The following is a 56537-nucleotide window of genomic DNA, read 5'->3' on the forward strand; positions in this document are numbered from 1 at the left end:
TTTATATACTAATAATCGCGTCTACTTTCTACGGTATACGTAAAACTCTCAGCACGATAATATCCAAGATTGTATTCAATAGGCCTTCCTGATTGATCAAAGACAAATCTCTTCCTTGACAAAATAGGTGCACCAATAGCTATTTCAAGCTTGTCGGCGATAAATTTATTAGCTGCCATCGCATCCAGTTCTTCCTGAGACAGATCGGCTACAATATGAAAATCGGCTTCTAATATTTCATAAAGCGGACGTTTAAAATCTTCATCTCCTGTCAAACCAATACGCGGATGGAAGTAAGAGATAAAATAAACAAACGGATCGTCTTTTTTACCTCGCAAACGTTCTAATTTAAGTAACTTCAAATCTTCTGGTACATCAAAAAATTGTGAAACTGCTTTATCAGGAATTTCCCAACTAACATGAAGTTCAAAATTTTTCACCTCGAGACCCCGATTTTTCATCTCTTGCGAGAAACTTAACCAATTTTTAGACTTTGAACTAAATTTAGCACTTGCTACCTTGGTACCTATCCCCTTCTTTCTGATCAACAGCTCTTCGTAAACCAACTTATTGATTGCCAGCCGTAATGTTGAACGTGAAATTGCCAAGCGCTTAGCCAGTTCAATTTCATTTGGCAATAATTTCCCATCAATATATTCCGGTTGCTTGATCAATTCACGCAACAAATTCTCGGCCTGTATATGTAATGGTATCGGACTTTTATGGTCTATTTTAAGATTCATCATATTTATTACTTAGGCTAAAGTAAGATTTTTTGCATTATTAAAAAAATAAATATATGTTTGTATGTATATACATACTAATTATAAAACCTTAATATGAATAAATTTTTCATCCTTATTCTATGTATCGTGTCGCTAGGGGGGCTACTTTTCGGATTTGATATGGCCGTTATAGCAGGAGCATTACCTTTAGTAAAGCAATTTTTTGGATTAACACCAAATCAAGAGGGCATATTTGTCAGTTCAGCTTTAATTGGCTGTATAGTGGGCGTGATTTTTACAGGTAGCTTTAGCGATAAGTACGGCCGCAAGCCTGCGCTTATCGTTGCATCTATTCTCTTTTTAGTATCAGCAATAGGCTGTGGACTAAGCACGAGCTATATGATGCTTATTCTTTTTCGTGGACTTGGTGGCATCGGTGTCGGCATTGCTTCTATCGTTGTTCCGCTATACATTGCAGAGATATCCCCAAGTCAATTTCGAGGCCGGGCAGTGACTTCATATCAACTGGCAATCACTTTTGGTATTCTGATCGCTTATATTAGTAATTATCTGATTATTCAACATCTTCCTTCACAAACTCATGGACAGTGGCGGACTATGTTCTTAGTTGGTGCAATACCTGCAATATTACTTTCTATTGGAGCATACTTTGTTCCAGAAAGCCCACGTTGGTTACTAAAAGTTGGAAGAAATGCTGAGGTAGCTGAAATAAGTGCTAAACTTAATCTCCAAAATTTACAAGATAGCCCACCTGAAACAAAAGGAAAACTAAAAGACCTTTTTTCTCCGGTTTACAGAAAAGCATTCTTACTGGGTTTACTCCTACCGCTATTCTCACAACTTAGTGGTATTAACGCCATTGTTTACTATGGTCCGACGATTCTTCTGGATTCGGGCATTTCGATGAGCAATTCCTATCATGCGCAATTGTTCTTTGGTCTTGCAAACGTACTTTTCACATGCTTTGCAATATGGAAAGTGGATAACTGGGGACGAAGACCTCTATATGTATTTGGAACATTGGGGGCTACCCTCAGCTTAATTGTGACCGGGTTTCTATTTGCAACAAATCAAGAGATTAACAATACGGCTTTAATCATTTCGATACTTTCATTTATGTTTTTCTTTGCCTTTTCTATTGGTCCTTTAAAATTTGTAGTTGCTTCAGAGATTTTCCCAAATTCGATCCGAGCGCGCGCCATGGGTATCAGTATCTTGGTTATGTGGATTTCAGATGCCATTATCGGTCAATTGACCCCATCATCCTAGATGCTTGGGGAGCTCGCTACACCTTTTGGCTATTTGCATTCTTCTGCGCTATTGCTTTTATAACCGTACTCCTATTTTTACCTGAAACTAAGGGTAAACCCTTGGAAGAAATAGAGAAATATTGGAAAGATAAAGCCCGTAAATAAGTTAGCTATACATTCAACAGATTTCAATAAAATAATTAAATATGCATACCACTAAAGACTCAGCAATAGGCCAGTACAATATTATGCCCGCTTTCCCTGCTACAGGTGAAATCTCAAGCTCATTTCAAAAATTAGTTCGTGTACTGCACGACAATAATATACGTATCATCGATGGTTTTGTTGGTGTAGATTGGAAATTTGTCATTGGAGAGATTTCAAAAGAATTTAAAAATTACGATATTAAACCACGTTTCATCGCTATTGATGAAGCACTTTTATCAGAAGAGATTATTAATAATCAGGTAGCACCTTATCTTGGTGGTAATGATCCCTTATTTGGAAAAAAATCCCCTCTTCCATTATCTTCTTATTTTAACGCTGAAAAATCAGCGAAATTCCATGATATGCTCGTAAATAACCAAGAGTATATCATCTTTTACGGACCTGGAGCAGCTCTTTTAGATAATGAAGCTTCTATCATGTATGTTGATTTGCCAAAAAGTGTTCTAATTCAGCGCATGAGAGCTGGAAAAGCATGGAACTTAGGATGCAGCAATTCAAAAGATCCAAAACAGATTTACAAACGATATTATTTTGTGGATTGGCAAGCGTTAAATAGCCACAAAAATTCAATTCTATCTCGGATAGAAATCATGGCAGATCAGCAATCTGACAACACATTACCTTGGATAAAGGGATCTGATTTAAGACAGACCTTGCATCAAATGTCTGTCAATTATTTTAGAGTAAAACCTACATTTGAATCTGGTGTTTGGGGTGGACAATGGATGAAAGATCATCTAACAGGGATAGATCAAAGTGCAAAAAACTACGCCTGGTCCTTCGAGATGATTGTTCCGGAAAATGGCTTGTCATTAAAATTTAATGATCTACTTCTGGAAATTTCATTTGATCAATTGATGTTCACTGAAAGCAAAAATGTCCTAGGCTTGGCTGAACCAAGATTTGGTGTAGATTTCCCAATTAGATTTAATTTCTTAGATACCTTTGATGGAGGAAATTTATCAATACAGTGTCACCCTAGCCCGAAGTATGCAAAGTCACAATTTGGAGAAAACTTTACCCAAGATGAAACCTATTACATTGTAGACAGAAAAGGAGATGCACAGGTATATCTAGGTTTTCAAGATGATATCAATAAAGATGAATTTCAAAGTGCTTTAGAACATAGTTTTAAAACCGGAGAAGCCATTGAGGTAGATCAATATATTCAAAAATTTGAATCTAAAAAGCATGAGTTATACTTGATACCGCATGGTACAGTGCATTCATCTGGTATCGATAATTTAGTTTTAGAAATTAGTGCGACTCCATACAATTTCACCTTTAAAATGTATGATTGGGTAAGACCGGATTTGGATGGCAAACCACGTCCTTTAAATATCGACCGTGCTTTTGACAATCTTAATTTTGAAAGAAAAGGACAAGTGGTCAACGATACCTTAATTGCGAAACCTGTTTTCCACAAAATTGATAATCAAGCAACTAAAGTTCATTTAGCTACACATGAAGATCATTTTTATGATGTCGTACGCTATGACTTTGACCAAGAGGTAACGATTGAAACAAAAAATCAGTGTCATATTCTGATGCTTGTTGAAGGGGAGGCTGTGGAATTAACAACTTCAAATGGTATGAGGGAAGTTTTTAATTATGTTGAGACATTTGCCATTCCAGCTGCAACAGGATCATATACACTTCGTAACCTTGGAAAACAGCCGGCAAAAGTGATCCAGTCATACGTTAAAGATTCAAAATGCAACCAATTTTAAACTAAACATTTAAAAATATGAAATACTTATTTTTTGCAATAGCTTCCTCTGCCCTTTTATTTTCCTGCAATCCAAGCGGAAGCAAAGGAACACAAAACAGTTGGCAGGCCGACATGAAAAAAGACAGTAGTTTTCAACTAGTCAAAGATATGGCAACCAATACCATAAAATCCGGTTTCAATGCTGGAGATGGATATGGAGAGGTATGGATCAGAGATTACAATACCTTTATCAATTTAGCTACACAAGTGCATCCTCATGAGCAAATCAAAGATCAATTGCTTATATTTCTGAAACTACAGGGGCCTGATGGGAATATTGCAGATGGCTTTGTTAAAAAAGCGAGCTTAAAAAATGGCACATCTGACTACTATACGATAACAAATGTATTAGCTCCAGATTATGCCGGGCATAAAAATACAGTAGAAACAGATCAGGAAACTTCTTTGATTCAGGCTGTTTACAAATATGTGAACGCATCACAGGATACATCTTTCTTATCGGCCAAGGTGGGTAATAGTATCGTTAAAGACAAAATGGAAAATGCCCTCCAATTCTTAATGAATGAACGATACAATAAAACTTATGGTTTACTTTGGGGTGCAACCACGGTTGATTGGGGTGATGTACAACCTGAACATGATTGGGGTGTCCATTTAGATGAAAATTCTCATATTGCATTAGACATTTATGATAATGCAATGTTTCTAATTGCATTGGATAACTATATAAAACTTGTTCCTGAAAAAGCATCCCAGTGGAAACCCATTCGCGATGAAATCGCTGCCAATACAATGAAGCATCTTTGGGATGAGAAAAATCAAAAATTTATCCCCCATATTTACATCAACGGATCACCATTTTCTTCAGATTTCGATGAGAATCAGATCTACTATCATGGTGGTACTGCTATTGCTATCGAAGCCAATTTACTGAGTAAGGAGCAAATAAAAACAGCCTTAGATAAGATGGTCAAAAATGTGAAAGATTCCGGTGCCGCTACAATCGGCTTGACGATCTATCCGACTTACCCTGCAGGTTCATTCAAAAATAAAGGTATGTATCCATATGGATATCAAAACGGTGGGGATTGGACCTGGTTTGGTGGCCGTATGATACAACAGTTGGTGAAAAATGGTTACGAAAAGGAGGCATATGAACAAATGAAACCGATGTTGGATCGCGTAATAAAAAATAAAGGCTTTTATGAGTGGTACACAAAGGATAATAAACCTGAAGGATCAGGTACCTTTAGAGGTGAAGCTGGCGTATTGTTTGATGCGATTTCACTATTAGAAAAATCACAGGGCTAATGATTTTTAGGAACTAAAACAGTCATAGATCCTACGAGCAGAAAAATTACTTCTTAAAGTAACGCAATATGATTTAAAAGAGGTGTAATCAAAATGGTTACACCTCTTTTGCCTTTTTCAGATTAAATAAGGTCTTTTATTTAATATCAAATTTTAATTCGAGCACGTTTGCACCTTTAAATTTGTTTGCATAGCCTGGATCAAGTAAATCGACGCGTTCAATCGTAGCTTTTACTCCAGGCTCTATTTTACGCAAGGAATAAATTAATTTTTTAGTTTTTCCCTTATTTTCAGAGCCCAACGTAAAAAATGCCTTTAGGCCTGTCATCTCATATTTACCATTAACTTTAGTTCCATCAGCATAATCCGTTTCGCGTGGTTGAAAAATAGCACCTCCATTTGTCTCCGTATTTGCATTTGCGATTAATTTATCTCCTATTAAAAATGCCTTGTATTCGCCGGCTGTTGCCTGATTCTTTACAAAATTATCTTGAATTTCTATTCCTTTTTCATCGTAAACTTTTAAATCTATTTTGTAGGCGAGCTCAGCATCTAAATTAATCGCACCCTTTGTTAGAGAGTTTCCTGATGCATCAAAGTTTACAGTAATCACGGCACCCTCTTTCGCGGTAGTAACACCGTGAAAATGGTCCCCATGACCTGCTCCCTTGGTTTCCAAAAGCTCAGTAAACTGGAGAGATGCCCTTACTTCTTCACCTGCAACAGGGACATGCTCATCTTTCTTACAAGAGCTGACTCCAATTAATAACCCTACTAACGCCAATAATACTACAGCAATACGTTTGATAAATTTCATTTTCATGATTAGATTTTGATTTAAGTAAAACAATTCAAAGTCGCCATATACGCAACTATGTTGCAAATATAATAATTAAAACCTCACATGCAACTATGTTGCTTTAATAGTAGTTTATATTTTATAAATCTTTATTAAAATAAAGCCATAATAGAAATCAATAAGTGTTTCATAATATCATAATAGCCATTCCGCATCCAACTCAATCTGCAGGATGGTTTATAAAAATCATCACAAATAAGTAAAAGCACTTTATTGTTTCCCATATAAAAAACAATTATATTTAGGTTATATTTTAACCTCATATAATGTCGTATGGAAGACATGATACTTTACAATCGGTTACAGTTTGCTTTCACCATTACCTTTCATTACCTGTTTCCGCAATTAACGATGGGCCTCTCCCTGATGATCGTTTACTTCAAATGGAAATTCTTACGTACCAAAATTGAGGATTACAATCATGCTGCAAAATTCTGGATGAAAATATTCGCTTTGAACTTTACAATGGGTGTCGTCACGGGTATTCCAATGGAATTTCAATTTGGTACAAACTGGGCAAAATTTTCCGAATTAACGGGTGGTATTATCGGACAAACATTAGCCATGGAGGGTATGTTCTCCTTTTTTCTAGAATCGTCCTTTCTTGGGATGTTTCTTTTTGGAGAAAAGTTACTTGGACACAAACTCCATTTCCTCTCTGGATTAATGGTATTTATCGGTTCTTGGGCGAGCGGTTTTCTCATCATTGCAACCCATTCCTGGATGCAGTATCCAGTAGGATATGAAATATTAGAAAATGGAAAATTTGTATTAAATAATTTTACAGCGCTTTTTAATAATCCATGGCTATGGCCTTCCTATTTACATAATCAGGCAGGTTCTCTGATTACGAGCTCATTCTTTGTAGCGTCCATAGGTGCTTTTTACTTATTGAGTAATAAACACAGCAAATTTGGAAAAATGTTCGTTAAAACTGGTGTCATTTTCGGTGTTATATCCTCTATTATAGTTGCTTTTCCAACAGGTGATATGGCTGCTAAGAATGTTGTCAAATATCAACCGGTCACCTTTGCGGCTATGGAAGGTATTTTTAAGACCGAAAAAGGGGGATCAGAAATCGTACTTATTGGTCAGCCAGATATGCAAAATAAAAAATTAGATAACAAAATTGCTGTTCCAAATGTCCTTAGCTTTCTTACCTATCAACGTTGGGATGCAGAGATTAAGGGTTTGAATGAATTTGACGAATCCATACATCCTACCAATGTACCTGGACTGTATTATGGTTATCATATCATGGCGGGCTAGGTACCATTTTTATTGCAATAATGGTAGCGGCCACGTTTTTACTTTGGAAAAACAAATTATTTCAGACAAAATGGTTGCTTTGGATCATCATGTTTATGATTCCTTTCCCCTACATCGCTAATACTGCCGGATGGTATACAGCTGAACTAGGAAGACAACCCTGGCTTGTGTACAACCTGATGCGCATGGTAGATGGCGTTTCTCCAACCGTTTCTTCTGGCAATGCCCTATTTACCTTACTAGGGTTTGTTGGACTATATATTTTATTAGGATTATTATTTTTAATGCTTGTGTTAAAAATAATAAGAAAAGGTCCTGAGCCTCAAATCTCCTTAACGTAATTGATCATGGAAATATTTTGGTTTATTGTATTAATGGTCATGCTGGTAATCTATGTTATTCTAGATGGTTATGACTTTGGAGCAGGAATTGTTCATCTCTTTTTTGCAAAGACAGAAGAAGAAAGAAAAGCAGTAACAAATTCTATCGGACCTTTTTGGGATGCTAATGAGGTATGGCTCATCGCTTCGGGTGGGGTCTTATTTTTTGCCTTCCCAACTTTATATGCGTCTGCTTTCAGCGGCTTCTATTTACCCTTGATGCTTGTTCTCTGGTTGCTTATCTTTCGAGCAATAAGTTTAGAATTAAGAGGCCAGGTACATAACAGCATGTGGGAAGCATTGTGGGACAAGGCTTTTGGTTTAGCGAGTCTCCTGCTTGCTTTATTCTTTGGAGCAGCTTTAGGTAATGTTGTCCGGGGAGTAAATCTTGGTATGGTTGAAAATGGTGTCTCTACACAGGAACCACATTATTTCTTTCTGGCACTTTGGAACCCAACATTTGATCCACTGGCAGAACATCAAGGTATTATTGACTGGTTCACCATACTATTAGGCCTAGTCGCAGTTGTTACACTGACTATCCACGGCGCTAACTGGATTATATTAAAAACTTCTAGCTCTTTAAGCCAGCGATTAAAAGAGGTCATATTTAAGCTCAACTTTGTCTTATTATTTTTAGTAATCTTATCCGCTTTTGTGTGGCACTACGTGAAACCAATTTCACTACATAATTTTGGAACTTATTATTGGCTTTGGATTTTCCCGATCATTTCTTCTATCGGACTAGTTGGGCAGTTTCAAATTAAAAAATTCAAAAAAGACTTATCAGGATTTATATTTTCATCCCTATTTATCTTCGGAAGTTTTGGCTCTACTATAGCATCTATGTTTCCAATCTTACTTCCATCGACAAATACTGTAAACCCATCTTTAACGGTGCAAAACGTAGCCACACACGAATATGGATTATCTGTTGGACTGGGCTGGTTTTCTATCGCCGCTGTATTGGTTATTGTTTATTTCATTATCCAATTTAAAGTGTTTAAAGGTAAACTGGATGATGTTGGTTATGGAGATCATTAGAAGATCTTCACAACTAAGGATTTTTTAAATTTCTGTAAAAATAGTCTGTCTGTAGTTGTTTGTATATTCCTTTGGGTTACATCCTATGATCTGTTTAAAAACGCGATTAAAATTAGTTATACTATTAAAACCACTGCTAAAAGCAATAAACGACACACTGTCTAAGTGATCTCCATTTAATTTATGGCAGACTTCTTTTATGCGGATGCGATTTAAATAAGATACAAAAGTAATTCCGCAATGTTTTTTAAAGTACCGACAGAAGGCCTGCGGAGTTAAATTGGCATGGTTAGCGACATCTTCCAATGTAAGTTCTTTTTTATAATTTTCTTTTATGTAATTGCAAACTAAAGTCATTCGACTTACATTTCCGTTGGATTGGATAGCTGATTCAATTCTTTCAGCACAAAGTGGAACTGTTTCTTTAGAAATTGAAGCTAATGAGCGTAACAAATAAAAGAACTGCATTAATTTATCCAGCTCATCAGCACTCTTTAATTGTACTACTCTTTCAGAAATTTGATTAAAATAAGCCTCTGGCACTTTAAATCCACATGAATTACGGTTAATAAAATGATTCAGGGATTCAAACTCACCTAATGAAAACAAGGACTTCAACTTACCGTGCGGATCAAAGAAAATAGAAATTGATCTTGATTCATTGAATAAGCCATCTTGAGACATCGATTTAAATACATGAGGTTGATTGGCTCCCAAAAAAATATATCATTTTCTTTAAAAGGGTGCAAAGTATCTTCGACAACCAAAACGCCCTCACCCTTTTTAATCCACATTAATTGTGCTTCTTGATGACTGTGCAAATGCGGATAAAATGAATCCATTACATCTTCTTGTATCGTTAAACTTTGTCCTTGTGTTGTCGGCACATTAAATTGGAGAGTTTTCATAGCATGTTTAGAATTAAACTTTACAAAAATTTATTATTTGGTTGATCTAAATATAACAACTAGATTTTAATAAAGAAAAATATGATGTAAACATTAACCAATAGTACTTTACATTCATGGCTATTTTTGAAATTCAAAAAATCCTTTTTTTACAAAAGAATAATAGACCAACACAAACTAGTATTGATCAATTCTTCAATAATTTATTTCCAACCAGTAACCATCAATCCTAAATAACTACACTGTGGGGTACAAATAACCATTATGATATTTTGCAGCCAAATACTCATTCGCTTCTTTATCTGAGAACTGACGTTTGTCTTTATTCCAGTACAATTTTTTCCCCGTTCTGTATGCAATATTCCCCATTTGAGATAAAACGGCAATATGCGCGCCGGCCTCAACAGGGGCTTTCAGAATACTTTGATTACGAGTAAGAATTGCTTCCACAAAGTTGTCCATATGCCTTTCCAAACCATTATCTTTTGATTTTTGAAATGGCACCGCAGCCATTCGATCCCTTTCTGGCAATACTTCCCAACCCTGCCTATTAAGCACCAAAGTACCATTATTTCCGATAAAAGCCACACCATGACCTTTGTTATAAGGTCCACCATCAATACCTATTGCATGTTCCCACTGCACATTAAACCCATCAAACTCATATAAAGTTGTCAAGGTATCTGGTGTCTCCTCAACATCATCAGGATAAGCAAATTTTCCTCCCGCAGCCATAATCGAACGTGGATCCGAAACTTTCATACCGATAAGCACAAAATCCAGCATATGAACACCCCAATCTGTCATCAGACCGCCTGCATAATCCCAAAACCAACGGAAATTAAAATGAAAACGATTTGCATTGAACGGTCTCTTGGTTGCAGGTCCTAACCATCTATCATAATGCACTCCTGCCGGAATTGCTGAATCCGGGACAATTGGAACATCCTTCTTCCAACCTAAGTAGGCCCATACTTTAACCATTCTTACCTTACCGAGACTACCAGCATGTAGAAATTTCATAGCATCCTCAAAATGCTGTTGACTTCGTTGCCACTGCCCTACTTGAACAATAGCATTATACTTTTGAGCGGCGGCTACCATAAGCTCGCATTCTTTGATCGAATTGCCAATCGGCTTTTCTACATAGACATGTTTCCCCGCCGTAACGGCATCCACCATCATCAAACAATGCCAATGATCAGGAGTTCCTATAATCACAGCATCAACATTATTATCTGCTAATAATTGCTTATAATCAATATATGTCTTAACGTTTATATCACGCTTTTTCAATTCTGAAACACGGCTATTTAGAACATTTTCATCTACATCGCAAAGTGCAGTGCATACTACATTTGTATTTTTTAATATTGCGGTCAAATTGGACCATCCCATCCCATTTACGCCGATTACACCAATGCGTATTTTTTTAGAATCTGCCAACACCTTTGCTCCTTTAAAAAATAATGCAGATGCCGCTAATAATGTAGAGGTTTTAATAAATTTTTGTCTATTCATCATAATGTAGGCGTTGATTGCCATAACAAAAGTTTACCTATAAAGAGCCTAAAAAATTAAAATGAATAATTTAACATTAAAGGATCAGGATATGATAAATCAATTGATTTCAGGTTTATATTTAGTTTACTCTTCCTAAGATATAAAAATAAAAGGAGACACAAACAGACTAAGCGAGAGCCCTTTTATAAATTTCCGACATATTTCCAGCAACTTTTCTATATAAAAGACTCTTAATCTACCTCTGAGCAAATACTATATTATTTTTCAACAAAAAAAGCCGTGCTTAGTGGCACGGCTTTAACTGCGTTATATATTAAATAAGTTACATTAAAATCTATCAATATATTTAAAAACGGTAACTTGCTCCTAGTGCAATAATGCCTTTAAAACCATAACCGGCTTCAAGAAAACCACCCCAATCTTTACCAATTCGCAAACCCAATGGATTTACCTGAAACGCAAAGATTTTATCATTGGTAGTGGTCTTTTCATGATCTGTTCTATCACTACCGTTAGCCAATATTGCTCCAGAAGCAACTGTACCATAAAAATCAATAATTCCTCGTTTCACATAAGAATATTTAGCAGTAGGTAGTACCATATAGAAATTACTCTTCCTATAGGTAATCTCATTTGTACTTTTATTTTTCATATCTGAAGAAGCATTAGCATAGCTTAGATCGGCTCCTATCGAAAATCGATTACTCAGCGCATAGCGATATCCCGCCGACAGCATACCAAATGCTTTTTCATTTGAACTTTCGCTTCCCGATATTGCACTTACAAAAGCATTTGTAAATACATCTGCTATCACCAGCGGTGTAGCATCACTATAATCTATTCTTACTTCGTGCCTCCTGTTCTCTTGAGCTTGAGTATGAAAAGCAACTCCCATTATTGCGACGATCACTATAAAAATTGATTTTTTCATTGGAATTTTATTCTATTTGATTGTATTAAATATAGAACAAATATAGAAGTACTACTACTCTTATATTTGTAAAAATTCATTATATTATCGGAAAAATCAATGAATCCTTTTACTTATTATTCTTAAAATGTTTAAAAATTGATATAATATCCGACCTATCGAAAATTCTCTAAAATGTAAATTAACAAGCCACATTAATTTCAAAAAAATATGCATATAAAAAGAGCGCTAAAGCAGGGATCTTGCTTTAGCGCTCTCAAATTTTAATTAAAATAGGTTATTCTACCACATACCAAGTATATCCATTTGCTGGTATTTTAACCGTCAATTCTACTGTATAATCACGGTTCAATTGGTAAGATATTAAATTACCTTCTTGTTCTCTAATTTTTGCTGCTGTGGACAATCCGGTATAATAAAGTGGTATTTGAATTTTACGCACGATTTCTTTATCTGTAGGGTTATAAAATAATGCAAAAGCTTTCTCTTTTTCATCAGGATTCACGTGCATCATTCCGTCCCAGTCCCGAGCATCAGGTTTACGTAAATGGATGATATCACTGTTCAATATATTGCGATAACGCTTATACCATTTAATCACATCGACAACCATTTCTTTCGTTTTTGGTGTATCGTAAAGACGAGGCCCTCGGTAACATGCTTGCACACCTGCGCCATAATTTTGGATCATATGCATCTTATATTCATGAAGGTGGTTATTCAATGGCTCTAAAGTCGCATCTTTTCCTCCTCCCTGATATTCTACCAAGGGCACAAAACTCCATAAAGAAGAGGGAATTCTATCCCATGTACAATCATAATTTAACTGACGTGCATGCATGAGCTGACGATCGCGAGGTAAAGACCAATTAGCCTCTCTGTAGCCAATTCCCACTTTATTAGATCCGTTCAAAAAGTAAAAATCGGGTACATTCATATATATTCCTTGGGAAGACATCCAGTGATAAAGTTCAGTAACCTTATGAAATTGTTTCCATTGTGAATCTGCTAAACCCTCGTGATGTGCATGGGTAGTCGAAGCACAGAAATCTCCTGGATAAGAACCATCATGCTCGAAACACTTCATTCCTGTCTTTTCAAAAAAGTATTTTATTTTCTCAAAATATTCATACCCCCAATCACTAGCAAGACATGGGGAACTTCCAAAGCGCATACCTCCACGTTTACCTGTCTCGGGATTAATCACATCGACCTCATCACTGATCCATCTGCTGGCTAAAAGGGAATAACATCCCATATCAATGCCTTTACGACGTGCATAATCAACAAAACCCTTGAATTTCGCGATGTTTGCATCGGAGATATCTTCCGCATTTAACCCCGAACCAAAGCTAAGTATAATCATCTCATAACCTGTCGAATCGCACTGATCTATGGCTCTATGTACCACTTCTGGATCAGTGGATGTTAAATGCATAAAGATAGGATTCTCGCTAGTCCATGGCGCTATAGTCCGATACATCTTACGCGTAAACAATCCTTTACGCTCCCGATCATCACTATCAAATGGCATTTCATAAACAGTGAATGATTGGAAAGTACCTTTACTTTCTAAGCTGTAATCCGGACCAAGCTTAGGTGATACATCCAATACACAAGGGGTCTCCAGGAGATAATTACGTTGCGAGGTGTAAGCAGGATCTGTCACCCATTTTTCTGTAATATCGGTTGTTTTCTCAGTAAAAGCCCCTCCTGCGGCGAAATCACTCTCAACATGAATATTGGGTAATCTAAAAACTGAAGGATCACCATCTCCGGGTGACTCAGGTTCTGAGAATGCCAAATATTCCAATTGAAAGAAGTCAATATTGATTGGTAATGTAGATTCATTAAGCACTTCCATTCTTTTACTAATTACCGGAATATGATCATAGATGCTAAAAAAAGCTTCACTTTCACATCCTTCAACTCTCGTTCACCACGAAGGGTAAATACAAGTTGCTGACCTGATACCGGTTCTTTATTAAGTGCCCAGCGATTGCGGCCCATTTGATTCGTTCTTCCAGTGGTTTTATTTCGAAATCTTCTACCATAAACGATTCCGGTAATGTTGTCATTTTATCTAACCACTCACTCTTAAGATATCCCCTTTCTTCTTGACCATTTAAACCACCGATATTCCATTTTTTACCGTCAATCTGTATCGTTCCCTCACTACTTACTGCCCTGATCAAGCTTTCCCCTAACATACGGTTCGTAATATCTACCGTCGCCAAATTAGGGAAAATCCGAAAAGTTCGTGACACCATCGCATTTGCTATTATGATATTTTTACCATCTGCCGAAGTGTAAATTCCAGCTTTAGATTTCTGGGGAGTAATTAACCAATCAAATGCAGTTTTGTCTGATGACAATTCTTTCATTCGTGGCAATGCTTTGATTTTCGCAGCAAGTTGCTTACTGATTCCTGCATCCATAGTGGAACCCGAGCCCACTGTTCCAACCTCAACGAGTTGAGGTTTTACAGTTTTATAATCAATCTTTGGTGCAATCCAAACGGCGTGATCACCACTAGGTCCATCATCAGTTGTTTCGGCTACAAGTTCAAGATACATTATGTCTTTTAAAGAAACGTCAATCTGTTGCGGTCGGTCTCCGCCTTTAATTACTGAACTTGTAAAAATAGGTTTACCATCACCTTTCAAAATAAATTTTACGGAACCTTTTTCTAAGACAGGTTTACTCTTTGTAACACCGACAAACTGCTTTTGTCCTTCCTTTTGAACGAAATGCAATTTGGTCCCGTCCACTAATGGTATAATGGTCAAAGAATTATCCTTAACATCGATCTTAGATTCAGCTATTCCTACTTGAGCAACGAAACGCGTTGCATTTTTGTCAAGCTTAATCTTGATCATACTTTTCGCTTGCACTCCAAGCACATCAGCATAAACTGTCCCATTAATCGTTACTGGTTCACCCGTAACCGATTTTCCCTTTTGCACAGTACCATACTCCTGCCAAGCATGAGATAAATCCATATCTTGCAACTTGACAGATTCTTGCGCAAACATAGATTGCCCTATTAAAAGCCCAGCACTGATCAATAATGTAGTTTTCAACATATTTTAAGATTTCTCTTTTTTAAGGTCAGTGAAAAATACATTTGATCACTGCCCTTGTAAATAATATTAGGTTACAAATTTAATTTCTAATCAATAAAATTAAAGTTCCATTGTCCCCTCCCATTCTTGGCAATATTTACCAAGTGTTCCTTATTTACTAAATTGAATAGAGGTGACATTAGTTTAAGATTATAATGGTTTATAAATGCTAAACTTAGATAATTTTGATTACATCCGCAATAAAATAGCACTGATTATAATCTTTAAAGCTATATATCGGTATTTATTCACGAATCTTAAAGATATGTCGACTTGTTTATCAATCCAAAACTTTCATTATTCATATTTATGATCTGAAATCAACTTTCTTTATAATATTTACATTATTTTTGCTAGTTACATTGATCTATTCTTATTATTTATGAATTTAATTTACAAGGGTAAAACCAAAGATGTCTACAGTCTAGAACAAAATCAAGTACTATTGAAATTTAAAGACGACGTAACTGGTGAAAATGGTGTATTTGATCCTGGAGCAAATACTGTTGGGCTAACCATTGATGGTGCTGGAAAGTCAGGACTTAAAATGACCCAGTTCTTCTTCGACCGTTTAGCTGAACAGGGTATTGCAACACATTATTTATCCGCTAATTTAGATGAGGTTAGTATGGTGGTTAAAGAAGCGACTCCATTTGGGAAAGGATTGGAAGTCATTTGTAGATACCGTGCTGTAGGCAGTTTCTTGAGAAGATACGCTGCTTATTGCCAAGAAGGTGATGCGCTAGATGCTTTTGTGGAAGTAACGATTAAAGATGACGAAAGAGGCGATCCTACAATTTCGGATGATGCTTTGGAATTATTAGGTATTTTATCAAAAGCAGATTATCAAGAATTAAAATCTTTAACAAAAAAAATCTGTGGAATTATAAAAACAGAATTGGCAAAGAAAGATTTAGAACTTTACGATATCAAATTGGAATTCGGAAGAGATAAAGCTACGGGAGATCTATTATTAATCGACGAGATTTCAGGTGGAAATATGCGCGTATACAAAAATGGAAGCTATATTGCCCCTTTAGATTTAGAAAAAGACTTTTTAGGAGCTTAATAGCCTACAGTCAATACTATAAGGGCTACCATTATCTCAGGTAGCCCTTTATTATTAGCCGTTAATTCCAACCGCCGCCAAGGGCTCGATACAATTGAACCACAGCATACAATTTTTGACTTTGATCTGCTATATTTTTCAATTCTGCACGTAACAGATTTTGCTCTGCTGTTAGTACATCGGTATAATTGATGTTCTGGTGGTTCAGGAACAATTCTTTATTAAATGCAACGGCCTGCGTTAATGCTTCAAGTTGTTTTTTGCGGGATTTCATTTTTTTGATTGCCGTATCATATTCAAAAAGCGCATTAGAAACTTCCTGGCTGGCTACCAATAGAGATTTCTCGAATTGATACAACGCCTGTTGCTGTCTTGCTTGAGCAGTTGACAGCCTTGCTTTATTGACACCTTTATTGAAAATAGGCTGTGCAATCCCCCCTGCTATAGAACCAAATAAACTAGCACTCGAAAACCACTGATTCCAACCAAGATTTGAAAAACCTCCAGCAGCTGTTATGGATAATGCAGGATAGAAATATGTACGTGCTATATTCGTTTCCTCAAATGCCGATCTAAAATTAAATTCTGCCATTTGAACATCAGGCCGGTGCGCGAGCAATTGTGCGGGAATTCCAGGATTTAAATCATAATTCACCTGTTGTTGCATTAGAGACTGTCTGAGGATGGCACCAGGATGTCGTCCTACTAAAAAACTAAGCCTATTTTCAGTTTCTTTAATCTTTTGCTCAATATCCGGCACATCTAGTTCTGCTTCATAATAGTTTGCTTTACTCTGTACTACCGCTACACCATTAAGCATTGCATTTTCAAAAAGTTCCGCTATTGCGGCCGCATCTTCAGCACGGTTCTCAGCAGTTTTTTTAATTATCATCAACTGTTGATCCAAAGCCAATAATTCGTAATAATCCGCAGCTATATTTGCAATTAACTGTGTTTGTACTGCACGCTTTGCTGCATCAGTCGCTAAAAGCTGTGACAATGCAACTCGTTTAGCACTTCCAAGTTTACCCCAGATATCAATTTCCCAATCCGCATATAATCGCATATCATATTGGGTATTATTACGCGGATAACCAAAACTCTGAAAAGCGGGCATCTGTTGTGTATTGGCAGAGATACTAGCTTCTAAAGAAGGCAAAAATGCTGCTGTTCGCAATCGCACATTTACCTGTGCCTCTGTAATCCGTTCGACTGCAATTTTGATCTCTATATTTGCCTGTAAACCCTCTGTGATCAATTGTTGCAACATAGTATCTGTAAAGATATCAGACCATTTCACTTTAGCTATATTGGTCGTATCATGAGCTATATTCTTCACATAACCTGAATCAAGAGCACTATAAGTAGGTGACCGAAAGCTGTCTTTTACCTTATTTTCCGGTGCATTATAGGGACGGGTTACTTGACAAGAACTCCAGGCCAAAAGTCCCAGTATTGACATGAATGCCATTCCATAGGATTTTTTTTCAATTGAATATAATAATGTATCATATCTTAATTTTTAAATTTTCACACTAGCTTTCTCTGTTTGATCAACATGAAGCTAGCATAAGGTTACATGCGCTAAGCACGAAAATTTCATTTATTAAACGAGCGAATAACTAGAATCATAAGATGTTACTGTTCATCTTCTAATATACGGGCTGTATGACTTGGCTCCTTGACACCAAAGAGTTTCTCCTGTAATGCCTGGAAAACAATAAATAAAATAGGAATAACAAATACACCAAATACAGTCCCGATCAACATCCCCCCTACAGCAGCAGTGCCGATAGATTTATTACTCAATGCACCGGCACCAGTAGCTAACATCAATGGAATCAATCCGAAAATAAATGCAAATGAGGTCATTAAAATAGGTCTTAACCTTGATTTTGCGCCATAGATTGCAGACTGCACCAATGTTCTTCCGCTCAATCGATGCAAGAGTGCGAACTCCACAATAAGAATCGCATTCTTAGCCAATAAACCGATGAGCATAATAAGGCTAATCTGTAAGAATATGTTATTATCTATACCAAATATTTGTGCAAAAATGAATGCTCCTGCCAAACCTATCGGTAAAGATAAAAGTACCGAAAAAGGCAAAATATAACTCTTATATTGTGCACTTAAAAGGAAATAGATAAAAAGAAGGCATAAGGAAAATATAAGTATTGTCTGACTGCCACTAGACAACTCCTCGCGGGTCAAACCCGAAAATTCATAAGTATAACCACGGTCTAAAGTTTGAGCTGCTGTCTCCTCTATTGCTTTGATCGCATCTCCAGAGCTGTATCCTTCATTAGGAATCCCTGTTATCGTACTCGATGTAAATAAGTTAAATCGCTGAATAAATTCCGGGCCATACGTTTTCTTCAAAGTCACAAATTCTGATATGGGCGCATATCCCCTTTCATAGTTCGAACATAGATCTTATTAATATCTTCCTCTTTTGCTCTATAATCAGCTCCTGCCTGCATCATGACCCGATATTGCTTTCCAAAACGATTAAGGTCCGAGGCATAGATACCTCCAAAATATCCCTGAAGTGTCGTCAATACCGTATTGACACTGACGCCTGCTGCCTTACATTGTGCTACGTTAATATTAATTTCTAATTCAGGAAAACCAATATAAAAAGAACTCGTAGGATAATTGATTTCAGGGCGCTTATTTAAAGCACCGATAAACTCATCAATATTTTCATTAAACTGCAGGTAATTTCCACCTGTTTTATCTTGTAACTGCACCTCAAAACCATTACTATTACCAAATCCCTGTAACGTCGGTGCCGCAAAGAAAATAATACTTGCTTCTTTGATATGAGCAGTTTTTTGAAATAACTTCTGTACAACAGCTGTGGCACTTTGGTCTTTTCCGGCACGTTCTTTCCAGGGTTTTAACCGAATGAACAATGCTCCATAGGAACCTCCAGTACCGTGCAGTAAGTCCATGCCTGAGAGTGTAGAAGATAATTCAACTTCCGGTATACTGCGCGCAATACTGTCGACTTCAAATGCAATCTTTTCCGTACGTTCTAGCGTAGATGCCGGCGGTAAAACCACATTTCCAAAGATAGCACCACCATCTTCATTAGGGACAAAACCTGTCGGTGTTGTTTTTACCAAGAAATAACATACCAGCGCAAATGTTGCAATACCTGCAAATGAAATCCATTTATAACGGATTAAAAGACGTACGACACCAATATATTTATTGGTTACTACTTCAAAAGCCACATTAAAACTGGCAAAAAACTTTGGCAAGAAACCCTTTGGCTTTTCAACATCTGCTACATGGGGTTTTAAGAGTAAAGCACATAGAGCGGGACTTAATGTTAACGCATTTATTGCTGAAATAATAATGGCCACTGCCAATGTCAGTCCAAACTGTTTGTAAAATACTCCAGCAGATCCTGTAATGAAAGTGACTGGTACAAAAACCGCCGACATAATCAAAGTAATTGAAATAATGGCACCACTGATTTCGCTCATGGCATGCAATGTAGCTTTCTTGGCCGATTTAGCCCCTTGATCTAATTTTGCATGTACTGCTTCGACCACCACAATAGCATCATCAACCACAATGCCTATGGCCAACACCAGTGCAAACAAAGTAAGGAGGTTAATGGTGAAACCAAAAAGCTTTAAAAAGAAAAACGTTCCTATAATGGCTACCGGTACTGCGATCGCTGGAATCAAAGTCGAACGCAGATCCTGTAAAAAGAGAAAGACCACTAAAAAAACCAATATAAATGCTTCAATAATTGTATAAATAACCTTCTCAACCGAAGCATCCAAAAAATCATTTGCATTCAAGAAAGTATGATATTCCACTCCTGGAGGAAAATCCTTTGACGCTTCTTTTAAAATATTTTCACAAGCAATGATCAAATCTCTTGCATTAGATCCCGAAATCTGGCTAATGGCACCTCCGGAAGAAAGTTTTCCCTGCGTAATTAGCGATGTCGTATAATCCAGGGCGCCAAATTCAATATCTGCGACCTCCTTTAAACGTAAGTAATCGCCCGCAACACCACTTTTCAAGATAATATTTTCAAATTGTTCAGGATCTTCGAGGCGCCCCGTATATTTCAATGCATATTGTAATGATTGACGGCTATTTTCACCTATTTTTCCCGGTGCAGCTTCAATATTTTGTTCCCTTAATGCTGCCATAATGTCTTCCGGTATAAGACCATGAGTGGCCATAACATCCGGTTTCAACCAAATACGCATCGAGTATTCCTGATCACTATAAATCTCTGTAGCACCAACACCCTCAACCCTTTTCATCTGAGGCATAATATTTATACGCAGGTAGTTATCGAGAAACTTCCTATCGTATTTTCCATCTTTACTGTAAAGCAAAAAACTAAAAGCCGTACTGCTCAACTGCTTGCTTGTTGTAATTCCTGCTTTAATAACATCCGCTGGTAGCAAGCTAGTAGCTTTACTGACCCGATTCTGTACATTCACTGCGGCCATATCTGCATTCGTTCCCTGTTTAAAAAAGATGGTAATAGTTGCAGTACCATTATTACTACCCGTAGAAGTCATGTAAGTCATATTCTCTACACCATTAATCTGTTCCTCCAAGGGTATAATCACACTTTTCATTACAACATTCGCGTTTGCTCCTTGATAAGAGGCTGTTACAACAACTGTCGGAGGTGCAATTTCTGGATATTGTGAAATAGGAAGTGACATCAGTCCCAGGATTCCCAGCATCACAATTATTATCGATATTACCGTCGATAGAACGGGATTTTCTATAAATTTTTTCAGCATTTCTTCTCTATTATTTTGTGGATACAGGGTTAGGTTGAATTTGCATACCATCTTTTAGGTTTCCAATTCCTTCAGTGATAATCATATCACCAGGCGCAAGCCCATATTGCACCACATAGTGTTGTTCTGTTGCTATCGGCAATACCTTTATTTCGGTAAGGTGTACGGTATTTTTAGCTTCTACCGTATAGACATAGTGATTTCCCTGCATTTCAAAAACCGCTTTTTTAGGAACCTTCACTGCTTCATCAATTGTGGTCGGGAGCTGTAAAGTTGCGCTCGCTCCGCTCCATAATAAACCATCAGGATTTGGAAATAATGCTCTAAAATTTGCAGATCCGGTTTCTAAACTTATGACCCCGCTCAGACTCTGAATTTTTCCTTTAGACCCGTAATCTTTTCCATCAGCAGTCCGTAAATTAACTTGAGGTATATTCCTTAACTTCTCAGCCATGCTCTTACCTGGATATTGATTTAGAAAGCTATTAAGCTGTTTCTGACTCAAAGAAAAATGCGCATATACTTCCTTCGTATTCGCAATTGTGGTCAAAGCAGTTTCGGAAGTACTACTGACTAGACTGCCCTTTTTAAGTGGCAACCGTCCTACTATACCTGATATTGGGCTAACAATCTGTGTAAATGCTAGTTGTGATTGTGCATCTGACAATGCTGCTTTTGCCTGATTAAGTTCAGCCTTTTTAACCCTTTCTACATTCTTCGCTGTCGTCAGTTCAAATGAATTTACGATTTTCTTGTCCACAAGAGACTGCGTTCTCAACACTTGAATACTAGCCGTTTCTAGGGCTGCTTCCACTGCTAATACTGCCGCTTTTCGTTGATTCACATCCTGCACGAATCGATTGGCATCTATTTTAAATAGCTTTTGCCCAGTGTGCACAAGACTGCCTTCTTCGATAAAGACTTCCTCTATATAACCATCTACTTTTGAACGAATCTCTACTGTCTGCAATCCTTCTAACGTCGTTGGATACTCTACCGACAAAGTCGCTTTTTCAGATTTTAGTGTAAGTACAGGATAGGCAATTATTTCACTTGTTGCTGTTTCTTTCTTTGAATCGCAGGAGACCATTCCCGAGACGAGAAATAACAATACATATAAGTGCATTTTTTCATGATAATAATTTAGTAATGAAACAATAAGTAATAAACTAGGCATGAGCTTTTGCCTAAGATTCCATACATATTATCGTTAAAAGACTAGACATAGGAATCCCGCTCCCCGCTCAAACCTGTATTTAGCTTGGGGATATTTTTACTCTTTTCTAGTGATAAAAACTAGATTTTAATCTTTATAGTAGTGAAATTACCTCTTCAGTATATTCCAATAGGGAACAACAGTTGTAAAGGCAAGAAATGCTGACTGAGCAATCTTTTTCGGACGGTGTATTTCTGGTGTATCTATCCACATAAAAATAATTATTACAATTCTTACTTAGCATTTACCAAATTTGATAATCAGAAGAAGTAGACTTACAGCTATCGATTTTGATAAGTGTGACAAAAGTAGTAATTTTGAATAATAAAACAACCAAACACTTGTTTTATTATTTTATGACGACAAACCGAATTTTAATGTTACTGAAAATGCGAGGTCCTTTAACGGCACTCGACATTGCCCATGAATTAAAAATAACCAAAGAAGGTGTTAGGCAACAGCTGGTTAAATTTATGGATGAAGGCTTGATTGAAGTAGAGACAGAATCAAAGGGAGTCGGGCGGCCACAAAAATATTTCAATATTTCAGAACTCGGAAACAGCAAATTTCCGGATACCCATGCAGAGTTAACGGTGAAATTATTGACAATAATTAAAGAGTCAATAGGGACAGAAGCTTTACAGACGATCATTGAAGTCAATGAAGCAACAGGAAAAAAAAGATATCACGAAGAGATCGACCCTTTACCCAATCTAAAGTCTAAGATTGAAAGATTAGTCTCCATTCGTACCCGAGAGGGCTACATGGCAGATTACACTGAAGATGACGAGGGATATCTGCTAGTAGAAAATCATTGTCCTATTTGTGCAGCGGCTAAAGTCTGCCAAGGATTTTGTGCTTCAGAACTTCAGATTTTTCAATCCGTCTTAGGCGAATCCGTTTCCGTACAACGTACCGATCATATCATAGCGGGCGCGAGACGTTGCGCATACCGTATCGTATCTTCTGCAAAAGGTTTCGAATAGCATTATACAGAAAATCCTCTCAAATTAAATGAGAGATTCTGTATAAATAGGAATTAAATAATATCGGTGACTGAATGACTTCATCCAAGCCAAAGCAAATCAATATGCTCTAAAGCGTATAGATTAAACCCCTATTTATGACATCTTATCAAAACGGTCGGCATTCATCACTTTATTCCAAGCTTTTACAAAAGCATCCACAAATGACTTTTCATTGCCGGACTCGGCATACACTTCTGCAACAGCCCGGAGTTCAGCGTGCGAGCCAAATACCAGATCAGCACGTGTCGCAGTCCACTTCGGTTGACCCGATTTACGGCAAGTACCTAAATACAATTCTTTCGTTTCATCCATTGGTTTCCACTGCGTTGCCATATCTAAAAGATTTACAAAAAAATCATTGGTCAGCTGTCCTGGAAGTGAAGTAAATACACCGTGTTTAGATTCGTCAAAATTAATATCCAGTACACGAAGACCTCCGATTAGAGCAGTCATTTCAGGAACAGAAAGATTTAATAATTGTGCTTTATCGATCAATAATTCTTCGGTAGATACTGCTTTGTTTTTTAATTTACGATAATTTCTAAATGCATCTGCAAGCGGCTCTAAGAAAGCAATCGACTCTACATCCGTTTGTTCTTGACTAGCATCTGTACGGCCCGAAATAAAAGGAACTTCCACATCATAGCCCGCCTGTTGGGCTGCTTTTTCAATAGCCGCTGCACCTGATAAAACAATGAGATCAGCAATTGAAACTTTTTTGCCACCAAACTGTGCATCATTAAACCGTGTTTGAATATCCGTTAATGCTGCTAATACTTTATTTAATTGCGCCGGTTTATTGACCTCCCAGGCATTCATCGGAGTTAAGCGAATTCGTGCTCCATTTGCTCCTCCCCGTTTATCTGAATTCCGGAAAGTTGAAGCCGAAGCCCAAGCTGTAGACACTAGTTCTGAAGTAGATAGACCTGTATTTAAAATCTGCGCTTTTAAAGATTGGATGTCTGTTTCATCTATCTCAGAATAATCAACTTTAGGAAGTGGATCCTGCCATATAAATTCCTCATGAGGCACATCTGCACCTAAATAACGAGAACGAGGTCCCATATCACGGTGTGTCAATTTGAACCAAGCTCGAGCAAATGCGTCAGCAAACTCTTGTGGATTATCCCTGAATCTACGTGATATTTTTTCATATTCAGGATCAAAACGCAAAGACAAGTCTGTGGTCAGCATTGTAGGTTTTAATTTCTTATTCGGATCATGTGCATGCGGAATAATATCTCCTGCATCTTTAGCGACCCATTGATGTGCTCCAGCAGGACTTTTTGTTAATTCCCATTCAAAATCAAACAAGTTTTCAAAAAATAGATTTGTCCACTCTGTAGGTCTACTTGTCCAGGTTACTTCTAATCCTGAAGTAATCGTATCACCTCCTTTTCCTGTGCCAAAAGAATTTTCCCAACCAAGCCCTTGAAGTTCCAAACCGGCTGATTCGGGTTCTTTACCAACATGATCCGCAGATGCAGCTCCATGCGTTTTGCCAAACGTATGCCCACCGGCAATCAATGCTACCGTCTCCTCATCGTCCATCGCCATACGTCCAAAAGTATCCCGGATATCTTTGCTGCCGCAATAGGATCAGGATTACCATCAGGACCTTCTGGATTAACATAAATTAAACCCATTTGAACTGCTGCTAATGGATTTTCCAAGTTCCGGCTATGTATTTTCCCATCAGCATTATCATCAGAGACCAATACGCCATGCCCCTCAGTTACACCTTCAGATCCATCCGCATAACGGACATCGCCACCGAGCCATTTTTTTCAGACCCCCAATAGACATCTTGGTCCGCTTCCCAAACATCCTCACGCCCTCCAGCATAACCTAATGTTTTAAAACCCATAGACTCCAAAGCCATATTTCCGGTTAAGATGAGTAAATCTGCCCAGGAGATTTTCCGTCCATATTTTTGTTTTATTGGCCATAACAGACGTCGAGCTTTATCTAAGCTTACGTTATCTGGCCAGCTATTTAATGGTGCAAAACGTTGCTGTCCTCGCCCAGCACCACCACGTCCATCCCCCACTCGGTAGGTACCGGCACTATGCCAGGCCATGCGAATAAATAATGGTCCATAATGCCCGAAATCTGCTGGCCACCAATCTTGAGACTGCGTCATCAATTCCTTTAAGTCACTTTTTATTGCATCCAAGTCCAAACGCTCAAATTCTTTCTTATAATCAAAATCCAAACCCATAGGATCAGACTTCACATCATGTTGACGCAACAAATTAACTTTTAACTGGTTTGGCCACCAATCTTGATTTGTTGTACCTCCACCAGCAACAGCTTTACGCAATGTTCCATTATGAAATGGACACTTATTAATGTCATTGAATTCGTTTTCCATTGGTTTCTAATTTTTCAAAAAAATTAACGATCTATTTTGGTTATCTCAATTAACTAAATTTAAACAAAAAAAATACCAAATGAAATTTATCTCATCTTTAGACTCTCCTAATAAATTAATTTTCAAACAAATAACAGTCTACATCCTTATACCTACACATCATAATATTTACAAAAAAGGCACTTAAAACGATATGCTGTCTTAAGCGCCTCCAAATCACTAAAATTATTAAATCTAAAATTATATGAGCCATCAACAATTGGTTAATGACAAAAAACATAACACTTTTATTGTGATAAAAGTGTTATTTACCCTAAAGACCAATAGAGATACCCAAATTAACGACCCTTTGATTTTGGTATGCATCACCAGCAGTGTTTGATGTCACTTCTGGATCTTGTTGATAGAGAGAATAATTTGTCCAAGTAAACAAATTATACCCACTTAAATAGATCCTAGCATTATTCATCTTGAAAGGCAACCAACGTTCAGGCAACTGATATCCCAATTCGACAGATTTCAGTCTTAAATATGTAGCATCTATCAACCAAAAATCGGACATATAAGATGATGGACTATTAATTGTTGTCGGGTTAGTTGTCAAACGTGGAAACTTTGCTACAGCGGCAGTTTCAGGCGTCCAACGCTCTTTATGAATGGGTTGGAATTGACTTTGAAATGGTTCGATACCTGCACCCTGCACACTAAAACTATATCCTGTCGTCCCTTGTAGCAAAGCACTAAAACTAAATCCTTTGTAACTTCCTCCCAACGTTAGTCCAAAACTTGTATTCGGAATATTTGGTTTTCCTATTGCTGTCCTGTCATAATCATCGATTAATCCATCTCCATTTAAATCTTTATATCGTAAATCTCCTGGGCGCACATCATAAGCTCCGGCTGGTTTAGGACTTCCTTCTATATTTCCCTCGGTATAAAAACCATCAAAAAGATAACCAAAAGGTTGATTAACCTGATGTCCCGTAACTTGCAACCACGGAAAAGCGGGCATTGGTTCATCCTGAAACAATACCTTATTCTTAAAATAAGTCAATACTCCTTTTAAATTGTAATTGAATTCTCCAATATGATCATTATAGTTCAACTCAAACTCCACTCCTTTATTTCGCACACGCGCAATATTGGTTGGTGAAACTCCTACACCAATAAGTAAAGGCAAAGATTGTGAACTAACTAATTGGTCATACCGTATATTATTAAAATAATCCATGACTAATGAAAATTTGTTCTTCAGAACACTTACATCTAATCCGACATCAAATGATTTTTGCTTCTCCCAGGTCACATTACTATTTCCCAAATTTCCTTCAAAAATAGTTCCTACGGGTTGATGGGTTTCGCCAAACGAATATCCTCCCCCCTCAGTGTACACCTGTTGGTATAGATAGCGGTCACCTTCTACTTTATCCGAACCGACGATACCATAAGAGGCCCGCAGTTTGAATAGGTCTACAAATGAAAAATTATCTTTAAAGAATCCTTCTTTTGCGATATTGTATCCTGCTGAAATTGCTGGAAAAACACCGTACCTTTTATCAGATTTAAAACGATCAGAACCGTTATATGCAACAGTCATATCCACCAGATATTTTTCTTGATAATCATATCCTGTACGAAACGTAAAACCTTGAAAATTCTGAGGTATCCAATTGATCATCTTATCTCCTTTAGTCTTATAGGACTCTCTATTGTACAGTAATAACGTATTAACATGATGATCACCAAAGGCACGAACATAATTTAGATTAGCTTGTACATTCACACGACTATTATAATCCCCTTGATAAGCACGTAAGGTGTAATTATCTAAAACATATGGTGCACCACCTTTTAACTGATACCCATCAGATTCGGGTAGGTACTTATAGACAGGAATTTGATCACGACTCTGTTCACGTCCATTTGACTCAATACTAGCATAAGCGATACGTGTAGACAAAGACAGTCCCTTTGTGATCGCATCCAACTCCTGAGTTCCTCCAAAGAGAATATTGATATCGTTTCGACGATTCAAACTGTATCCAGCAGTTGCCAGACGTGCATTGATAGTCGGTAGCAATTCCTGTGTATCACTTGCATAAGCGTATGAGCCGTTTGGATTAAGAAATGGTGCCGACCAAGGACGTATTTTATTGAAATTGAATATCTCTCCAACGATATTTCCCGCACGTGGATTATTGATATTATTAAAGTTTGCTCTAAAATCTAACCGCAGTTTTAAACTCTTAGTTGCTTGTACATCCAAATTAGACCTCAAATTAAAACGACGGTAATAATAATTGTTATTAACTTTATCTCCTTCATTTTCAAAATTATAAAGATTGCCATCTTGAGAGAAAGCTCCTCCAGAAATAAAATACTTGATACTTTCACTACCACCAGAAATATCGACATTACTATTATATTGTAAACTCCTTGGTTTAAATATCTTATTATACCAGTTTACATCAGGATGGCCATATGGATCATCCCCAGTACGAAAATGTTCTAGTGAACTGGCACTAAATGGTTGGTATGTATTATCTCCAACGGTATTGGCAATAGCCTCATTCCAGAGTAATGCGCTCTCATAAGCATTTAAAAAATCTAATTTGCTAACTGGACTCTGCATTCCAGATTCCAACCGAACATTTACTTTAGGTTTCCCAGACATGCCACGCCTGGTCTTAACGACCAGTACCCCATTTGCACCTTTTATACCAAAAACAGCAGTTGTAGAGGCATCTTTCAATATTGAAATACTTTCAATCTCATTCATATTTATTTGAGAAAGTTGTTCATACGTGTATTCAATATCATCAACAATGATCAAGGGCTGGTTGCCGCTTGGATTCAGGGAACTAACACCACGGATGTAAAAATCAGAAGCATCACGCCCTGGTTGACCTGAACGTTGTACAGAAATAAAGCCGGGCAACCGTCCTGAAAGTGCATTCTGCACACTAGAGGTTGGAACCTGTCGAATTTCTGCCCCTTTTATAGAACTTACAGCACCTGTACTTGTTAGTTTTTTTGTTGTTCCATACCCTACAACAACCACTTCATTGATATCTTGACTCGTTGACTGCATGATGACCTCGACATGCTCTCCATCCTTGACTTTACGCTCCTGTGTTGCATAGCCAATACTACGGAATAATAGTGTCTTATTTCCTTTTAAGGTCAGTTTAAATCGTCCATTTTGATCCGACTGAGCCTGATTACCACCTTCTTTTTCGGTAATTGTAACACCTTCCAAAGGACCTGATGTATTCTTCACCAAACCTGTTACCACAGCTTGTGCTAAGCTGAGTAACGGCATACTAAATATGATTAGTAATAAATATATACCTTTTTTCATGCGTATGTTCGCTAATAGAAATTAATTGGATTACCAGCCCGGATTTTGTACCATTTTTGGATTTTTGATCACTTCGCTAAATGGTATTGGTGCTAAGTACATTTTCTTCTCAAAATTCATCTTCAACACGGGCACAGTCTGACGAATTTGGCCTGTATTTGTCTGATAAATAACTGCAGCATGTAGCTCTCTGTTGAAAACTGTTTCTGCGATCTTCCATCTCCTGACGTCATAAAAACGATGTTCTTCAAAAGCCATTTCTTTACGTCGTTCGTTTTGAATCAGCAGACGCATCTCGATCTTACTCATACCTGCTTTCAGTTCGAAAGGATTCATTCCTGCTCGTTTCCGAATCGCTTCGACTACCTGATAGACCGAAGCATCTGGCTTGTCAATCGCTCATTTCTTGCCTCCGCATAATTCAATAATGTCTCAGAAAAACGAAACAAAATATAATCATGGTTCACATTACTATAGTTCGTTGCTGTTTCAAAATCACCCATAAACTTACGTACATAATAAGCTGTTTTTGTCTGCTGTATCGTTCCCCCAGGTTTGTCGGCTCCGCCTTCAAAGTTTGGACTGGACGATTCAGCCACATGGCACCATTATAAAATATAGTAGCATAAAAACGGATATCTCTACCTAAATATGGATCGTTGGCATCATATCCCGAATTTGGATCATCAATCGGTAAACCATTGGCCATACCATAGGCATCAACAAGTTCTTGAGTAGCACTAGTCCTCCCATTGTTAATTCCAACAGAATAACCAATAGGTCCATTATTATTCTCCACACTCGTGGTATTATCACCTTGTTTAGAAAAGATACGTTCCATATTACGTGTCGTAAATACCTTTTTAAATTCGGGCTCCAATTTATAAATACCCAGATCCATAATAGCTTTAGCTGCATCTTCGGCAGCTTGCCAACGCGCAAGCGAAAAATCAAGATAACCAGTCAATCCATTTCCAGCCTCTATATTTTCACCATTAAACAAAGGGCTGGCGGCATACAATAGTACCCTAGATTTTAATGCCATAGCGGCAGCTGTTGTCGGTCTACCAAAAAATTGCAGATTCATCGGATCAATTCTTAAGCTATCTTTTACTTGCTCACATTCCTGAACAATATAACTCACACACTCCTGAAAACTATTACGAGGTTGCTCAATATCATCATTCAATTGATATACTTTATCACCCAGTAAAGGAACTCCACCATAGCGCTTTACCAATTCAAAGTAAAACATAGCCCTTAAAAAACGAGCTTCAGCCTTCCATACCCGATTAAATGGGGTACCATTTTCCAATTCCCCTTTTAACGGCACCAGATCGATATTGTTGATAAAGATGGTTGCTCTACGAATACCTTGATAATTAGCTGTCCATTGGTTATCTAAGTAACTATCTGAAGTATAGGTCCCTGTAGCCAATTGCTGCACTGAAGTATTTGTTGGATTTGAAGAGACGGCATCATCTGTAGATGCATCCAGATAATCCCCTCCTACACGGTTACCTAAACTGGGCAAAAATCGATAGCAATCTGCTAAAAAGCGGTTTGCATTTACACCTGCAGAGTCTCGTTTATCAAACACTTGATCGAGCGTCTGTAACTCAATAGGTTCTGTTTCTAGATCACTCTTACAGGAGAAAACAAACAAAGCCATTCCTATTATGCCAAACCATTTTAGATTTATATAGTTCATAATTATTTGTGTCTAAAGTTTATAATTTGATGTTCACGCCAAAGTTTATGATACGTTGCGCCGGATAGGCTCCATTCGCATTGATCTCTGGATCCAACCTACTGTAAGGTGTTGTTGTAAATAAATTTTGAGCATTGGTAAATAGTCTGAGAGAAGATACATTGATCTTTCTGGTGATATGAAATGGCAAAGTATAACCAAGCTCGATATTTCGAATCCGCAAATAATTTCCTGAATGTGTCCAATAACTTGAATTATTTAAATAAGGGGTATTTGTCGGGTCGGAACCAATGCTCAAACGTGGATAGGTCGCAGACATAGCTGTCTCGGGAGTCCATCTTCCTAACAAAAAGTCATAACCTTGCGCATCACCATTTGCACCAAAAGAATAGTCTGTCTGCTGATAACTACGATTTGTCACACCTTGCAGGAGCATACTAAAATCAATACCTTCAAAATTAAAACCAATTGTTGCCCCATAATACAGTATAGGGTCAGTATTACCAATAGCTGTTTGGTCATAAATATTAATTAAACCATCCCCATTTAGATCTAACAAGCGAACATCCCCTGGTTGTACAAGATCACCACCTAATCGAGGAGCTTTATCGGCTTCTTCTTGGCTTTGGATCAAGCCATCGGCCAAATAACCAAAAGTCTGTCCAACAGGCATTCCCGTACGGCGGTTCCAATCATACTTTTGAAACACCTCGTTCATATAACGTACCTCAGTCCGCATTCGAGAAGCATTGGCAGTTACGAAATAATTAAAATTGTTCCACCGATCTTGATAGGTTAGACTTAACTCCTGACCTGTATACAAGTTCTTACAGATATTCTCTGTTGGATATCCGATACCGATCAACTCAATGTCCGAGCCTCGCTTTTGGAGCAGATCAAAGTATTGATCTCTAAAATATTCTGCAGATAGCTTTAACTTACCTTTCCATATCGTCATGTCCAGCCCTAGGTTAAACTTATCTCCTTTTTCCCAAGTGGCATCAATATTGGCCAAACCCTTTTCGACCAGACTATTTACATAGGCGTATTCTGAACCAAAGCTATAACCATTATTGCCATCTTGACCATAAGAGGCCCGCCAACTGTAATAACCCAAAGCTCCCTCATTGGTATTGCCCGTGCGGCCGAATGTGGCACGAAGCTTTAAATGATCGAGCCAGTTCTCTTGTTCTTTCAAGAAACTCTCCTGCGCTAAATCCCAACCTAATCCTGCCGCATAGAACAGTCCATAACGACTGCCCGGTTGAAAACGGTTGAATCCAGAATAGTTCATGGCGAGTTCTACAAAATATTTTTTCTTGTAAGCATAATTACCCGTCGCAGCTATATTGGTATATATGGAAGGCAGATCAATTGGTAATTCGAATTTTGACGATCAAAAAATATCTTCCCACCAATCGTATGATCGCCATTGATTTCACGATCATAGCCCAATGCACCTTGAAAATAGAAAAAATTAGCTGTTGAGGTCGTCGCAAAAGAATTGGGTTGATCTGCAATAGTACCATAACGAACATAGACCAGCTCCCCCTGATCATTATAGCGGGCATCATAAACGGGTTGCTTTCGGTTGCGATCAATAAAACTAGAAGAGGTAGCCGAAACATTTACCTTTCCTTGCGCATATAAACCTGGTAACCATTTATCAAACTTATAGCGAAAGTCTAAATTTGCTAAAAGATCACGGGTATTATCCAGCAAATATCCTGATCCTGTCACTTGCTGATAGAGGTTACTTCTATAAACCGAAGATCCACCATATGAACCATCATCATTAAAAATGGGATAAGCATTATTTGGCGTATTATATAAAGACTGTAAAATATTTTGAGTCCCCGCACCTGGCTGACGTCCGTCCTGAATTCGACCAAAAAGCTGTAAACCAATCGTAAAATCACTGGTCACATCCACATCTATGGCACTATTAATCAAATATCGCCCTTGACTCAGATTGGTATCATAATCAAACTCATCCCATGACTTAAACATACCATCTTGGCGTAAATAACTTAAAGAAAGTGAGTATCGCGCATTTTTCACCCCACCGTTGACACCCAAATTGTATTTACTCATCGGATTATTCCCCTGTTGTACCGCGTCATACCAGTTGACATTTGGATAAAGCAAAGGAGAACTTCCGTTGTTAAATGCATCAAAATCTTCTTGTCCATAGACCGGTTGACGACCACTGTTCAATAAAGCTTCATTATAGAGGTAGGCATATTGTGCAGCACTCAATGGTTTTGGTGTTTTTAGAGGATTCTGAATACCATATTGAGCCGAAAACGAAATCCTCGGTGGGCCTATTTTCCCTTTTTTAGTTGTGATCTGTAACACACCACGGGAACTTCGCTGACCTAACAGTATTGTCGACAAAGCATCCTTAGCCACAGTAATTGATTCGATGCTTTCTGGATCAATTGCATAGATCTCTCGTTGTACACCATCAATAATAGTCACTGGATTTTGGCCACGTAACTGAAAATTTAGTTCTGTATTATCACTGATACTTGAGCTGTATTTTGTGGCATCTGTTGGTAGAGAGCCTGCAAGATCCAAAGAGGTAATACCCGTTGTCCGCGCATTCCTAAAACCATTGGTTTCCTGTGTATAAAAACCTGGTAAACGTCCTGTCAATGCGTTCAGGTATAAGGCAGTTGGTGTACTTCGCAATTGGCTATTATAAACAACAGCAACAGAACCAAGTAAACTCTTTTTTTCACGCTTATCATATAACACATTCACTAAAGGTTCTTCTGCAAGATAATTGGGAGTTAAAGATACCGCACCCACTGCATCTAACGAAATCCTTTTGGTATAATATCCTGGATAAGAAATCAAACTTCCATTGTCGTATCTGTAACTGAAATCTGGACTCGTCCTTCTTCATCGGTATTACCGAGCAACTGCTGTTGAATAGAATAAACTTTAGCTCCTTCCACAGGTTTACCATATTCATCTAGTACTCTAATTGGTGTTTTTTTCTGATATTTATAGCGCATTAGCGTATTCCCTATTCTTGGGAAAGCTGTTGCTTGAACAATAAACCCACCTGAACAAAGCAGCAGGATCGTTATTGCATTTATTTTCATGGAACATTTCAACATTTTTCAAATTTTTTAGGTTCTTATTGGATGTATTACTGCTGATGGTTATTCGCAACGGAACGTATATTTGAATGGCTTATCTGTATTGCCATAACCGACTATTTTGGAACCTGTCGCATCGGTATAATAATATTCCAACCAAGCTATATGTGTCTCCTTGTTGAGGTTGAAGTAGCCTCTTGGCCAAAGATCTATGAGATATTTTTTACCTCCAATAGGTTTCACCTGCGTAAGTTCTGTTTTTTCATTGACCTCCCCGATCAACTTCCCTTCTTCATCAAAAGCCTTTACCTGTAAATAGATCTGTTGCATTCCATCCAACACAGTACTTGTCACGCCACCATCAAAAGTAAGTGTGATGATGTCATTGTCTAGGCTCTTGACAGGCTGTACGGTACCCAATTGCGGATTTATAAAATCTACCAAATCTCCATCTCCATCCGTAACTTCAAAGGGATCTGAAAAAGCAAATTTTTTATAATCAGTATCCTCTGGTCGTAAATTTTCTATGGAAGATCCCACATAAAAGCCAAGACTGACCAACATATTTTCTTCGCTCGTGAGACTCGTGACTTTCACATCAAAATCAATATCTTCATTATTGACAAATGTGTAAGACTGTGTACTTCTATAGACAATCCATTCAAAATCATCAATCAAATTAGGCCCTATACCGAACATCTTTTTTGCAGCCTGATGCCAACTAAGTCCCGAAACAGGTTCAATTTCAGCATCCGGAATCATCCGCATCGTACCGTTTCCTTTTGGACTCGTAAAAGTTAAAACAGCATTTTTACGTGCATTCCAGCCTTTTGGCACCATGATTCCTGCCAGTAATTGCGTTGTATAATTATTACCATCTCCTCCGATGCGTGGTTCGGCACCACTGTGCATCGTTAAGTGACTTGCTGTCCGGCTTTTGCCTGTTTTGGAACCGTAACTGTCAAAGACTTAAGTCCGCACTGTACCAAAATCAAAGTCAAGAACATAACGATTAGCATAGCAGGATGGAGCAGTTTTTGGAATAAACTTTTCATAGAATCTTAATTTACACGTTCAAAATTAAACTGATATGTATTGCTGGAACACCCCAGACTAAAAGTCAGACTAAGCTGTCTTTTCCCCGCTTTAACTGGAAACTGAAACTTAAGAGGAATATCTTTTTTCTCATCATCAGGAGTTAAAATCAAGCTAAATGGAAATTGTGGATCATTGAATACATATTTCCCTGGAGCGGCCACAATAAAAGGAAGTTGATCCGCCAGAGTATAGGTACCATCGGCATTAAAATTTATTTTAAAATTTGTAAGATCCATCCGCTTTCCTACATCTTCGCCATTGCGTGTCAACTCTACAACTTCCAATTACCGCTGATATCTTTCACAGATTCTTCCGTTGCAATTTTTGCTATCTCATCCTTACAAGATGAGAGCACCATGAAGCTCAATAGCATCAAGATAAATGGTGCAAATATTTTTATATTCATGATTCAGTTTTACTAATATCCAGGATTTTGTAATAAATCGGCAGATTTTGCCACCTCAGACTGTGGTATAGGCCACAGGTACATTCTTTTGTCAAAGACACGTTTTCGTACATTAATGGTAGAATATTTTGTTTCACCGCTTATACGCACCGGTTCGGTACCATGCAATTGACGATTCTCCATATTTTCTGCAATTTTCCAGCGACGTACATCAAAGAAACGGTGACCTTCAAACGCCAGTTCTTTTTGTCTTTCATTCCAGATTATTTTCCTCATTTCCTGCTGAGACAACCCTGGAGTTAAAGCATAAGGAGAAAGTCCAGCTCTTTTTCGAATATCTTCTACAGCCTGATAAACTTTCTGATCGGGCATAGCCAAGTATTCATTTCGTGCCTCTGCATAATTCAACAAAATCTCGGCATAACGAATGATCGGCATGCAACGAGGAGTTACCGTATTGAACCAATCGGCAGCAACATCACGATTCACCATTTTATATGTGTAATATCCCGTCGGAGTACCTTTATATATGGCATCTTGCCAGAAGTCACATTATTGGAATTCGTTTTGTCAATATAAATATTCACAGGTCTTTTGGCCAAGCCATCACGATGAAAAACAAGAGATTGATCCCGGGTAATGGTATTTGCAAATCGAGGATCCCGATCTTTATACGGCTGTTTAGGGTCATATCCCGAATTTGGATCATCTATTGGTAAACCATTTTTCATCCCAAAAGCATCTACCGTTTCGAGGTATGGATAAGCGCCCGAATTGCTAACACCAAAAGTTGGTGGATTCCATATCCCTTCTAAATCCCGATTCGTATTTTGCATTCTTGCCAAAAGGTATTCCGCATTCTTACGCAATTGAAATACCTGATAAAAGCCATAACCTGCCTCACTGTTATCTCCTTGATGCAAAGCATAAATTCCAGATTCCATTACCTGCTCGGCTGCTTGTTCTGCTCGCTCCCAACGGCCTTTATCTTCATTTGGATATGCCACCACAGCCTGTAAAGGCCCCTCCGCAGTAATTCCTTGACCATTATAAAGTGGGCTCGCGGCATAGAGCAGCAACCTGGATTTTAATCCATAACAAGCAGCTTTAGTAATACGTCCATAGTTTTCTCCACTATGATTCCAAGGTAGATCTTCGGCTGCGGCATCACATTCTTCAGCGATATAGTCGACACATTCTGCAAAGGTATTACGAACTGAGGGAATTGCACTGCTTGCTTGAAAAACCGAATCTCCCACTAAGGGTACGCCTCCATAATGTTCCAAAAGGATAAAGTAATAATAAGCTCTCAAGAAACGTGTTTCAGCTTTCGACCGAATTTTAATATTTTCGCCAAACTTAGCACCTGGCAAATTTTTGAGCATGATATTAGCCCTGCGGATATTGGTATAACTAGTCGTCCAAGCATCTTTAGTAATCATATTGGAATTAACGGTTCCGGTGGCAAACTGTATAAAAGTATTAATAGTACCAAGACCAGCTCCTTCTGCTTCGTCCGTACTTGCATCCAAACCGCCGCCACCAAAACGTTTTGGCCAACTGACGAAACCAATTTCACTGTAAATACCAGATAAAAAATTAATGGTATAAGCACTATCGGAAAAAACAACCTGCTCATTCAATTCAGATGATTGAGTCTGATCCAGAAAACCCTGTTTACTACAGGATAAAAAAATAGGAATAGCAGCAGCTATACAAATAAAGAGTCTCTTATTCATAATTAGATCTATAGATAGGTATTCCAATGGTTTATATTGGTTTAATTGGTTTCTTCAAATCAATTGGAATACAGAAATTAAATTGGTTATATATATCGGTTGACGGACAAAAATTCTCCGTCTTTCGTTCTTTTATGGACCACCATACTGACACGGAAGCAAGCGCATCTTAATAAGATACTTATCAGAAATTATAGTTCTCTTAATCATTCGTACCTTTTAATTGACTTAAAGAAAATGGTCTAGCTTCTTTTGCGACACCCCTTGTGTAATTAGGTTTATCCCCCATTTCAAATTCTAATTCACCACCATTCAAAATATCCCTATATGTAATAAAATTCTTATCGTAATTCATCCCATTCAACTTGGCATTTTGTATATAGACATTTTTAGTATTATTATTCTTAGCATGCACAACAAAGCGCTTTCCATTTTCCAATGTGATAGTCGCCTTCTGAAACACTGGACTTCCGATGACATATTGGTCTGTCCCAGGACAAACACTATATATCCCTAAGGCACTCAACACATACCAAGAAGACATCTGTCCTTGATCTTCATCACCTGGATATCCTCTTTCTGTTGCGTTGTAAAATTGTGAACTCACCATTCGAACCTGCTTTTGGGCTTTCCATGGTTGTCCACTAAAATTATATAGGTAAGATACATGCTGTGTTGGTTGGTTACCATGCGCATATTGTCCCATTTTCGCTAATAACATTTCGCGCATTTCATGGATCTCCTGCTTATATGAACCATATTTAATGGTTTGTTCCATTGTGAAAAAAGAATCCAACTTTGCATTGAATCGTTGCTCGTCACCAACCAAGTTGATCAAACCATTGATATCATGCAATACTGACCAAGTATATTGCCAGGCATTTGCTTCGGTAAAAGCCCCTCCCCATTCCACGGGGTCAAAATTTGGCATCCAATCACCGTTGGGTAGACGCCTCTTACAAAGTTTACTGCAGGATCAAATACATTTCTATAGTTGTACATTTGACGACCATAAACATTCTTATAGAATTCATTATCAGTTAAATTTGCGAGTTGATAGGCACAAAAATCATCATAAGCATATTCCAATGTCTTAGCAGTACTTTCATGGAGATCTTCACTGTAAGGAATGTAACCTTTAGTAAAATAATCCTTCCATCCTTGACGTCCATTGGATCCACCCCAAAATCCTTTATTGGTCACTTCATGATAATAAGCATTCAAAGCACTATCCGGATCAAACGTACGAATCCCCTTTACCCAAGCATCCGCAAGTAAAGAAATAGCATGATTACCGATCATCACTCCCGACATCCCTGGATTGGACCATGTCGGGAAAAAGCCTGCCTGCTGCTGTGCCGTCAATAAAGATTGCATATAACGACCCTGCATTTCCTGATGTAAGATGTTACTCAGTGGAAACTGAGCTCGAAATGTATCCCAAAAACCATTATCAGTATACATATAGCCTTGATGTATCTTGCCATCGTAAGGACTATAATAATATGGATTTCCTCGCTCATCCAACTCATAGAATTTCCTTGAAAAAAGATTTGCACGGAATAGGCAAGAGTAAAAAGTTGCCTTTTCCGCCTCAGTGCCCCCCTCTACCAGGACTCTATTCAACAACGAATTCCAAGTATCAAATGCATTCTTTTTATTTACCTCAAAATTCTTATTCCCATCCAATTCCTGGTCAAAATTACGTTCGGCTTGTGCTGGACTTATATATGAGGAGGCGATTTTCACTTCAACTTTTGTCCCAGGCTTGAATTCCAGATAAGCACCTACCCCCTTTCCTGCAGCATGTTTATTTCCTCCTTCGTTGCTGTTGTTTACATTTTCCCAAGTACCGTAAGCTTTAAAATCCTGATCAAAAACCAATACAAAATAGTTCCTAAAATTTTCAGGGACAAAACGGCCGTTGTTGACATATCCCATGATCTTTCGTTCCTCCGGAATGATCGTCACTTCACTATCTTTCATAAAACCATCCAGTATCAAATAGGCATTTTCTTTTTTAGGAAAACTAAACCGCATATGTCCACCCCGTTCTACTGGGGTAACTTCAGCATAAATACCATTATCAAATTTCACCGCATAATGATTCGGTTTAGCCACTTCATTTTCATGACTAAAAGATAAGGCGCGAGCTTCCTCCTGTACCTTTAACTGACCGATTCCCGGCATTAAAGAAAAGACAGCATAATCTCCCATCCAAGGACTACATTGATGTACTTGTTGAAATCCACGAATCGTATTTGCTTTATATTGATATTTCCAACCATCTCCGTTCTTACCTGTCTGTGCCGAAAAGAAATGCACACCAAAAGGTAAACCTACAGTAGGATAAGTATTTCCGTAAGACAGAGACCATTCTGAGTCTGTCCCCTGCAACGTATTGACATATTTAACCAGATCGGTCTGTTGCGCATAACCTTGGTTCCATCCGAACAATACAGTCATTAGATAACATATAATTTTCCTTTTCATTTGATAGATGATTATAGATTGTGTGTTTTAATTTTTATCTAGTTTTAGCATTGTTTTTTCCTCCTGACCGTATTGTTTCCACAAAAGCGACGCTTGTTTCAGCTGGTCCTGTTTTACGCCATCAATACGAATCGTTTTCTCTTCTCCGGGCAGTAACGTGAAATAGTTATCCGAAAAAAGTACTGGCAAAATACGTTCTCCAGACTGGTTGTCAAGCAAGCGTAGACGATTGCCAAAAGCTACTGTAGCTCCCTCATTTTTAACGCGGATTTTTGTGTCGCCATTAGTGGATATATCAAAAATTTGAAATGTTAGTGGTGCTGCCGGCAATGCATTTAAATCCGTATAATCAAGATCTACTTCTGCATTTCGCCAGTAGAAATTTTCAGATAGTACTGTTCCTAGACTATCTTTTAACTGCAGTTTAATAAACTGTAACGGGGATTCTTCAGCTCTTTTTTTATCTTTTCCAAAAACTTCTAACTCAAAAATCGAAAAACCATATTCTGAGGCTCTTTTCATGGCCAATATCCTGACATAACGTGCTTTTACTCCATTCAGCGAAATTTCTTCCGTGCCTCCTTTACCTTCTTCTTGTTGTTTGACCGTTTTCCAATTTTTAGCATCTTGCGATATTTGTAGTGCATAAGTTGACGCATAAGCCTGCTCCCATTTGATACGAACCTGATGCAAGCTTTCTGACTTCTCAAGATCGACATAAATCCATTCCTGATCAGTTGGTTTACTCTCCCAGCGGCTAGCACTAGCACCATCGGTTATAAAACGAGCTTGACCATTGCCTTGTTCAGAAGAAGCATATACCGGTTTCTCAAACGCCAAATTCCCTTGATTAAAATTTAGTTTAAAAACCTCTTTTTTATCACTTGCTGGTAAATTCAAAACACAAGATTTGGCATATTCTAGAAGTTCTTTACCTGCTATATTATAAACTTTTGCAGAGGCAGAAGCGCCATGGAGCTCCTGCGCTGTGGTATTAATCGCTTTAATACTATTGTTCGAAGCATTCCACTGTATGTGTAGAGGCTCACATGCTTGCTTTGCTCCCCAATAAGCACCGGTAGCATCATGGTAATAGTCATAAGTTTGCCAAACAAAAGAGGGATAGGCAGACTGGCTCATCCAGATCAGCATACCGGTAGCATCCTCCCACATTTTATCATTCCAAGCTTCATACATCCCCTTCATTACCTCCAGATTCAGGTACTGTGCTTTTTCACAAAAAGCTTCTAGATTATCCGATTCACCAAATTGTGTATTCACGGACTTTTTATATTTAATCGGACTGGCATTTGAAGCTTCTTTACCAAAAAAATGTTTGTTCCATACATTGTCGTCATCTTTTTCTAATTGTTCGTCTGTAGGTAAGGGCCAAAGTTTATCGGCAGGAATAAACTCTTTTACACTTTCAAAATTTGGAAAAGTAGCTGTACCGATTTCGGTACGTAAACCATACCCCCTATCCGATCCATAAGGATATGCAGGATCATTCCAGGCTAGATTACTACCCGAACTTTCGAAATGATGTTTAGGCGGTTGGTTGCCCCACCAGCCACTTCCAGAAAGCCCGTCTTGGTTAGAACTTGATTTATACATTCTATCATTATGATCTTCTAGCGCAACAATTGATCGTAAATAGTGATCCAATTCTGGTTTTGGATGCGTTTCATTAGCTCCGCACCAAAGTGCAATACTCGGATGATTACGCAATCTTTTTACTTTATCCAATGCATTCGCTTTAAAATCTTCGTCATCGACAACATCATTATAGGCAACATACAACCAGAAGTCATCCCATACCATGATTCCATAGCGGTCACAATAAGTATAAAACTCGTCATCAGTAACGGTTCCTGTCCACAGTCGGATCATATTGTAGTTCATATCTTTATGCAGCTTGATTTTCTGTTCATACTCCTCACCATGGCAACGCAACAAATATTCACTCATTCCCCTATTGCCTCCTTTTAGAAAAACCTTCTGTCCATTAATCAAAAAGGTGAGCACAGGCCAGCCTGCTTTGTTAGGAACATAGTGGTACTCGTACTTACGAATTCCGAAACTGATTTCTTTCTGATCCGAAAACTCTCCATCAACACTGCTTGTCAAGGTACAGGTATACAAATTGGGATCACCATAACCATTTGGCCACCATAATTTCGGTTTTCGGAGAATAAATTCTTTAACTTCAGCACGACTTAGATATACTTTTGTACTGCTATTCGCTTCAATTTTTACTTTTTTGCTAAAACGGATATCTCCAGGTTGTATCACACCGGAAAGCACGACTTCTTTTTCTTTATCCCCACTATTTTTCAGTTCTGTGGATACAAATAGATATGCTATATCGTTAGATTCCAGTTCGGACCGTACCCAAGGATCTTCCATTGTTACATCTCCTGTTGCAGTCAGTGATACATTGCCTGTTATACCTGCCAATCGTCCTGGTACATAAGGCATCCAGGCCCAACTCGCTGCAGAAAGATAGGTCGGACTAGCTACTACACCAAATGGATCTTTCGCCGTTCGAGTTTTCTTTTGATCTGCGTCGGTAATGAGCACAGCTACTGCATTTTCTTTTCCTGGCTTGATGAGGTGACTGATTTCGTATTTCGTTCTCAACATATGACCTGAAACATCTTTGGTTGAACCTACAGTCCCGGATAATTTTACACCATTCACATAAAAATCAGCGTAGCGATTGGTATTATCAAACTGTAGCCATAGTCGTTGTCCCACCTTATAGCTCGTTGGTAATTTAAAGTTTGTACGGTACCAAAATGGTCGATTAAAGAATGTCTCGTCTACCTGATGAATATGATCACCAAAATTAGGGTCCGGCACAAGACCAGCTTCCACATAAGCCGTAAACACTACCCCTGGTACCACTGCTTTGACCGCCTTTTCCATTGCAAAATCTGGTTTCGATATTTCTTGACCAGTATATGGCAATTCAGCTTGTGGCTTTACCTCCCAGATAATAGCTGGATTGTCACTATTTAGCGATAACTGTTTCAGCTGCGCGATACAACATAAGTTAGCCAGCATCAAGCTTATCAATATTAAGGTTATTCTTTTCATAATTAATTCAAGCAAATTGGATATCCCAATGCATTGGTCTTTATTTCGCCAATCCCCATTCTTTATTCGGTTGTTCACCCATGAACAATTCTAGCTTTCCTCCCGACACGATATCCGTGAAATCTAAGTAGCATTTATCATAAGGGCTTCCATTTAACATAGCTTTTTGGATGTATATATTTTTCGCATTATTATCATATGCTTTGATGACAAAATCCTTACCCTTGAAATAATCCTTATCCAATGGAAAAACAATTTCATCAAAAACAGGGCTAGTGATTTCATAACGTGTACTGCCAGGAGAAGAAGGATGAATTCCTGAAGCACTCAATACATACCAAGCTGACATCTGACCTACATCCTCATTCCCGACAATTCCTTCAACACTATTTTTATAGGCTTTTTCACAGATATGGCGTGTCCATTTCTGTGTCATCCACGGAGCGCCTAAATGGTTAAACAGAAAAGGAACCAAGTGAACAGGCTCATTGGCGTGATTGTAATAATCATTCCACAATAAATTATCAGGTGTCTTCGCAAAGAAATCACTTAAATCGGACAGTACTTTTTCTTGTCCGCCCATCAGAGCAATCATCCCTGGAATATCTTGAGGCACAAACCAACCTTGCTGATAGGCATTTGATTCGATAGTTCCATACCATTCCTTGGTACGTCCCTTTTCAGGCCACACTTCCCAAGAACCGTCCTCCAAACGTGGTCGAAACCAGCCTTTTTCCTGATCAAAAATATTTCGATAAGCCTGCCCCTTTTGTTCAAAAAGTTTAGCATCTTCTGTTTTACCCAACCCCTTAGCTACCTGAGCGATGCACCAATCAGCATAAGCATATTCGAGCGTATTGGAAATACTAAAGGGAGGACCCGTATAACCTAACTTATCATTCCCAAACAATTTGGATGTATTTTTAGCATACTGATAAGCTTTTTCAACATCATAATCCCGAATCCCTTTTACATAAGCATCGGCTAGCACCGATAAGGCCGGATTCCCAATCATACAACCCGAATACGCATTCAGTAGTTCCCAGCGCTCAAAGTACTCACGTCCAGATTCATCAGCAAGAGTGATCAGCGAATTTAATTGATCGCTTACTAATCTTGGATTTATAATGGTCTGTAAAGGAAATTGACTACGAAACACATCCCATCCACTAAAAATAGTACGTTTTGTGAAATGCACATGATCATGGATTTTCTTATCTCCACCACGATAGCGACCGTCCAAATCTGTGTAGGTCCGCGGATCGATCATGCTGTGATATAGTGCCGTATAAAAAACTGTTTTTTGTTCATCCGTACCTCCCTTTACCTGCACCCGATTCAACTCGCGGTTCCATAGTTTTGTAGCCTGCTCACGTACTTGATCGAAAGCTTTCCCTTGAATTTCACCTTTAAAATTTTGTTCAGCACCATCCATATCAACAAAAGAGATCCCTACTTGCAATGTCACCACCTCATCCTTTTCAGTTTCAAAATCAGAGAAAAAACCCAGATGCTTTCCCTGTAGTTCATCCTTTCCTCTAATGATTTCTGCTTTTTTAATCAGCTTTTGGTAAGGTATACTCATCACCTCTTCGCGCTTACGTATCTGATTGTCTGGAATAGTAGCACGCCAGAAACCATAGTTTGTCAAGGGTTTACTAAAATAAGCGTAGAAATAAACCGTATAATCTGCCTTTCCATCACCATTTCCCCAACCTCCACCATCAGGCGTACAACGCATCCAACCTTTGATCGTATGGTCATCAACCTTTTTTACATATTGCTCTATAGCTGTACCGCCTACCCGACGCGCCAGATCAATCTGAATTCTTGAGGAATCATGTTTTGGAAAAGTAAACTTCAGCATTCCACTATGTGGTGCCGCAGTTGCCTCACTCCTAATTCCGTAATCTACCAGATCTACAGCATAGTAGCCCGCCTGAGCAATTTCCGTTGCTTTATTGTAAGTAGAACGGTAACCAGCGATACTGCCATCTTCTTTACCTGCGATCGTCTTCAATACACCTGTTGTGGGCATCACCAGAAAATTTCCAAGATCACCATACCAGCCTACCCCGCTCATCTGTGTAAAAGCAAATCCTTCGATCGTACGATGTTCATCGCTATAACCAGGGCTGTTATCACCTCCTGTTATCGTATTGGGACTCACTTGTACCATTCCAAAAGGGGTGGTTGCGCCAGGAAATGTTTTTCCTAAACCATGATAAACTTCTGCAGCCCCCACGCTTGTACTGGCACCAATAAAGGGATTGACATGAGAACTTGGCAAAAAACTATTCCCTTGCTTATTTGCTGTACAAGAAATCAACAAAAGAAGAATGCAAGAAAGCGTATTTAAAACTATTTTGTTAGACATCAATATTTAATTATAATCTTATCGTTTATTTAGTTATCCGTAATGTTTTTATTCCATACCGCGGCAATTGCACAGTAAAGGATTGCATCAGACCATTTTTAATCAGCGGAAGTTCTTGAATCTCATCACCATTGAGTAAAATTTCTGAAACCTTCGATACCTGAAAACCTAAGGCGATTTGTTGCGGAGAAGCGTTGCCTTCTGCGTTAAACAAACGAAGCAATATCCCTCCATCAACAACTTCATTGTGGTAACCTCATATCCTGACCCTTCTGTTTTGACGAAAGAATGATCTGTCAATGCTACCTCCGGCTGATAAGCCGTCAACAAGGGCTCGTTCCAATAAGTACTTTGACTTGCAATTTTTGCTTCATCCCATTTTCCATGATGTGGAATCAGTGCATATTTCATTACGGTCGGTCCATCAATTTTATAATCCATACCCCAAAGGCCGATTCCTGAATACTGTGCTGTTAAACTTAATGGATAGTTTTCGCCATGCAAATAAGATGTCGTATGGTCGGACAGAAGTGCCAAACCATAAGACTCATCCTCCTTATTGACATCCACCCAATTCAAGATCACATTATGCTTTATGGAGTCCCACTGACCAAAGAAGGTGTTTTCCAATGCACTTTCGCAAACATCAAAAGGTGCATTTTTAAATAATTTAGTCTTACCCAAACTATTTGGAAACATAACCTTCAGCTTATAACGGTCATCGGTAAATGCCCGTCTATTATCTGTCCAATTGGACTCTTGTTTGTATTCTCCAATACCAACATTACCTTTCCAATCGATCCGCAGATCAAAATCAATTCGTTTTTGCCCAGCCTCAAGCGTAATCACCTGAACAAATGGATGTGAGGCGATTGTTCCTCTAACTTCTACCTTAGTTACCAATTGATTATCTTCTAACACGGCAATACTTACTGGAGCCTGTGCAGAGGAGTAGAATTGTTTATCACTATAAAAGAATCCTGATAATTCTCCCATACTATAGGAATCTCCATTGCTTGCAAAATCCTTATTATCAACATATTTTGCAATCATTTTTTTTATTGTGCCACCTTTAGCTTTATCTAATACAATTTTATACTGATCATTTTCCAGGATACAATTTCCTTGTGCATCAAAACTTACATGTTTACTGCTCTTATTTTTAGATTTTCTTTTCTGAAGCGCATAAGTAGCATATCCCATTGCTGGAACTTGCGCCTTAAACTTTACGACGGGCACAGTTCCATTTAAAGTCACTGTAGAGGCAATCAATTTTCCCTGACTATTATAGATGGCAATATCTGCCGTCATCAAATTATCAGGAAGTACCAACGAAACGACCTCCGACCTTGCACTTGCGATACTATTATACACTCTAATAAATCCCAATCCTTTCTCTACGGAATTACCTATTAACTTAAAACTTGATAGCGCACGTTCATTGTTCTGCTCTGCAATCAATGTGGTATGATCAGTCCAATCCTTAATCGCACTAATCCAATTCTGTTTACTATTTAACTGATTATAAGGAACAATCCAGGAATCATGATGCTGTGCCATCATTAAAGTTCGCCAAGCATCCATATAGCTACCCTCTTCAGGTAGATACTGGTGTTCAAGATTCGCCATGGCACTTATTTTCTCACTTCTTACAATCATATTTTCTGCACGCCGCACCTGTTGTCCTATACGTTGTAGAGCCTGACTTCCCCACATCAGATTAACGAGAACATCCTCTTGAGAAAAATGCCAGTTATCTGTTGTTTTACCTGGAGAAATTTCTTCGAAATACTCCTTCCACGTAACATACACTGATTTGTTCTTAATATTTTCACCAAAACCTAACCAAGGCCCATTTTTCCATCCAGCATCCTGATAGCACATACCAACCGGGTCTTGGATACCATAATCATAACTTGATTGCAGAAAAGCCGTAGAGTTGTTCCATGCAGTGGTTTGCCAAGTTGAATTCTCCTCCAGAGCTTCACTTTTATAGCGTGGCACTGTCAAAATACTGGTCCCTTCAGGTCCTACCCAATTGACCAACTGACCACCGTAAGCTCTTGCATATCCACCCCAGCAGGTATTTGGTGATTTGAGCACAGCATACTTAAAACCAAATTGCTTTAATAATTGTGGTAAACTACTCGTAAAGCATGGTTCTTCCACAGCATAAGTATGAAATGATAATCCAGGAAAATGTTCATGCAGGCGCTTTATACCGTACTCAAATTGACGAATAAGACTTTCACCTGAAATATTATAAGCATAAGGTTGTGCATAAGTCGGATTTGTAAACTCAACCCTATTATTCAATACCATTCGACTAAAGTTGCATAGGCCACAGGAGACTGAACTTTACAGAATCCCAGGTCTCAGGTTCAATTTCTAATCCCAGTTTCCATTCTGGGTGCTGCTCCATTTTATCAACCATAAATTGCGTGACCCAAAGTGGGTAATGTCCATAGATTCCACCATGATAGCCATCTACAAAATAAGCTTTCTGTGCTTTCGAACCAGTCGGAAACAGACAAAAACCGAGCATCAAAACCAAAATACACTTTCTCATAAGATGCAAACTAGCTGACTTTAACTAGTATAACTTTTCGTTTCAATGGTTTGGCTGTTTCTTTGATCAGATCCAATAAAAGATCCATTTCCCCTTGCCAAGCTTTTCTCACTTCAGGAAACATCGCTTTGCTGTACAGATCACGTTTAGCATTTAGCCAACCATCCTTATCTTTATACTGATCAAATACTTCGATTGCCTTCCGGTTATTGGCATCTAGCAATCCCTTAGGTTGAAAGAAATTGTATTGTACCCAGGCATAATCTCTAAAACGACGTTCTACTTCCCAACGTTCTTCGTTCAGGTGCATGATACGCAATGCCTGCTGATATTGCGGCGTTTGGTTTAAATCGGCCAAATTAATCCCTTTTTTATAGTCATCTGCAGACCAGGTACCAATAAATTCTCCGTCGATCAACAATTTATATTTTCCTTCCAGTCCATTTACGGTCAACAGTTCCTGATTCATTTCTTCCATAAAGGGCACAATTTCAGTAGCCTTAAATTGACTTTTCTTACTTCCCCAGCCGCGAGCTACTGTATCCAAAGGATACGGCAGCGATCCCGCTAAATAATCAAAGCTTACTTCATTTACATTTTTCTTAAGATTTGAAATCTTGCAATTTTCCAAATCCGAGATTTTCATATTACTAACATCCAATGACATCGCTGCGACCTTTTGTCCAGCCCATCCCTGAGCCTTAAGAAAAAGATAAGCCATTACCATATGACCATCGTTATCAGGATGGATACGATCATTACCCGAGATCGTAAATCCGGGATCTATCTGTTGAAATTGCTTATTTATTGCAGTTATTGGCGTATTATAGTCGAAAAACTCCCATTTATTAGCCTGTGCGGATTGTTTTTGAAAATCAACGATACGCAACATGGCTTTATTTTTATTTTTAAAAGGAGTATTGCCCGCAATGACTGCTGTCTCATCATAGGGTGAACTACCGACCAATACAATTCTAGTTTTTGGAAGCTCTTTAAACCGTCTTTCCATCTGTTTGAAAGCTTCGTGCGATTCCTTCACTTTTTCATCTGCAAACTTTTCTGCTTCCGAGCCATTATATTCGAAATAACCGGAATCATTCATACCAAAAGTACTGACCAGTACAGTTGGTTTTTTACTAAAAACATCACCATCCAGACGTTTAACCATATCACTAGCTTTGTCCCCACCAATCCCAGCATTCAAAAACATTAGATTCATATTTGGAAAACGGGTCATATAATAGAGCCAGATATAGGCATGATAATGTCCTCCATCGGTAATGCTATTGCCTAAAAACACCACACGATCACCCTGTTTAAATGGAGTGATCTGTTGTGCTTTCCCTACAGATCCGTAAAAAAATAAAGCAGTAAAACTGATGACTAAACACCAAGAGATTGAATAGTTTTTTTTCATACTATGGTTTATAATTTATAAAATGGTTCTCTTTCTTGCCCTCGGAATGTTGTCCCTTTCTATGTGGAAGCAAGTGTAAAACAAAGCTATAAATCAAAACGCCCACCTGTATATGCAGGTAGCGTTTCGGTAAACTATTTTAAAGAAAACAAACAATTAACACACACAAAAACAAATAGTTACAGTTTTATTGAAAAAGATATTTGGTAAATGAAATGGAAAATTTATCGAACAAAACTGCCAATTTTCTTCACTCTATCTTCAAACTCTCGTTATCTGTTAGTGCTTTTGCTTTCAGCTTACTCTTATAATTATAAATTGTCTGTATTGAATATCGTAGAAAAGTAGCAATTTGGTTAACATCGGTTATCTCCAGACGTATCAGAGCCAAAATACGAAGCTCAGTATTTAATTGTCCTTTTTTAGACTAAAGCGTTCCTCTTCCCGCAAAAGGAGATTCAGCTCATCCACAAAAGTTGGATATACCTCTAAAAAGGTTCTGTCAAAATCCTGATAAAGCTCCAATGCGTCTTTTTCCAAAGCTGTAGTAGATACGGTCAATTTTTGCAATGCTTCATATTGCCCTGCTTTAATCTTACGATTCACATTACGACGGTATTCATCCAGTTTATCCAAATAAACAGCACATTGGTTGATATAGTAACCGATATATTTTTCTCTAATGAGATTGGCTTCATCCAACCGGTGGTTGACAGAAATCAATTGTACATTGATCAGACTTAAATTCTTCTTAGCAGTAGAAACCACTTTGATCTGTCGATAAAGGAAATAAAGAGACAAAATCAAAACGACAGCAAAAACACTGATCAACAGCGCATACAAATGTAAATTCTCTCGTTGTTGCTCAATCTTGGCCAAGTAGGTTGCCTCTATAATGGGTTGCGTCCGTGCAATCACGGCATTTCTAAACCTTGAATTGTAAAAGTTGGCATCATCCAAAGAAGCTCGCACATAATTATACGCACGATTTACATCGCCATTAGTATACAGGTGTATCGCCAGTGTGAGCAAAGATTCATTTTCTTTGATTGCGAGTCGAGTATCCGTAATAGCTGCAAGAATCAAATATTTTTCTTCCAACTCACGGTTTTCCAACTCCTTATTAACCATAGCCAACCCCATGGCACTCATTGCATACCCATGTGTATTAGGTTCTGCCGTTTTAAAAAGATCTTTTTGAATTTTAGCCGAAGCGGCATAATCACCATCTCCTTTTAATTTAAAGGCCATCTCTTTCAGATACATCTCTCCCTTAGGATCCAATAAGCTCATTAATGCATCTCGTGACTTCTTATTTTCTGATGCATAAACTCGTTCGAACTTAGGACTATCCGTATACTTGACCAGATTCTCATTGTAGCGAATGTGACTCCACCAATACAACACTTTGAGATGAACCGGCAGACTGTCATAATGAATCGTTTGAAAAATTTCTGCTGCCTGTGTAAATAGTCCAGACATCGAAGAGACAAACGCAAGCTTTAGTTTACTTTCATCAAGATAATCAGTATTCTTCAGATCCTTTGCGATCTGAAGGTTACGTTCTATATACACCAAAGCCGAATCGCATTTAAACGACTGGTATTCAGAAATCACATCACCATTAAGTCTATATTGATCTTCCAGAGCCTCTTGATTCTTCAATATCTTTTTTATCGAATCAATACGTTTTTCTTTATTTGCCGTATAAACTGCACGATCTGCTATAGTTTTATCCAACACCTTCAATAAAGAATCTATTTCCCTAGATGCATAAACACTATGGCAAAAAATTATGATACAAAAAATAGTTGATATTGTTGTTCTGATGTTACCCTTCACTCGTCTATAAAAATGGTTGTCTATAAACTTAGATAAATTTGCTTAGAAACACAATACAATTACATTAATAATCGTATTTCACACGAAAAACGTCGTATTTATCGCAGTCTAATCGCTCTATATCCGCTTTCTTGATTCAAATTATAACTACTTATTTTTATAATGTTCAAGTGTTCCAAAACCAAGTAATTCACCCAGCATACACATCCAACAGCATCTATAACACTTACTATTTCCAAGATACTAAAAATACACAAAACACTACCTTACAGCGCATTAAGTTTGAAATTACAAAATAAATTCTACCAATCATATTCAACGGGTAGGAATTAGCATGTACCTCCTATAGATTTGTGTATAAACCACTAAGCAATAATGCTACATACTGAATTATGATAATAAATAAATCTTACTTTTTCCTCTGGTTTTTATGCACCCTTAGTTTAGTCACTTGGGGTAAAAAAAGCCCATTACAATATTCGACTTACGTTGCGAAAATTTAATAAATCCCTTGGCGATCGACAACCAGCATCCGCACCTCAGTTGGAAAATCACCGCCCCAGAAGTTACTATGAAACAGCGCTATTTTCAAATACAGGTTGCTTCGGACAGTACTTCTTTAGCTAAAAAAAATCTTGCAGACCGTTGGGATTCAGGAAAAATTCAATCCTCAGCTTCAATAATGATACCTTATTCTGGCCAGGAACTACGCCCTCGAACACAGTCTTATTGGCGGGTTCGTGTATGGAATGAGAAGAATCAAGCCTCAGCATGGAGCCCCATCAACCGCTTCGGTATTGGTATTATTGCTGATGATAAACTTCAAGGACAATTTATTGGTCTTTCAGGAATACAAAGCCCATTATTAAGAAAACAATTCAAGCTCACAAAGCTCAGTCCTACCTTGATACATATCAATGCACTGGGCTATTATGAGCTCTATGTAAATGGTAAAAAAGTAAGTACTGATATACTGGCTCCTGCTGTTTCACATCTAGATAAAAGATCGTTGATTACAACCTACGATATAAAGCCTTACCTCCAAATCGGTGACAATAGCGTCGTTTTATGGCTTGGTACTGCTTGGTTTAAACCCACCACTGGTTTTAATGTCAAGTTCAATGGTGCAGTAGTCCGTGCACAGATTGACATATTGAACCATAAAGAATGGACGACTATCATCAAGACCGATAACTCATGGGAAGCCTCTGCTAGTGGCTATCGTGATACCGGCTCTTGGAATGCTTTGGCCTTTGGCGGCGAACGCATTGATGCAAATCTAAATCCGTCAGATATGGCGACAAATACATTAAATAAAAGAAAGTGGATTCCAGCAGAGCAAGTTGCGATTCCAGCCGGCTTGGCCACTCCCCAAATGAATGAACCAAATAAGATACAAGCTACTCAAATTGCGAAAAATATCAAGCCACTAGAGGCAAGCAGCTGGCTCATCGACATGGGAAAAGCGCTAAACGGTTGGTTCGAAATAAAATTAACAGGACTACTGCCCAACCAGGAGATCAAGGTCGAGTATAGCGATCATCTCGATCAACAGGGTAATTTTCAAGATCAAGGTCAAAGTGATACTTACATTGCTTCTGGTAAACCTGAAGAGGTCTTTATCAATAAATTCAATCATCACGCCTTTCAATATGTCCGGATTTCAAATGTACAAACCGCACCACATTTACCGAACATCCGTGGATACCTGATTCATACCGACTTCCGTACGACTTCATCATTTTCTTGTTCCGATACCGATCTAAATGCTATTCACGATATGATTCAATATACGATGCGTAATCTAAGTTTTGGTGGCTATCAGGTAGACTGCCCACATCTAGAACGTGCGGGTTACGGTGGAGATGGAAATTCATCAACAAATACTTTTCAAACGATGTTTGATGTATCTCCGCTTTTTAATAATTGGATTCAGGCTTGGTCAGATTCGATGCGTGAAGGTGGAAGTCTTCCGCATGTGGCACCAAATCCGGGAGCTGGTGGCGGAGGTCCTTACTGGTGTGGTTTTTTCGTTATGGCACCTTGGCGAACTCATGTCAATTATGCTGATTCTCGATTAATTAAGCGCTATTATGAAGAGATGAAAATGTGGATGGGCTATGTTGATAAACATACTGTTGACGGTTTATTAAAACGCTGGCCAGACACGAAATACCGTGATTGGTTTCTAGGAGATTGGTTAGCTCCAGCCGGAGTAGACGCTGGAAACCAAATGTCAGTAGACCTTGTCAACAACTGTTTCATCAGTGAATGCCTTGGAACCATGGAAAAAATTGCCCGTTTCTTAAACAAGCCAACAGAAGCGGCCTCATTTGCAGACCGAAAAAACAAGTTAAATACCCTGCTGCATAAAACTTTTTTAATTCGACAACAAACAGTTATGCTACAGGATCACAGCTAGACATGAGCTATCCGATGTTGGTAGGCGCTACCCCAATTGATAAGATGGAAACAGTAAAAACAAAACTCATGGAATTAACGGCTGAAAAACATCAAAATCATATCGCTGTTGGTCTTGTTGGTGTTCCAATACTAACACAATGGGCGGTAGATCAAAAGGCAACAGATTTTATGTACACTATGCTTAAAAAACGTGATTACCCGGGCTATCTCCATATGATAGACAATGGAGCCAGTACCACTTGGGAATATTGGAGTGGCGAAAGAAGCCGCATTCACAATTGCTACAATGGGATAGGGACCTGGTTTTACCAAGCAGTAGCTGGTATTCGTCCAGATGAAAACTATCCCGGCTATCAACATGTCAATATCATGCCTCAAATTCCTACAGGAGTCACCTGGACAAAATCACATGTAGACAGCCCATATGGAAAAATTGCTGTTAATTGGTACATAAATAAGGATAAGCTTACGGTGGAAATTGAGATCCCCATAGGTAGCAGTGCAACATTTACAGCCCCAGACAATACGATTATCATCAAATGCAACGGAAAAAAGGTACAGGATGCTAAAACATTAGACTTGACAAATGGGACTCATCGTGTAGAGCTCAAGATCTAAACTTAGGAAAAAAAGGAATAACTCGTTAAAACCAACTCTCATTTGCGAAACCAACTCGCGATCGTGATCAATCTAAAAACAGAAAAAAACCACTTACCAAGCATAGTAAGTGGTTTGATACAAAACATACCAATTTCTCTTGTGTAACAATAATTACATACAACAATAAAAAATAAAATTTATTTCTTATATTCATCTTTCGATTATTAACTATGTATAAACCAAGTCAACTTTATCTTTTTCAATAACAGTATCAGAATAAAAGTGATCCACAGCTAAAAAAAAACACTTATAATAGGCTAAATCATAAATTTCTGATTCAATTGATTATGATCAAAGATTATAAGATTCAATGATCCATAATAAGATAACAACCAAACACTTGACTGAAAACGATTAATTTATGAAGAAGAAAGAAAACCAAAAACCGAAATTAAGATTAAAGAAAGAAATCAAGGAATTATTAAACGCTCAAAACATAACCATAGAAGAGTTTTTCGAGCAAAAAGAAAATGAGAAAAATGAAAAACTAACACAGGAACTCATTGAATATCGCTTAAAATATCCAGTAGATCCAAAAATACTACATGAAATAGAATTATTAGACAATATTCAAAGCCTCGGTTATAAAAGATATTTTTTTAACCGGAAGGAAGCTGAGTTTTTAGTTCAAGAGATTGAAAACTGGGAGATTGAAAATAGTTATATGGAAATACTTCCCTTTACCGCTGAACAAAAAGAAAAAATGATCAATACTTATATCGCGACTGGTATATGCTATCAATTGAAAATATAGGTATTAACTTGTATTACGCCCCTTTATTTTATCAATATAATTATGATAACGATAGTTCTTTACTGAACTATGGCACCTCTTTTTATAAATATGATCACTTCAAAAAGGAATTTTCTATTATTGATAATGATGACTTTCACGAAATATCCTTTTCATAATTGATCATTTTAAATAATTAAATCACTTAATTTTCAACATACAAATCAAAACAGAGTGTTAAATCAATATTATGATTTAACACTCTTAATTTTTATCCGCTCTATGATCATACATTTTGTGAAAATGGCCATTATTTGATCCTATTCTTAAAATCATAATGGGGCAATTGAATACGCTCTTTTATTTTCTTTTTCCCTTTTCCAGTAAACAGTTTAGAGATTTTCTTCACCAACTTACTAGATGCCAATGCAACAGCAGCATTAAATACAGTAATTCCAAATCGTGTCTTAGGATGCGCAATCCATGGTACTCCTGGAGGGAGATTTTGAATCTCTTCAACATAAGGCCGCATTAGCTTTTCATAAGCATCAAAAGCATCTTGATGATCGGAATGTCTTCCCAGTTCAGCTGCCAGTACATATGCCCCAACTATAGAAAGGCTTGCTCCCATTCCTGTCATCGGAGTTGGACAATAAGCAGCATCACCTACCATTGCACATCTTCCAGTAGTCCAGCTTTGCGCTTTCACCTGACTTATACTATCAAAATAGACATCCGTACTTTGCTCCAATCCTTTCAATATACGAGTTGCCTGCCAACCTGCATCAGTAAATTTCTGTCTCAAAATTTCTTTCTGCTCCGATAAGTCTAGGTTTTCATACCCCTTCTCTGGGGAGAGAAATGAAAATGAAGCACGTATTGTTCCCACATTGTCTGGCCTCAAATTCAAGACTCTTGATTCTGGCGCATTATACCAATAAGCCCATGCGGTATCTGAATCTATACGCGGAATCGTCAAATAAGAACAATAAACTCCGATATATTTAAGAATCGGTTCATCTCCAAACATCAATTTGCGAGTTGTCGAACGAATCCCATCAGCAGCAATCACCAGATCAAAAGAACGCGGAGCACTATTTTTAAACGTAACATTGACCTTATTTTCTTCTTCTTGCAAAGCTAAGATCTGATCACCAAACATGTAAGATACATTATCTTTAGTCGCATTGAAAAGAATCTGAGCAAGATCTCCACGTAGAATTTCAAGTTCTGCTGTTCCAAATCCTGAATTAGTTTTAGGAAATTCGGCTATGATATGATGGTTGGCATCAACAAAGCGTATACCTAATTCTCCCGTATTAGCAGCCTTGATTTCATCTTCCAGTCCCATCAGCTGCACTACTTTCTGAGCTTCGTCTCTCACATCTATATTCTGCCCGCCCAATCTCAATTCACCAGCGCGCTCTACAATGGTTACATCAAAACCAAATCGATGTAACCAAAATGCCAAGGTCGGACCAGCAATACTGGCACCTGAAACGAGTACCTTTCTTTTTTCCATTACTATCTATTTCTTATCAAGAACAGCATATTATCCCTAAGCTTTGAAGAAAATTAATTTTTTACATGATTCTTTTGCGTAAAACGATCGCTTAATCTATAATATTTCTGTTTTATCTAATGTAAAACACTTGCGATCCTAAACGTTTAAAAAGTTGGCGGTGTTTGGATATAGCAAAGTTGCTATATT

40 protein-coding genes and 4 pseudogenes are annotated in these 56537 nt (G+C 38.0%); 11 read left to right on the forward strand and 33 right to left on the reverse strand.

Annotated features, from left to right (window positions below):
* Positions 1-8 precede the first annotated feature (8 nt).
* Positions 9-746 carry a GntR family transcriptional regulator gene (locus L950_RS06280; protein WP_231576925.1) on the reverse strand — a complete coding sequence of 246 codons (738 nt, stop codon included), beginning with the start codon at positions 744-746 and terminating at the stop codon, positions 9-11.
* Between the two features lie 159 nt (positions 747-905).
* Between L950_RS06280 and L950_RS06285 the strand changes: the two are divergent.
* From L950_RS06285 to L950_RS06295, 3 genes and pseudogenes are all read left to right on the forward strand, one after another.
* A pseudogene (locus L950_RS06285) lies at positions 906-2161 on the forward strand (sugar porter family MFS transporter).
* A 41-nt stretch (positions 2162-2202) separates the two neighbouring features.
* Complete coding sequence (locus tag L950_RS06290; RefSeq protein ID WP_021192400.1) at positions 2203-3954, forward strand: class I mannose-6-phosphate isomerase; 1752 nt, start codon at positions 2203-2205, stop codon at positions 3952-3954.
* A gap of 17 nt (positions 3955-3971) precedes the next feature.
* Positions 3972-5267 carry an amylo-alpha-1,6-glucosidase gene (locus tag L950_RS06295; protein WP_021192401.1) on the forward strand — a complete coding sequence of 432 codons (1296 nt, stop codon included), beginning with the start codon at positions 3972-3974 and terminating at the stop codon, positions 5265-5267.
* 136 nt (positions 5268-5403) lie between these two features.
* On the opposite strand, the gene L950_RS06300 is transcribed toward L950_RS06295, so the two are convergent.
* The gene (locus tag L950_RS06300; protein WP_021192402.1) at positions 5404-6090 is read right to left on the reverse strand and encodes a hypothetical protein; all 687 of its coding nucleotides are present in this window, start codon (positions 6088-6090) and stop codon (positions 5404-5406) included.
* 318 nt (positions 6091-6408) lie between these two features.
* On the opposite strand from L950_RS06300, the gene L950_RS06305 reads away from it, so the two are divergent.
* The 3 genes from L950_RS06305 to cydB are packed head-to-tail and all read left to right on the forward strand — an operon-like array spanning position 6409 to position 8819.
* On the forward strand, positions 6409-7395 hold the full coding sequence (locus tag L950_RS06305) for a cytochrome ubiquinol oxidase subunit I (protein ID WP_197086274.1): 987 nt from the start codon (positions 6409-6411) through the stop codon (positions 7393-7395).
* Positions 7396-7415: 20 nt separating this feature from the next.
* The gene (locus tag L950_RS35075) at positions 7416-7736 is read left to right on the forward strand and encodes a cytochrome ubiquinol oxidase subunit I (RefSeq protein WP_197086283.1); all 321 of its coding nucleotides are present in this window, start codon (positions 7416-7418) and stop codon (positions 7734-7736) included.
* A gap of 6 nt (positions 7737-7742) precedes the next feature.
* A complete protein-coding gene (gene cydB / locus L950_RS06310) occupies positions 7743-8819 on the forward strand; it encodes a cytochrome d ubiquinol oxidase subunit II (protein WP_021192403.1) in 1077 nt (358 codons plus the stop codon).
* 24 nt (positions 8820-8843) lie between these two features.
* Here the strand turns inward: cydB and L950_RS06315 are convergent, their stop codons facing one another.
* The 5 genes from L950_RS06315 to L950_RS29585 all read right to left on the reverse strand — a co-directional run bounded on the left by L950_RS06315 (position 8844) and on the right by L950_RS29585 (position 15268).
* A complete protein-coding gene (locus L950_RS06315; protein WP_084825389.1) occupies positions 8844-9536 on the reverse strand; it encodes a helix-turn-helix domain-containing protein in 693 nt (230 codons plus the stop codon).
* 428 nt (positions 9537-9964) lie between these two features.
* Entirely contained in the window at positions 9965-11251 is a 1287-nt protein-coding gene (locus tag L950_RS06320) for a Gfo/Idh/MocA family protein (protein WP_031289858.1), read from the reverse strand.
* Between the two features lie 346 nt (positions 11252-11597).
* Complete coding sequence (locus L950_RS06325; protein WP_031289860.1) at positions 11598-12182, reverse strand: outer membrane beta-barrel protein; 585 nt, start codon at positions 12180-12182, stop codon at positions 11598-11600.
* 277 nt (positions 12183-12459) lie between these two features.
* Positions 12460-14046, reverse strand: a complete 1587-nt coding sequence (locus L950_RS29580; RefSeq protein ID WP_197086275.1) for an alpha-galactosidase — start codon at positions 14044-14046, stop codon at positions 12460-12462.
* Positions 14047-14107: 61 nt separating this feature from the next.
* On the reverse strand, positions 14108-15268 hold the full coding sequence (locus L950_RS29585) for an NPCBM/NEW2 domain-containing protein (protein WP_197086276.1): 1161 nt from the start codon (positions 15266-15268) through the stop codon (positions 14108-14110).
* A gap of 421 nt (positions 15269-15689) precedes the next feature.
* Here L950_RS29585 and L950_RS06335 point away from each other — a divergent pair, with 421 nt between their 5' ends.
* The gene (locus L950_RS06335; RefSeq protein WP_021192406.1) at positions 15690-16376 is read left to right on the forward strand and encodes a phosphoribosylaminoimidazolesuccinocarboxamide synthase; all 687 of its coding nucleotides are present in this window, start codon (positions 15690-15692) and stop codon (positions 16374-16376) included.
* A gap of 61 nt (positions 16377-16437) precedes the next feature.
* On the opposite strand, the gene L950_RS06340 is transcribed toward L950_RS06335, so the two are convergent.
* The 3 genes and pseudogenes from L950_RS06340 to L950_RS06350 form a co-directional block, all read right to left on the reverse strand.
* The gene (locus tag L950_RS06340) at positions 16438-17847 is read right to left on the reverse strand and encodes an efflux transporter outer membrane subunit (RefSeq protein ID WP_021192407.1); all 1410 of its coding nucleotides are present in this window, start codon (positions 17845-17847) and stop codon (positions 16438-16440) included.
* Between the two features lie 167 nt (positions 17848-18014).
* Positions 18015-21220 (reverse strand): annotated as a pseudogene (locus L950_RS06345) (efflux RND transporter permease subunit).
* Positions 21180-22295, reverse strand: coding sequence for an efflux RND transporter periplasmic adaptor subunit (locus L950_RS06350; protein ID WP_046791990.1), 1116 nt, complete (start codon positions 22293-22295; stop codon positions 21180-21182). Before L950_RS06350 ends, L950_RS06345 begins: the two are co-directional and overlap by 41 nt.
* A 389-nt stretch (positions 22296-22684) precedes the next feature.
* Between L950_RS06350 and L950_RS06355 the strand changes: the two genes are divergently transcribed.
* Positions 22685-23371 carry a helix-turn-helix transcriptional regulator gene (locus L950_RS06355; protein WP_231576926.1) on the forward strand — a complete coding sequence of 229 codons (687 nt, stop codon included), beginning with the start codon at positions 22685-22687 and terminating at the stop codon, positions 23369-23371.
* A gap of 135 nt (positions 23372-23506) precedes the next feature.
* Here L950_RS06355 and L950_RS36285 read toward each other — a convergent pair whose 3' ends face one another.
* From L950_RS36285 to L950_RS06425, 22 genes and pseudogenes are all read right to left on the reverse strand, one after another.
* A complete protein-coding gene (locus L950_RS36285) occupies positions 23507-24964 on the reverse strand; it encodes a peroxidase family protein (protein WP_316930552.1) in 1458 nt (485 codons plus the stop codon).
* A complete protein-coding gene (locus L950_RS36290) occupies positions 24943-25086 on the reverse strand; it encodes a hypothetical protein (protein WP_316930553.1) in 144 nt (47 codons plus the stop codon). The genes L950_RS36285 and L950_RS36290 overlap by 22 nt, the downstream gene beginning before the upstream one ends.
* A 62-nt stretch (positions 25087-25148) precedes the next feature.
* Positions 25149-25787, reverse strand: a complete 639-nt coding sequence (locus L950_RS36295) for a peroxidase family protein (protein WP_316930554.1) — start codon at positions 25785-25787, stop codon at positions 25149-25151.
* Between the two features lie 313 nt (positions 25788-26100).
* On the reverse strand, positions 26101-29148 hold the full coding sequence (locus L950_RS06365) for a SusC/RagA family TonB-linked outer membrane protein (RefSeq protein WP_031289866.1): 3048 nt from the start codon (positions 29146-29148) through the stop codon (positions 26101-26103).
* A gap of 30 nt (positions 29149-29178) precedes the next feature.
* Entirely contained in the window at positions 29179-29484 is a 306-nt protein-coding gene (locus L950_RS35080) for a RagB/SusD family nutrient uptake outer membrane protein (RefSeq protein ID WP_052764334.1), read from the reverse strand.
* 26 nt (positions 29485-29510) lie between these two features.
* Positions 29511-29651, reverse strand: coding sequence for a RagB/SusD family nutrient uptake outer membrane protein (locus L950_RS35085; RefSeq protein ID WP_262507007.1), 141 nt, complete (start codon positions 29649-29651; stop codon positions 29511-29513).
* Positions 29612-30859, reverse strand: coding sequence for a RagB/SusD family nutrient uptake outer membrane protein (locus L950_RS06370; protein WP_262507008.1), 1248 nt, complete (start codon positions 30857-30859; stop codon positions 29612-29614). Before L950_RS06370 ends, L950_RS35085 begins: the two co-directional genes overlap by 40 nt.
* A 19-nt stretch (positions 30860-30878) precedes the next feature.
* A complete protein-coding gene (locus L950_RS32195) occupies positions 30879-32153 on the reverse strand; it encodes a hypothetical protein (protein WP_052764336.1) in 1275 nt (424 codons plus the stop codon).
* Positions 32154-32203: 50 nt separating this feature from the next.
* The gene (locus L950_RS32200; protein WP_052764337.1) at positions 32204-33721 is read right to left on the reverse strand and encodes a TonB-dependent receptor plug domain-containing protein; all 1518 of its coding nucleotides are present in this window, start codon (positions 33719-33721) and stop codon (positions 32204-32206) included.
* A complete protein-coding gene (locus tag L950_RS06380; RefSeq protein ID WP_021192411.1) occupies positions 33718-33972 on the reverse strand; it encodes an Ig-like domain-containing protein in 255 nt (84 codons plus the stop codon). Before L950_RS06380 ends, L950_RS32200 begins: the two co-directional genes overlap by 4 nt.
* Before the next feature lie 60 nt (positions 33973-34032).
* Complete coding sequence (locus L950_RS06385; RefSeq protein ID WP_021192412.1) at positions 34033-34881, reverse strand: DUF4961 domain-containing protein; 849 nt, start codon at positions 34879-34881, stop codon at positions 34033-34035.
* A gap of 149 nt (positions 34882-35030) precedes the next feature.
* Complete coding sequence (locus tag L950_RS06390) at positions 35031-35351, reverse strand: DUF5004 domain-containing protein (protein ID WP_021192414.1); 321 nt, start codon at positions 35349-35351, stop codon at positions 35031-35033.
* A 134-nt stretch (positions 35352-35485) separates the two neighbouring features.
* Positions 35486-35965 (reverse strand): RagB/SusD family nutrient uptake outer membrane protein, encoded by a 480-nt coding sequence (locus tag L950_RS32205; protein WP_231576927.1) that lies wholly within the window; start codon positions 35963-35965, stop codon positions 35486-35488.
* Positions 35959-37212, reverse strand: a complete 1254-nt coding sequence (locus tag L950_RS06395) for a RagB/SusD family nutrient uptake outer membrane protein (protein WP_231576928.1) — start codon at positions 37210-37212, stop codon at positions 35959-35961. The genes L950_RS32205 and L950_RS06395 overlap by 7 nt, the downstream gene beginning before the upstream one ends.
* 202 nt (positions 37213-37414) lie before the next feature.
* A pseudogene (locus L950_RS06400) lies at positions 37415-39705 on the reverse strand (GH92 family glycosyl hydrolase).
* Positions 39706-39732: 27 nt separating this feature from the next.
* Positions 39733-42804 (reverse strand): discoidin domain-containing protein, encoded by a 3072-nt coding sequence (locus L950_RS06405; protein WP_021192416.1) that lies wholly within the window; start codon positions 42802-42804, stop codon positions 39733-39735.
* 40 nt (positions 42805-42844) lie between these two features.
* Positions 42845-45181 (reverse strand): GH92 family glycosyl hydrolase, encoded by a 2337-nt coding sequence (locus L950_RS06410; protein ID WP_031289870.1) that lies wholly within the window; start codon positions 45179-45181, stop codon positions 42845-42847.
* A gap of 25 nt (positions 45182-45206) precedes the next feature.
* A complete protein-coding gene (locus tag L950_RS37130) occupies positions 45207-45404 on the reverse strand; it encodes a glycosyl hydrolase-related protein (RefSeq protein ID WP_410528100.1) in 198 nt (65 codons plus the stop codon).
* Positions 45350-47503, reverse strand: a complete 2154-nt coding sequence (locus tag L950_RS06415; protein WP_197086278.1) for a glycoside hydrolase family 38 C-terminal domain-containing protein — start codon at positions 47501-47503, stop codon at positions 45350-45352. The genes L950_RS37130 and L950_RS06415 overlap by 55 nt, the downstream gene beginning before the upstream one ends.
* 4 nt (positions 47504-47507) lie before the next feature.
* Entirely contained in the window at positions 47508-47750 is a 243-nt protein-coding gene (locus L950_RS29595) for a hypothetical protein (RefSeq protein ID WP_197086279.1), read from the reverse strand.
* 10 nt (positions 47751-47760) lie between these two features.
* Positions 47761-49167, reverse strand: a complete 1407-nt coding sequence (locus L950_RS06420; protein ID WP_021192418.1) for an SGNH/GDSL hydrolase family protein — start codon at positions 49165-49167, stop codon at positions 47761-47763.
* 408 nt (positions 49168-49575) lie between these two features.
* Positions 49576-50907, reverse strand: a complete 1332-nt coding sequence (locus L950_RS06425; RefSeq protein WP_197086280.1) for a DUF6377 domain-containing protein — start codon at positions 50905-50907, stop codon at positions 49576-49578.
* 784 nt (positions 50908-51691) lie between these two features.
* Here L950_RS06425 and L950_RS06430 point away from each other — a divergent pair.
* The 3 genes and pseudogenes from L950_RS06430 to L950_RS06435 all read left to right on the forward strand — a co-directional run.
* A pseudogene (locus L950_RS06430) lies at positions 51692-53691 on the forward strand (family 78 glycoside hydrolase catalytic domain); the annotation flags it as partial.
* Between the two features lie 66 nt (positions 53692-53757).
* Positions 53758-54051: an alpha-L-rhamnosidase C-terminal domain-containing protein gene (locus tag L950_RS32215; protein ID WP_262507009.1), complete on the forward strand. Its 294-nt coding sequence runs from the start codon at positions 53758-53760 to the stop codon at positions 54049-54051.
* A gap of 403 nt (positions 54052-54454) precedes the next feature.
* The gene (locus L950_RS06435) at positions 54455-54847 is read left to right on the forward strand and encodes a hypothetical protein (protein ID WP_021192421.1); all 393 of its coding nucleotides are present in this window, start codon (positions 54455-54457) and stop codon (positions 54845-54847) included.
* Positions 54848-55136: 289 nt separating this feature from the next.
* Here L950_RS06435 and L950_RS06440 read toward each other — a convergent pair whose 3' ends face one another.
* Positions 55137-56348 carry an FAD-dependent monooxygenase gene (locus L950_RS06440; RefSeq protein ID WP_021192422.1) on the reverse strand — a complete coding sequence of 404 codons (1212 nt, stop codon included), beginning with the start codon at positions 56346-56348 and terminating at the stop codon, positions 55137-55139.
* Positions 56349-56537 lie beyond the last annotated feature (189 nt).

Origin of the sequence: Sphingobacterium sp. IITKGP-BTPF85 (genome assembly GCF_001006065.1) — a bacterium.
Taxonomy (GTDB): domain Bacteria; phylum Bacteroidota; class Bacteroidia; order Sphingobacteriales; family Sphingobacteriaceae; genus Sphingobacterium; species Sphingobacterium anhuiense.

Coding starts and splice junctions, on each gene's coding strand:
- L950_RS06440 (WP_021192422.1), bottom strand. CDS start 56,348: ATGGAAAAAAGAAAGGTACTCGTTTCAGGTGCCAGTATTGCTGGTCCG.
- L950_RS06395 (WP_231576928.1), bottom strand. CDS start 37,212: ATGAATAAGAGACTCTTTATTTGTATAGCTGCTGCTATTCCTATTTTT.
- L950_RS32195 (WP_052764336.1), bottom strand. CDS start 32,153: ATGAACTATTCTGGATTCAACCGTTTTCAACCGGGCAGTCGTTATGGA.
- L950_RS06385 (WP_021192412.1), bottom strand. CDS start 34,881: ATGCACAGTGGTGCCGAACCACGCATCGGAGGAGATGGTAATAATTAT.
- L950_RS06415 (WP_197086278.1), bottom strand. CDS start 47,503: ATGGTATTGAATAATAGGGTTGAGTTTACAAATCCGACTTATGCACAA.
- L950_RS35085 (WP_262507007.1), bottom strand. CDS start 29,651: ATGGGTGATTTTGAAACAGCAACGAACTATAGTAATGTGAACCATGAT.
- L950_RS06295 (WP_021192401.1), top strand. CDS start 3,972: ATGAAATACTTATTTTTTGCAATAGCTTCCTCTGCCCTTTTATTTTCC.
- L950_RS06350 (WP_046791990.1), bottom strand. CDS start 22,295: ATGCACTTATATGTATTGTTATTTCTCGTCTCGGGAATGGTCTCCTGC.
- L950_RS06370 (WP_262507008.1), bottom strand. CDS start 30,859: ATGAACTATATAAATCTAAAATGGTTTGGCATAATAGGAATGGCTTTG.
- L950_RS36285 (WP_316930552.1), bottom strand. CDS start 24,964: ATGGACGATGAGGAGACGGTAGCATTGATTGCCGGTGGGCATACGTTT.
- L950_RS06290 (WP_021192400.1), top strand. CDS start 2,203: ATGCATACCACTAAAGACTCAGCAATAGGCCAGTACAATATTATGCCC.
- L950_RS36295 (WP_316930554.1), bottom strand. CDS start 25,787: ATGGAAAACGAATTCAATGACATTAATAAGTGTCCATTTCATAATGGA.
- L950_RS06435 (WP_021192421.1), top strand. CDS start 54,455: ATGAAGAAGAAAGAAAACCAAAAACCGAAATTAAGATTAAAGAAAGAA.
- L950_RS06300 (WP_021192402.1), bottom strand. CDS start 6,090: ATGAAAATGAAATTTATCAAACGTATTGCTGTAGTATTATTGGCGTTA.
- L950_RS06420 (WP_021192418.1), bottom strand. CDS start 49,167: ATGAAAAAAAACTATTCAATCTCTTGGTGTTTAGTCATCAGTTTTACT.
- L950_RS29595 (WP_197086279.1), bottom strand. CDS start 47,750: ATGAGAAAGTGTATTTTGGTTTTGATGCTCGGTTTTTGTCTGTTTCCG.
- L950_RS06410 (WP_031289870.1), bottom strand. CDS start 45,181: ATGTCTAACAAAATAGTTTTAAATACGCTTTCTTGCATTCTTCTTTTG.
- L950_RS29585 (WP_197086276.1), bottom strand. CDS start 15,268: ATGTTGAAAACTACATTATTGATCAGTGCTGGGCTTTTAATAGGGCAA.
- L950_RS06280 (WP_231576925.1), bottom strand. CDS start 746: ATGATGAATCTTAAAATAGACCATAAAAGTCCGATACCATTACATATA.
- L950_RS06340 (WP_021192407.1), bottom strand. CDS start 17,847: ATGGCATTCATGTCAATACTGGGACTTTTGGCCTGGAGTTCTTGTCAA.
- L950_RS06335 (WP_021192406.1), top strand. CDS start 15,690: ATGAATTTAATTTACAAGGGTAAAACCAAAGATGTCTACAGTCTAGAA.
- L950_RS06405 (WP_021192416.1), bottom strand. CDS start 42,804: ATGAAAAGAATAACCTTAATATTGATAAGCTTGATGCTGGCTAACTTA.
- cydB (WP_021192403.1), top strand. CDS start 7,743: ATGGAAATATTTTGGTTTATTGTATTAATGGTCATGCTGGTAATCTAT.
- L950_RS06380 (WP_021192411.1), bottom strand. CDS start 33,972: ATGAAAATAAATGCAATAACGATCCTGCTGCTTTGTTCAGGTGGGTTT.
- L950_RS35075 (WP_197086283.1), top strand. CDS start 7,416: ATGGTAGCGGCCACGTTTTTACTTTGGAAAAACAAATTATTTCAGACA.
- L950_RS35080 (WP_052764334.1), bottom strand. CDS start 29,484: ATGAATCCTTTCGAACTGAAAGCAGGTATGAGTAAGATCGAGATGCGT.
- L950_RS06305 (WP_197086274.1), top strand. CDS start 6,409: ATGATACTTTACAATCGGTTACAGTTTGCTTTCACCATTACCTTTCAT.
- L950_RS06325 (WP_031289860.1), bottom strand. CDS start 12,182: ATGAAAAAATCAATTTTTATAGTGATCGTCGCAATAATGGGAGTTGCT.
- L950_RS32205 (WP_231576927.1), bottom strand. CDS start 35,965: ATGGTGAATCGTGATGTTGCTGCCGATTGGTTCAATACGGTAACTCCT.
- L950_RS06320 (WP_031289858.1), bottom strand. CDS start 11,251: ATGATGAATAGACAAAAATTTATTAAAACCTCTACATTATTAGCGGCA.
- L950_RS29580 (WP_197086275.1), bottom strand. CDS start 14,046: ATGGAAGTGCTTAATGAATCTACATTACCAATCAATATTGACTTCTTT.
- L950_RS06365 (WP_031289866.1), bottom strand. CDS start 29,148: ATGAAAAAAGGTATATATTTATTACTAATCATATTTAGTATGCCGTTA.